Raw genomic sequence first — 57,239 nt, 5'->3', positions numbered from 1 at the left:
GCGACGGCGGTGACGACGACAGCGGCGGTGGACATCTCGGCGAACATGTCGGCTCCTTCAGCCTTCCGGGCGCCCGCCTCGACCGAGCCGGACACTCCACTGACGGAGCGCGCGAGGGATGTGTGACAGCCCGCGCTCAGAAGCCCTTCTGGAAGTCGTAGGTGTACGGGCCTCGTACGAACTTGTCCGTCGAGATCAGATCCACAGTGACCGTGCGCCCCGGCGGCACCTCGTTGGCCGACCCCAGAAGGCTGGCTACGTCTTTCCCGCCCTTGAACACAGTGACCGTGAACGTGTTGGTTCCGCCGTCCGGGCTGTCGCCCGTGTACGTGACGCGCGCGCGTCCGCCGAAGTCACCGAGTCCATTGTCACGTACCGTAACCGAGACCAGCCGCCAGTCCCCGCTCTGGATCGGAGGCTGGCCACCCCCGTTCTCGGGAGGGGCTGTACTCCTGGCGCTGTCTGACGGAGTGGCGGCAGGCGGGCTGGTCGTGGGTGGACTGGTCGTCACGGGGCTGGCTGCCGGCGGAGTCGCGGTCGTCTCCTCGCCACCGTCGCCATCCGTACCGCACGCAGTGAGCACGACGGCCAGCAGGCCGAAGCAAACCACTCGTCTCTTCACAGAACCCTCCGCTCTCGGTCAATCGCACACGACCGTACGGCGAGGCGGCACGCAGCGCGCTCTAAGACGTCCGAGCGGGTGGCTTCCGGACTGGCGCACGGACGGCCTGGGCTCAGACGGACGCGTACGACACGAAGCCTGCCCACGCTCCCGGCGTGAGCGCGAGCTGCGGGCCGTCGACGACCTTGGAGTCACGGACGTGGACCGTGCCGGGGGCAGCCGCGACCTCGATGCAGGACTCGCCGTCGTTGCCGCCGCTGTAGCTGCTCTTGAACCACGCCAGTTCGGAGGCGTCCCCACTGGAGGCTGTGCGGATCATGTTTCTCCCAGCAGTTGCTCGATGAGGGCCAGTGACTCCCGTGGAGGGAGCGCCTGCGCTCGGATGGTGCCATATCGCAGCTCCAGGATGCGGAGCTGCCTCAGGTCGGAGACAGGACGACCGCCGAACGCTCCGTCGGAGCGCCCCACCGCCGTGCCGTCCGTGAACTTCAGCAGCTCGATCCTGCCGTCCAGACCGGAGTGGACCTCGCAGCTCATCGGCATCACCTGGAGCGTGACGTTACGCAACCGGCCCACCTCCAGCAGATGTTCGAGCTGCCGTTGCCACACCATTGTGCCCCCGAGAGGACGCCTCAGCGGAGCCTCTTCCAGTACGAAGCTGAGTGCGGGAGCAGGGTCCCGATCGAAGATGATCTGACGGGCCACCCGCGCAGCCACCATCCGCTCCACATCGCCCTGCGAGTACGGAGGCTGGGCCGCTTCGATCACGGCCCTGGCATGCTCTGGCGTCTGCAGCAGACCGGCGATGATGTTGCACTCGTACACCCCAAGTTCCACCGCCTTCGCCTCCATCTTCGCCAAGGCCCGGACCTTCTTCGGGTAGCGGACCTTCGCCACGTCCTCCTTCATCGCCGAGAGCAAGCCCCCCGCCCCCAACACCTCGTCCGCCTTGTCCAGGAACTCGGGTCGTGGGATCCGCTTCCCGCTCTCGATCTTGTAGATGAGGTCCTCGCCGTACCCGGTGGCCGTCCCCAGCTCGACGGCCCGCATGCCCACCGCCTCCCTCCGCAGCCTCAACTGCCGCCCCACGGTGGCGACTACGGCCACACCCCAGTCATCATCGGGATCGACCTCCCACCCCGGCTCGTCCGCCTCGGTCTTGAGCCGCTGCGCCCCACCGTCCACCGACATACCCGCACCCTTCCCTCGCCCCTTCGTGGCGCGACACCTCCCCCGGGAGGGCTCCGGACAGCCCGGACAGCAGTGGACAAGGCCCGGACAGTCACCCTACGCATCGGCGTCGTCACTGTTCACGGTAAGCGGGGGCGGCCACGCTCGGTGATGTGAATCTGCAGAACACCACTCAAGTCCTTTCGCTCGCACGCCACTTCACGGTGCTCCTGTCACCCACGCCACGCGGGGCCCGGCTCGCCCGACTGCTCGCCGTCGAGTGGCTGCGGGACCAAGAGGTGCCGTACGAGGCGACCGAGGCCGCCACCCACGTCGTCGCCGAACTCGCCGCGAACGCCGCCACGCACGGCCGGGTCGCCGGCCGCAGCTTCCGGCTCGGGCTCCTCAGCCACGAGGGCGTCCTACGGATCGAGGTGACGGACACCCGGGGCGAGGACCTCCCGCGCGTCCAACCGAGCGTCCCCGAGGGCGACTCGGGGCGCGGGCTGGTCCTGGTCGAGGCGCTGGCCGACCGGTGGGGCGTGAGGCCCGGACCCGCACCCCGGAAGACCGTATGGGCCGAACTCGATCTTCCGCACCCCTGACCTGCGCAAACGACTCAGGCACCGGAATCCAGAAACGTGGTCTTCGGTGAGGTGGACGGTCTCCCAAGACAACAACCGGAGAGAAAGAAACCCACCAAGCCCCACCCCTCCCCCCGCTCAAGCAGGCACTCACTCACTCGGGTGAAAAACACCAACACAGCTGGATTTGGGGTGGGTTGCCTTTCTTACGCTCTGCCCAACTGGCATATGACCGCCACCTTCAGACATGCGTCGGCCCCCGCCGGGACTAGGGATCCAAGGCGAGGGCCTGACCACCAAGGAAGTAAGAGGCTTCCCGATGGGTACCCAGCACACTAGCGCGCGCCCCCACGCCGAGTCCCGTAACGCCGGGAAAAACCGCTCTTCCCGGCGAGCCGGAACGGCCGAGCGCCGTGGCGTCGTCCACGACAACGCCCGCCACACCACCCGCTTCACGGTGATCGGCAACCACCTCGCCCAGCACGCCGAGCTGTCGCTGACGGCCATCGGCCTGGCCGCGCACATCCAGTCGCTGCCCAGCGGCGCGGCCATCGACATCAGGAGCCTGGCCGCCCGCTTCCCGGAGGGGACGACCCGGATCGCCGGCGCCCTGCGCGAGCTGGAGGCCCACGGCTACCTGCGCCGTACCCGCGAGCGTACGAAGGACGGACTCATCGTCACCCGGACGGTGTCCTGCAACCAGCCGGGCCGGACCGCCGCGAAGGACGAGCCGAAGCCCAAGCGCCCCGCGCAGCGGGAGAAGAAGCCCAAGCGCCGCGCCCTGCCCGCCGTACCGCAGCCCGCGTACCCCGCCCCCGCCCTGCTGGCGACCGCCCTCGGGGTCCTCTCGGGGCTGCGCCGTACGGACCCCCGGCTCCTGATCTCCGCGACGGACGCCGAACACCTCGTCCCGGGCGTCGCAGCCTGGCTGGAGCGGGACCTCACCCCCGAGGCCGTCCACAACGCCCTGACCACCGGCCTCCCGGCGGAACCCCTCCACCGCCCGGCCGCCCTCCTGGCCCACCGCCTCGCCGCCCAGCTCCCGCCCCTGCCGCCGTACCGCGCCCCGGAGAACCCGGCCGCCCACCACCCCCTCCAGAACTGCGACATGTGCGACCGCGCCTACCGCGCCCCGGAACCGGGAACCTGCGGCAGCTGCAGTGCAGCCTGAGCGGCCACATCCCTCCGGGTCTCTTGGCGCGCCGACCGGGCCGGATCGTCGTGCGCACCGACGACCGGCAGGTGACCAGGAGGTCCGTCGACCTGGAGAAGATGCCGCGACCGACATGACGAGTTCGTACTTTGGTTCGTTGCTCGTGTGAACGGGCAGTGGCAGCATGCGTGAGTGACTGACAACGGGGACGGCACACGAGACCCTCACCGGGTCGCCAGCCTGGCCGAGTTGGCAAGCGGGATGGTTCCGGTGACGGTTCCGGAAGCGGAGGCGGACCCTGCCGATCCGCCCGCCAGGACCGTGTCGGCGTCGAAACCCCCCGACGAAGTGGCCTCGGCCCGGCGGGAGTTTGCGCGTTTGCTCGGGGAGTTCCGGCGTACCGCCGTCCTCGTGCCGTTCGACGAGCGGGAGAGCCTCTGGACCGCCGACTTCAACGGCGTCCGGTGGATCTGCGCGTTCTCGGACGAGGAGGCGCTGGCGCGGTTCGCGGTCGCGCGCGGAGAGGCGGGGCGCGAGTGGTCGTACCGGACGATCCTGGGCGCTCGGCTGCTTGACGTGATGGTGCCGATGCTGCCCGGGCCCGGCGGGGTCGCGCTGGACGCGGGCAGTGCGGACGGGGCGTTGTTTCCGCCGGTGGCGGGGATCGTCCCGGATGAGGTGGCGGTGGATCTCGGGGGAACGGGGACCGAGGCCGGGGCCGGGGCGGGGACGGAAACGGGGGCGGGGGCACGATGAGCGGGAACGAGCCTGATCTAGCGGCGCCGGCGGCGGCGCTCGCGGAGATAGCGAAGGGCATCGACCTGGCCCATGCCGAGCTGAAGGAGCTTGGCATGATCGGCGAGGCGTCGGCCGGCCGGGGGTTCTCCGACCTCGTCCTGTCAGGGCTGGAGTTGGGCCATGGAGGTCTGGCCTCGGAGTTCGGGACGTTCTGCGACCGGTGGGAGTGGGGCGTACGGGCGCTTGCGAATCGGGGGAACGGGTTCGCGCAGGCGGTCGGCCTGTCGGCGGGGTCGTTCGCGGAGCAGGAGCGGTACATCAAGGACTCGATCAAGATCGGGGTGAACTCCCTCAACGGGAACCCGCACCTGTCCGAGGACGACGTCAAGAAGATGAGCTGGGAGACCGTCCGCGACCAGCACACCTATGACAACGCCGACCACAGCCTGGAGTCGTTCACCGACGCGCACCAAGAGGTGAAGCAGACCTGGCAGAACACCGGCTACGACGTCATGGACGCGAAGCTGGACTCGATGGAGCGCTCCGGAATGATCGACCCGGCCATGCGCGACCGCATGGACGAGCAGCTCAAGGACGGCCTCGACCCTGACCGGGCGACCGTCGAACAGGCCGAGCAGCCGCGGTGGGGGGAGAGCCGCTGATGATGGACTGGGGTGGCCTGGCCGACAAGGTCGGTGACGGCATCGACAAAGGCATCGACAAGATCGGTGACGGGATCGACAAGGGCAAGGCGATCGTCGGTGAGGGCATCGACCACGCGACCGACAAGGTCGGCCAGGGCCTGGACAAGGTGGGCGCGCACGACTGGGCGGACTCGGTCGAGGACTGGGGCGACGAGACCGCCTCTTCCCTCGGCGCGCAGGTCGGGGAGCAGCAGCTCGGGCAGACCGAGGAGGCGAACGAGCTCGTCCACGGCAAACCGGAGAAGATCGCCGCGACCGTGAAGAACCTGCGGGACTTCCAGCGGGCCTTCGACCTGGTCGGCAGCGGGATGAGGAAGCTGGACTCCGGCCACTGGAAGGGTGAGGCGGCCGACGCGTTCCGGGAGAGGTTCCAGACCCTGCCGACGGACTGGCTGCGCGCGGCGGACGCGATGGAGAGCGCGGCCAAGGCCCTGGAGACGTACTCGCAGGCGGTCGTGAGCGCGCAGGGCAAGGCGCGTGAGGCGATCGCCCTTTACAGGGAGGGCGACAGCGACTCCAAGGCGGCCGTCGACTCGTACAACAAGAAGGTCGACGCCTACAACGCGGCTCGGAACGGGGACAGTCCGCTGCCGGATCCGGGGGCGTTCTCCGACCCCGGCAAGGCCAAGCGGCAGCGCGCGCGGGAGATCCTGAACGACGCCCGGAAGGCGCGTAACGAAGCAGGGGAGACGGCGAGGACGGCGGTCCGCGCGGCGCTCGCGCACGCGCCCGCCGAGCCCACGGGCCGCGAGCGCCTCAAGCTGGAGCTGATCGACCACGGCATGAGCCAGGGCTTCGAGCTGGCTCATTTCGGCGGTGGCATCGTCAAGGGATCGGCCGGACTCATCAACTTCGTCCGGTCGGTGAACCCCACGGACCCGTACAACCTGATGCACCCGGCGGAGTACTACAAGGGCGTCAACATGACGCTCGCCGGCCTGGTCTCCACGGTGGCGAACCCGGACCGGGCACTGAAGAACGCCTGGGACGCGGCGAAGGGCGACCCGGCGGAGTTCTTCGGCCGGCTGGTGCCTGAAGTGCTCGGGACGAAGGGCGCGGGACTCGCGCGCAGTGGGGTGCGCCTCGGGCTGGACAGCGCCAAGCGGGCGCCGGACGGGAGGGGGACGATAAGCGACGGTCCTCTGGAGAAACCGAACCGCAGCCGCGAGGACCAGGAGAAGGACCCGTCCACCACCTGCAAGAAGGAGAGCGAGACGGCGTGCAAGCAGGACCCCGTCGACATCGCCGCGGGCCGGGTGCTGCTGCCGCAGACCGACATCTCCCTGCCCGGTTCGCTTCCGCTCGTCTTCCGGCGCACCTACGACTCCTCGCGCCGCTCGGGGCACTGGTTCGGCCCGACGTGGTCGTCGACGGTGGACCAGCGCCTGGAGATCGACTCCGAGGGCGTGGTCTTCAGCTGTGACGAGGGCAGCCTCCTCGCCTACCCCCACCCGGCTCCCGGCGTCCCCGTCATGCCCACCCACGGCCGGCAGTGGCCACTGGACCGGGTCGAGGACGGCTACACCGTCACCGATCCCGCCACCGGCACGGTCCGGCACTTCGTCGACCACGGCGACGAGCTCGCGCTCCTGGCCCAGATCGACGACCGCAACGGCCGCTGGATCACCTTCGAGCACGACGAGACAGGCGCGCCGGCGGCAATCGTCCACCACGGCGGCTACCACCTGAAGCTCACGACGAGCGAAGGGCGAATAACCGCCCTCCATCTGGCGGGAGCGGCCGCGGACGGATCCGACCAGGAGATCCTGCGCTACGGCTACACCGACGGCCACCTGACCGAGGTCACCAACTCCTCCGGCCGTCCCCTGCGTTTCGGCTGCGACGAGCACGGCCGCATCACCTCGTGGACCGACACCAACGGCAGCCGCTTCGACTACGTCTACGACGACCAGGACCGCTGCGCCTACCAGTCGGGCACGAACGGCCATCTCGAAACCACCTTCACCTGGGACGGCATCGACCCGGCGACCGGCCTCCGCGTGACCACCCTCACCGACGGCCTGGGGCACACCCAGCGGCACCTGATCAACGATCGCGCCCAGGTCGTCGCCGAGATCGACGCGGTGGGCGCGGTCACCCGCTTCACGTACGACCGCCACAACCGGCTGCTGTCCCGGACGGACCCGATGGGCCACGTCAGCCGCACCACCTACGACGACCAGGGCCGCCCGACGGTCCTTGAACGCCCGGACGGCCGGCAGGCGCGCGCCGAGTACGACGAACTCGGTCTGCCGATACGCATCGTCGGCACGGACGGCAATGTCACCCACCAGACCTTCGACGAACGCGGCAACCGCACGTCGGTGACGGGCCCCTCGGGCGCCCGGACGGAATTCGCGTACGACGAGGCGGGCAGGCTCACCTCGGTGACGGACCCGCTCGGCGCGGTCACCCGGCTGGTCATGGACGACCGGGGCCTTCCCGTCGAGGTCACGGATCCACTGGGGGCCACGACCCGGTACGCGTACGACGCCTTCGGCCGTACGGTCCACATCATCGACCCCCTCGGCGCGGTGACCCGGATGGAGTGGACGGTCGAGGGCCGCCCGTCCCGGCGCACCGCGCACGACGGGACGGTGGAGACCTGGACGTACGACGGCGAGGGCAACTGCCTCAGCCACACCGACGCGCTGGGCGGCACGACCCGCTTCACGTACACCGACTTCGACCTCCTGACGTCCCGCACGGGCCCGGACGGGGTCCGGTACGAGTTCTCCCACGACGCGAACCTGCGACTGACGCGGGTGACCGACCCGCAGGGCCTGACCTGGGAGTACGACTACGACCCGGCGGGCCGACCGGTCGCCGAGACGGACTTCGACAACCGGACGCTGGGCTACGACTACGACGCGGCAGGCCGGTTGACCTCCCGCGTGAACGGGCTCGGTCAGACGATCCGCTTCGAGCGTGACAGCCTCGGCCGGATCGTCCGCAAGGACGCCGAGGGGGCGGTCAGCGCCTACGAGTACGACGTCTTCGACCAGCTGGCGGCGGCGACCGGCCCCGACGCGACGCTGCAGCGCTTCCGGGACCGGTACGGCCGCCTTGTCGCCGAGACGGTGAACGGCCGGACGCTCTCGTTCACGCACGACGCCGTGGGGCGGCGGACGGGCCGGACCACTCCGGGTGGATCGACGAGCACGTGGTCGTACGACGCGGCGGGCCGGCGTACGGAACTCGCGTCCTCGGGCCGGACGCTGACCTTCGCCCACGACGCCCTCGGCCGCGAAACCGCCCGCCACATCGGGGATTTCGCCGTTCTGAACTCGTCGTTCGACGCGATGGGCCGGCTCACCGACCAGGAGGTCACGGGAGGTTCGGGGAGCCGCCTCCAGCACCGGGCGTACACGTACCGCGCGGACGGCGGCCTCGTCGGCATCACCGACGCGCTCGCCGGCCCCCGCCGCTTCGACCTGGACGCGGCGGGACGGGTGACGGCCGTCCACGCGAAGGACTGGACGGAGCGATACGCGTACGACGAGGCGGGCAACCAGACGGAGGCGTCCTGGCCGTCCACGCACCCGTCCCACTCCGCGACGGGCGGCCGCGCCTACCAGGGCACCCGTATCACCGGCGCGGGCGCCGTCCGCTACGAACACGACGACCAGGGCCGGATCGTCCTGCGCCAGAAGACCCGCCTCTCCCGCAAGCCGGACACCTGGCGCTACGCGTGGGACGCGGAGGACCGCCTGACCTCGGTGACGACCCCGGACGGCACGGTCTGGCGGTACGCGTACGACCCTCTGGGCCGCCGCATATCGAAGCAGTCCACTTTCGAGACGGTCCGCTTCACCTGGGACGGGTCCACGCTCTGCGAGCAGACGACCGAGGACATCACCCTCACCTGGGACCACGCGGGCCTGCGCCCCCTGGCCCAGACGGAACGCCGCACGGACTCCACGGACGAGCGTTTCTTCGCCATCGTCACCGACCTGATCGGCACCCCGACGGAACTGGTCGACGAGTCGGGCGAACTGGCGTGGCGCACCCGCACGACCCTCTGGGGCACGACGACATGGAACAGGTCGGCCACCGCCTACACCCCACTCCGCTTCCCGGGCCAGTACTTCGACCCCGAATCGGGCCTCCACTACAACTACTTCCGCTACTACGACCCGGAAAACGCCCGCTATCTGTCCCAGGACCCGTTGGGGCTCGCCCCGGACCCGAACCCGGCGACGTACATCCACAACCCGCACACGTGGAGCGACCCACTGGGGCTCGCACCCGATGGTTGTCCTCCGAAGGGAGAGCACTCCAACCCGTTCGAGAAGAGATCCGACGCGGAACGAGCGGCCTTCGAAGCCGCCGGCGTTCCGTACGGTGAAACTCCACTGGCTGAATGGACCGTCGTTGGAGACAAGAACCTCAAGCACGCGCCTGGATACACCTACTCGAGCGACCCCGCACACTGGGGGCATTTCAGACAGTACGAGACCGAGCACGGATCGCGTGTGGTCGTGGAACACACACACGACCCCAAGGGAACCCACTTCCACGCAGGAATGCCAAAGAGTCCTTCCGAAAGGTCATTCGTGAACTTCGGGTGGGATAATGCACGGGTCATGCGACCGGACGGCACGAGCGGTTACCCGGAAAGCATGGAGAGATACCTCAAAATAAACAAGGAAGGCGGTGATCACCATTTCTTCTACAAGGGAGAATAGCGGATCGCTCACACCCGAATGGCATCAGAAGCTCGAAATGAGCGGTCTCACCGTTCTAGACAGATCGGTTCCAGCAGGCTTCCCCGACGTGATGTCGGCCATCTATTCTGTAAATGGGGTAGAGGTGGAACCTAGCGTGGTGATCAGCGACGAACTGCCGGACGCTGCAAGAGAACTGGATCTCCGCTGGGAAGCCCAAGCGGCGGCCGTTCGACTCGTCTCGAGTGACGGAGAATTCTACATCCTGGCTCCAGACGCGCGCGGGCACGAAATCGGCTGGATTCGAGTCAAGGACACCACGGGAAAAAATCTGCCGTCGCGCATCGCATCCGGAACGGGAAATATCGAATTCCTGACGGTGTCGACTGACGGTCGAGTCATGTGCGCCGTATCCACCGAAGAATCTGAAAAATGGATCGTTGTGCATCGATTCCCAGCAGAGGCCCGAGAATCCTGAAGGCGCTATCAGATGGGCGGAGTTCGTCGCTGCTCGCGTGACGGGGGACGCCCACGGGGTAGACAGCTGTGGCCTGAGGTCATGGCCATGGAGCCCACTTCGCCGCGCTCGATAGTCACCCGGATTCTTCACAGGCCAGGGCAAACGCCCTGTTCGCGGTGGGGGGCGGGGCTCCGCGTCCTCGCTTCCCGTTCTCCTCGTACGGTCGGTGTCGACTTCTTTCTGATCAAGTCCGCGCATGCGGCACGCGTCACCGGCTGCCCGACCGTGCGCGAGTCCCGGGCGTTCGAGGGTGATCGCGGTTCTCCCGGGGAAGGCAGAGGGGGCCCGGAACCGTTCATACGATTCCGGGCCCCTCAGCCGTCAGTGCTGCTTACCGCGCCGCGTCCGGGTGGACCGCGTCCGTGACGTCGACCGTCTTCTTCTCCACCGGCTTGCGGAGCTGGATGTTGAGCTCGCGCAGGCGGGACTCGTCCAGTTCCGTCGGGGCGCCCATCAGGAGGTCCTGGGCGTTGCCGTTCAGCGGGAAGGCGATCGTCTCGCGGATGTTCGGCTCGTCGGCGAGGAGCATCACGATGCGGTCGACGCCCGGGGCGATGCCGCCGTGCGGCGGGGCGCCGTACTCGAAGGCGCGGAGCATGCCCGCGAACTCGTGCTCGACGGTCTCGCGGGAGTAGCCCGCGATCTCGAAGGCCTTGAACATGATCTCGGGCTCGTGGTTCCGGATGGCGCCGGAGGAGAGCTCGATGCCGTTGCAGACGATGTCGTACTGCCAGCCGAGGACGTCCAGCGGGTCCTGGGTCTCCAGGGCCTCAAGGCCGCCCTGCGGCATCGAGAAGGGGTTGTGCGAGAAGTCGATCTTGCCGGTCTCCTCGTCCTTCTCGTACATCGGGAAGTCGACGATCCACGCGAAGCGGAAGACGTTCTCCTCGAACTGGCCGGCGCGCTTGGCGGCCTCGACCCGGACCGGGCCCATGATCTTGGAGACCTCGTCGAAGTCGCCGGCGCCGAAGAAGATCGCGTGGCCCGGCTCCAGGCCGAGGCGCTCGGTGAGGACCTTGACGTTCTCCTCGGTGAGGAACTTGGCGATGGGGCCGGTCAGGGCGTTGCCCTCGCCGACGCGGACCCAGGCCAGGCCCTTCGCGCCGAGGGAGACCGCGAAGTCGCCGAGCTGGTCGAAGAACTTGCGCGGCTGGTCGCCCGTGTTCGGGACGGCCAGGGCGCGGACGTGCTTGCCCGCGAAGGCCTTGAACTCCGACGCCTCGAAGACGTCGGAGATGTCGACGAGTTCGAGGGACGTGCGCAGGTCGGGCTTGTCGTTGCCGTACTTCAGCATCGACTCGCGGAACGGGATCCGCGGGAACGGCGAGGTGACGTGGCGGCCGCCGCCGAACTCCTCGAAGAGCTCCGTCATGAGCTTCTCGATCGGCTGGAAGACGTCCTCCTGCTCGACGAAGCTCATCTCGACGTCGAGCTGGTAGAACTCGCCCGGCGAGCGGTCCGCGCGGGCGTCCTCGTCGCGGAAGCAGGGCGCGATCTGGAAGTAGCGGTCGAAGCCCGAGATCATGAGCAGCTGCTTGAACTGCTGCGGGGCCTGCGGCAGCGCGTAGAACTTGCCGGGGTTCAGGCGGGACGGGACGACGAAGTCGCGGGCGCCCTCGGGGGAGGTCGCGGCGAGGATCGGGGTCGCCATCTCGTTGAAGCCGAGGGCCACCATCTTGGAGCGGATGGAGGCGATGACGGCGGAGCGCAGCATGATGTTGCGGTGCATGCGCTCGCGGCGCAGGTCGAGGAAGCGGTACTCCAGGCGCCGCTCCTCGTTGACGCCGTCGTCGGCGTTGATGGTGAAGGGGATCTGCTTCGCGGCGCCCAGGACCTCGACCTCGGCGGCCTCGATCTCGATCTCGCCGGTGGCGAGCTCCGGGTTGACGTTGTCCGCGCCACGCGAGACGACCTTGCCGTCCACGCGGACGACGGTCTCCTTCGTCAGCTTGTCGAGGACCTCGGCGGCGGCGGTGCCGGGCCGGGCGACGAGCTGCGTGATGCCGTAGTGGTCGCGCAGATCGATGAAGAGGATGCCGCCCAGGTCGCGCCGATTGTGCAGCCAGCCGCTCAGCCGGACGTCGGTGCCGACGTCAGAGGCGCGGAGCTCGCCGCAGGTGTGGGACCTGTACCGATGCATCGTCGTTCATCCAGTCTTCGGGATTCGTGGGTCGTGGGCCGCCGCCCTGTGCCCCCTGTCACGGATGTCACAGGACACGCGGGCAGACCCACCCAGAGTACCGGCCGGGCCGCCATCGCTTTTCGAATACTCTCAGTGGCGACTTGGAGTCCGATATTCATAAAGTAGGGCAATGCGCACCGAGGACGTCCTGGCCGCGATCGCGACCGGCCTGTGGCGCTGGGACAACGCCTCCGGGATCGTCTCGCTCGACGCCGAGGCCGCCCGGCTGCTCGGGCTGCCCGCCGAGCCCGCACGGCTCAGCGAGGCGGCCGTACGCTCCCGTTTTCATCCCGTCGACTGGAACGAGATCGACGGCGTCGTCAACCTCGCCGTCGCCGAGGGCACCCTCGCCGAGGCCCGGCTGCGGATCATGGACGCGCACGGGCGGGTGATCCGTACCGTACGGAGCAGGTCGAAGCCGCTCATCAAGGGCAACGACTACCAGCTGGTCGGCACCCTCCAGGAGGTCGCCGAACAGCTGCCGGGGACCGCCGCCCGTACCCCTGTCACCGGCGACTGGCGCCGTTCCCGCGAGGCGTTCCTGCTCGACGCCGGGCGGGCGCTCGCCGAGGCGCGGTCGACGGCCGAGGTGCTGCGCGTGGCCGCCTCGCTCTCGATGCCCGGCTTCTCGCCCGACGGGCTCGCCGTCTTCGGGGTGGCGGGCGAGCGGCTGACCGTCATCGGCCACCACGGGCACAGCGAGGGCGACGAGGGGCCGTTCACGTCGATGTCGCTCGACACCGACTATCCGGCGGCGGAGGTCGTACGCACCGGCCGGGCGATCTATCTGCCGACCCCGGACGAGTACCTGCGCCGCTTCCCCATGACCTGGCCGCTCGCGCAGCGCTTCGGGCGCCGCTCCTGGGCCTTCGTGCCGCTGGTCGTCGCCGGGCGCACGATGGGGGCCTGGATGGCGGCCTTCAAGCATCCGGTGGCGTTCACGCCCGACGAGCGTTCGGTGCTCACGACGGTGGCGCGGATGCTGGCGCAGGCCCTCGCACGCGCGGGCGTGGCGGAGTCGGAGCGCGAGCTGTCGCTCGGACTGCAGCGGACGATGATGCCGTTCCTCGGGCCGGGGATCCCCGGCATCCAGGTCGCCGCCCGGTACGTGCCGACCGGCGGCGGTCTCCAGGTCGGCGGCGACTGGTACGACATGATCCGGCTGCCCGGCGGCACCTCCCGCTCCGGCGGGCGCGGCCCCGGCCGTATCGCCCTCGTCATCGGCGACGTGCAGGGCCATGACGTGCGGGCGGCGGGGCTGATGGGGCAGCTGCGGATCGCCCTGCGCGCGTACGCCTCCGAGGGCCACCGGCCCGACGCGGTCCTCTCCCGCGCCTCGCGCTTCCTGTACGGGATCACCGACGGGGACGACGGGGAGCACGCGGGCGGTCCGCGCTTCGCGACCTGTCTCTATCTGGAGGTCGACCTGGAGACCGGGACGGTCGACATCGCGCGGGCGGGACATCCGGATCCGGCGGTACGGATGAACGACGGAACGGTTCTGCTGAGGCCCACGGCCGGCGGCCTCCCGCTCGGCATCGACCCCGACACCGACTACCCCACCACCCGGCTCACCCTGGACCCCGGCGAGACCCTGATGATCTGCACCGACGGTCTCCTGGAGACCGGCGGACACGACCTTGACAGCGGCTGGGAGCGGGTCAGGAAGCTCCTGGAGTCCCACGACGGCCAGGACCTGGAGCAGCTCGCCGACACGCTCGTGGAGGCCGTCCACGGCCCCGGCTCCCACCACACGACCGGGCCGCTCGCCGACCGCCGCGAAGACGACATCGCGGTCCTGCTGCTGTCGCGCCGGCCCGCTGGACCGGTCGTGGAGGCCCCGCGCCGCACCCTGATGACCATCGCCCAGGCGGAACCGGAGCGGATCGCGGAGGCGCGGGAACAGGTGCGGCAGCTGCTGCACGACTGGGCGGACGAGGACCAGCTCGACTCCGCGGTCCTGATGGTCTCCGAGATGGTCACCAACGTCCTCGTCCACACGGACGGCGACGCCCTCCTGGTCGCCGAGGTCGCCTGCGCCGACCGGTCCCGGCGACTGCGCGTCGAGGTCTCCGACACGAGCGACGAACTCCCGCACCGACGCCACCCGGGCGAGATGGCCTCCAGCGGCCGCGGCCTGGTCCTGATGGAGATGCTCGCGGACGCGTGGGGCGTCGACCCGCGCGGTGAGGGCAAGGCGATCTGGTTCGAACTGAACGAGAACGGGGCGGGCGAGGTCTGCTGCGGATAGGGCGGGGCCCTCAGCACCTGACCGCCGGCCCCGCCGGACCCGCCCCGCCGCGCGGGCGTCCCCGCATCGGAGCAGACTGAGGACGTACGGCCGCCGCCGGGGGGAGCACGGAGCTTGCCATGGACACCCACAAGGTCGGTAGCGACACCACCGTCCTGGCCGACAGTCTCGAAGCGCCCGGGATGGGGCACATTCCCGTCAACGCGTACGTCCTCACCGCCGCCGAACCCGTCGTCGTCGACACCGGGCTCTCGCTGGCCGACCGGAACTTCGTCAACACGCTCGGCTCGGTCGTCGACCCCGCCGACATCCTCTGGATCTGGCTCACCCACCCCGACCGTGACCACACGGGAGGTCTCTTCGACCTGCTCGTGGCCGCGCCCCGGGCGAAGGTCGTCACCAGCTTCATCGGCGCCGGGATCATGACGACGGAACGCCCGCTGCCGATGGACCGCTTGTACTTCCTCAACCCCGGCCAGTCCCTCGACGTCGGCGACCGCGTGCTCCGCGCCTTCCGGCCGCCGCTCTTCGACAGCCCCGCCACCGTCGGCTTCTACGACGAGAAGACCCGGATCTGCTTCAGCTCCGACTGCTTCGGCGGGCCCATGCCGACGGCCGAGCTCGCGGAGAGCGGGCACGCGAACGACCTCAAGCCCGAGGAGCTGCGGCAGACGCAGCTGATGTGGGCGACGCTGGACAGTCCGTGGGTGCACATCGTGGATCCGGTGAAGTACCGGGCGACGATCGACCCGCTGCGGGACATGGCCCCGGAGATCGTGCTGTCCACGCATCTGCCGCCCGCGGTCAGGATGACGGCGTCGATGATCGACACGATCACGATGGCTCCGGACTCGGATCCGTTCGTCGGTCCCGACCAGGCGGCCCTGGTGCAGATGCTGGCCTCCTTCGAGCCGGGCGGCCAGCCGGCGGCGACCTGAGAGGCCGCTGGAGCGCAGGCCCACGCCGATCGGAGCAAAACTCCTCAGGCGCCCGGCGAACCGAGCGGCGCACCTCAGGCTCCCGGCGCGACCGGCTTTCCGTATCGCGTGCGCAGTTCGCCGAGGATCCCCGTCGCGGCGGCCGTCAACGGTACGGCGAGCAGCATGCCGAGGATGCCGGCGACGGACGCCCCGGCCGTGATCGCCAGCATGACCGCGGCCGGGTGCATCTGTACGGTCCGGCTCTGCACCATCGGCTGGAGCACGTTCCCCTCGATGACCTGGACGGCCAGGACGACGGCGAGCACCCACAGGGCGATGACCGCCCCCCGGTCGGCGAGGGCGACGAGGACGGCGACGGCGCCGGAGAGGAAGGCGCCGAGGTACGGGATGTACGCGGTGACGAAGACGAGCGCGGCGAGCCCGACCGCGCCGGGCACGTCGAGGACGAGGAGTCCGACGCCGATGAGGACGGCGTCGACGAGGGCGACGAGGGTCGTCCCGCGCATGAAGCCCTCGACGGCCTCGAAGGCGCGGCGGGCCATGGCCTCGACGGTGTCGCCGGTGGCGGCCGGCACGAGGGAGCGCAGGGCGCCGGCGGCCCGGTCGGAGTCGCGCAGGAAGAAGAAGATGAGCAGCAGGGCGAGGACGGCGGTGGCGATCATCTCGCCGACGACGCTGATGCCGCTGATGACCCCGGAGGCGGCGGTTCCGCCGAATTTCTCCAGGAGCGTCTTGGCGTTCTTCGCGAGGTCGTCGAGGGAGGTCCCGGCGGCGCCGAGGTGCTCGGCGATGTCGCTCGCGGCCTGCCGGAGCGAGTCGATGATCTGGTCGCCCGTCTCGACGAGCGCGACGACGACGATGTACGTGGCCCCACCGACGACCGTGAGGACGGCGACGACGGTGAGCGCGGCGGCGAGGGACTTGCGGACCTTCATCCGGAGCAGGCGCCGGTAGAGCGGCCCGAGGAGCGCGGTGCCGAGGATCGCCAGGAGGACGGGGGTGACGGCCGTCTTGAAGACGACGCACAGCCAGACGAAGACGGCGGCGACCCCGGCGACGAGCAGGAAGACGGCGCACCAGGCGGCGACCCGCCTGGCACCTTCGGGAATCAGCGCTGTACTCGTCTGCACCCGACCACCGGACCACGCGGCCCGGCGTGTCGTCGCGCGCTGACGGGCCGTACGGGTGACGGCCCGTCAACAACGGCAACAGCCGGGTACTGCCCGCCCGCTCCTCCTCGCCCGGTCCTCCCCGACCGGTCCTCTCCGCCCTCTCCTCCCCGACCGGTCCTCCCCGACCGGTCCTCCCCGACCGCTCCTTACGCGCCCGTTCCTACTCGCCCATCCCGTGGACCGCCGGGATCGTCCCCAGCCGGCCCGCCTGGAAGTCCTCGAAGGCCTGGCGCAGTTCGGCCTGGGTGTTCATGACGAACGGGCCGTAGTGGGCCATGGGCTCGCGGATCGGGCGGCCGCCGAGGAGGACGACCTCCAGGTCCGGGGTGTTCCCGTCCTGCTTCTCGTCGGCGCGGACGGTGAGCGCGCCGCCCTTGCCGAAGACGGCGGTCTGGCCCATGTGGACCGGTCGCCGTTCGGCGCCGACGGTGCCGCGTCCGGCCATGACGTACGCGAGGCCGTTGAAGTCCTCGCGCCACGGCAGGGTGATCTCGGCGCCGGGGCGCAGGGTCGCGTGGATCATCGTGATCGGGGTGTGGGTGATGCCCGGCCCGTCGTGGCCGTCGAGCTCGCCGGCGATGACGCGGAGCAGCGCGCCGCCGTCGGGCGAGGTGAGGAGCTGGACCTGGCCGCCGCGGATGTCCTGGTAGCGGGGGGCCATCATCTTGTCGGCGGCGGGCAGGTTCACCCACAGCTGGAGGCCGTGGAAGAGGCCGCCGCTGACGACGAGGGACTCCGGCGGGGCCTCGATGTGGAGGAGGCCGGCGCCGGCGGTCATCCACTGGGTGTCGCCGTTGGTGATGGTGCCGCCGCCACCGTTGGAGTCCTGGTGGTCGAAGACGCCGTCGATGATGTAGGTGACGGTCTCGAAGCCGCGGTGGGGGTGCCAGGGGGTGCCCTTGGGCTCTCCGGGCGCGTACTCCACCTCACCCATCTGGTCCATCATGATGAACGGGTCGAGGTACTGGTAGTTGATCCCGGCGAACGCGCGGCGCACCGGGAAGCCCTCGCCCTCGAAGCCCGTGGGCGCCGTGGTCACGGCGAGGACGGGGCGGGCGACGGCGTCGGCGGTGGCGGCGACGCGCGGCAGGGTGAGCGGGTTCTCGACAGTCACGGCGGGCATGACGGACCTCCTAGGTGCGGCCTTGGCGGCCTTGTACGTCCACTTTAGTTGAACGCTGAACTTCTTGCCACCAGGAACGCGGAACGCCCGGGAGGAATTCCTCCCGGGCGCCCCCGTGCGTATCAGGATCGGTCAGCCGTACATCCGCCGCATCGCGAAGTCGACCATCTGCTCCACGGCCTTCGCGTCGAAGACCATCCGGTGGTCGCCCTCCATGTCGAGGACGAAGCCGTAGCCGGTCGGCAGCAGGTCGATCACCTCGGCCCCGGTGATCACGAAGTACTTCGACTCCTTGCCCGCGTACCGCCGCAGCTCCTTGAGCGAGGTGAACATCGGGATGACCGGCTGCTGGGTGTTGTGCAGGGCCAGGAAGCCCGGGTTGTCACCGCGCGGGCAGTAGACCTTGGAGGTCGCGAAGATCTGCTGGAAGTCCTCGGGCGCGAGCGTGCCCGTGGTGAAGGCGCGCACCGCGTCGGCGAGGGAGGGCGGCGAAGGCTCGGGATAGAGCGGAGCCTGCTGCTGCCCGTATCCGCCGCCCTGCATGTCGGCCTGCGGCGGGGCGTACTGCTGCTGCGGAGGCGGCGCGTACTGCTGCTGGGCACCCGGATTCTGCTCGTAGCCGTACATGGGCCCCAGACTATCGAGCGCGCCGCCCCGCCAGGGACCCCTGCTCGGACGCCGAGGGCTCGCGGGTCAGCCGCGAGGTCCAGGGGCGCGAGTGCCCGCCGGGCAGGAAGTGGCCGCCCGCGTCGTCGAGGCGGTCCTCGGCGCAGGGGACCGACGGGCGCTTTCGTCACTGGCAGTAGTTGATCGGGTACACACCCCGCTCACCCTTCCGCAGACGACTCCCCCCGGACCCTTGACGGCGGCGATTGACGTCACAGTCGCCCGCAAGGGGTTGCTCTTATTACCGGCGGGTAGCATCATCGGAGAGAGCGTTTTGCTACTCGCTGGTACGTGTACGAGGAACCTCCCTCCCCGAGCCTTACGGAGCCGTCGCCATGGGGCACTACAAGTCGAATCTCCGCGACATCGAGTTCAACCTCTTCGAGGTCCTCGGCCGCGACAAGGTGTACGGCACCGGGCCGTTCGAGGAGATGGACGTCGAGACCGCCAAGAGCATCCTCGACGAGATCCGCCGTCTCGCCGAGAACGAGCTCGCGGAGTCCTTCGCCGACGCCGACCGCAACCCGCCGGTCTTCGACCCCGAGACCAACACCGCCCCGGTCCCGGCCACCTTCAAGAAGTCGTACAACGCCTTCATGGAGTCCGAGTACTGGCGCCTCGGCATCCCGGAGGAGATCGGCGGCACCGTCTCCCCGCGCTCCCTGATCTGGGCCTACGCGGAACTGCTCCTCGGCTCGAACCCGGCCATCTGGATGTACTCCTCCGGCCCGGCCTTCGCCGGCATCCTCTACACCGAGGGCAACGAGCAGCAGAAGAAGGCCGCGCAGATCGCCGTCGAGAAGCGCTGGGGCTCCACCATGGTCCTCACCGAGCCCGACGCCGGTTCGGACGTCGGCGCCGGCCGCACGAAGGCCGTGCAGCAGGAGGACGGCTCCTGGCACATCGAGGGCGTCAAGCGCTTCATCACCTCCGGCGAGCACGACATGGAGGAGAACATCCTCCACTACGTCCTCGCCCGCCCCGAGGGCGCCGGCCCCGGCACCAAGGGCCTCTCCCTCTTCCTCGTGCCGAAGTACGAGTTCGACTGGGAGACCGGCGAGCTGGGCGAGCGCAACGGCGTCTACGCCACCAACGTCGAACACAAGATGGGCCTCAAGGCCTCCAACACGTGCGAGATGACCTTCGGCGACCAGCACCCCGCCAAGGGCTGGCTCATCGGCGACAAGCACGACGGCATCCGCCAGATGTTCCTCATCATCGAGTTCGCCCGCATGATGGTCGGCACGAAGGCGATCTCCACCCTCTCCACGGGCTACCTCAACGCCCTGGAGTACGCCAAGGAGCGCGTGCAGGGCACCGACCTGGCGAACTTCATGGACAAGGCCGCGCCGAAGGTCACCATCACGCACCACCCCGACGTCCGCCGCTCGCTGATGACGCAGAAGGCGTACGCCGAGGGCATGCGCTCCCTCGTCCTCTACACGGCCTCCGTGCAGGACGAGATCGCGATCAAGGAAGCGGCCGGCGAGGACACCAAGGCCCTCCACGGCCTGAACGACCTGCTGCTCCCGATCGTCAAGGGATACGGCTCCGAGAAGGGCTACGAGCAGCTCGCGCAGTCGCTCCAGACCTTCGGCGGCTCCGGCTTCCTCCAGGAGTACCCGATCGAGCAGTACATCCGGGACGCCAAGATCGACACCCTGTACGAGGGCACCACCGCCATCCAGGGCCAGGACTTCTTCTTCCGGAAGATCGTCCGCGACCAGGGCGCGGCCCTGAACACGCTGTCCGAGGAGATCAAGAAGTTCCTCGCGGTCGGCACCGGCGGCGACGACCTGGCCGGCGCCCGCGACGCGCTCGCCAAGGCCGCCGTCGACCTCGAAGGCATCGTCGGCACGATGATCACCGACCTCACCGCCACCGGCGAGGACGTCAAGAACATCTACAAGGTCGGCCTCAACACCACCCGCCTGCTGCTCGCCTCCGGCGACGTCGTCGTCGGCTACCTGCTGCTGCGCGGTGCCGCCGTCGCCGCCGAGAAGCTGGCCGCCGGCGCGGCGGACAAGTCCGCCAAGGAAGCGGCCTTCTACCAGGGCAAGATCGCGGCCGCGAAGTTCTTCGCCGCCAACGTCCTGCCCGGCGTCACCGCCGAGCGCGCCCTCGCCGAGGCCGTCGACGGCTCGCTGATGGACCTGGACGAGGCCGCGTTCTAAGACGCGCCCACGTCCTGCAGGACACGGCCCGTCCCCGGGGAGGGGGGCGGGCCGTTCTGCCTTTTTCGAGGCTCGGTTCGCCTCCGGGGCGCTCAAGCCGGGCTCACAGGGCCGACCGTGCTCGCCTCCCTCGTTCCTCGCGAGGCTCCGCGCGCTCGGCCCTGTTCCCCCGGCCGCGCCCCTTCGGCTCACTCGCCAGGTCCTACGGGGGGAGGCGACCGGCCCCTTCCTCCGGCACACCGGTCCGCCCCCGGCCCCTTCCCCAGCCCACCGGCCCGCTCGCGGGTGCGCGGGAGTGGTCATCCCGCCACATCCGGCGGAGCCCCGCTGCGTAAGGTTGATCCATGAGCAGCGCAGCTTCCCGTCCCACCGCCGGCCCCTTCGACCGCGGACACACCGACGACCTCATGGCCTTCCTGACGGCGTCGCCCTCGCCGTACCACGCGGTCGCGAGCGCCGCCGAGCGGCTTGAGAAGGCCGGCTTCCGCCAGGTCGAGGAGACCGCCGCCTGGGACGGGACGAGCGGCGGGAAGTACGTCGTCCGCGGCGGTGCGATCATCGCCTGGTACGTGCCGGAGGGCGCCGCCGCCCACACCCCGTACCGCATCGTCGGCGCCCACACCGACTCCCCCAACCTGCGCGTGAAGCCGCAGCCCGACCTGGGCGCGCAGGGCTGGCGGCAGGTCGCCGTCGAGATCTACGGCGGCACCCTCCTCAACACCTGGCTCGACCGCGACCTCGGCCTCGCCGGGCGCCTCACCCTCCGTGACGGCAGCACCCGCCTCGTCAACGTGGACCGGCCGCTGCTGCGCGTCCCGCAGCTCGCCATCCACCTCGACCGGGGCGCCAACGACGGTCTGAAGCTGGAGCGCCAGCGGCACATGCAGCCCGTCTGGGGCATTGGCGACGTGCACGAGGGCGACCTGATCTCCTTCGTCGCCGCGGAGGCCGGCGTCGACGCCGAGGACGTCAGCGGCTGGGACCTGATGGTCCACGCCGTGGAGGCCCCCGCCTACCTGGGCCGGGACCGCGAGCTCCTGGCCGGCCCGCGCATGGACAACCTGCTCTCCGTCCACGCCGCCACCGCCGCGCTCGCCTCCCTCGCGGGCCGCGACGACCTCCCGTACATCCCGGTCCTCGCCGCCTTCGACCACGAGGAGAACGGCTCCGAGGCCGACACCGGCGCCCAGGGCCCCCTGCTCGGCAACGTCCTGGAGCGCTCGGTGTACGCGCGGGGCGGCTCCTACGAGGACCGGGCGCGGGCCTTCGCCGGCACCGTCTGCCTCTCCTCCGACACCGGTCACGCCGTCCACCCGAACTACGCGGAGCGCCACGACCCGACGCACCACCCGCGCGTCAACGGCGGCCCCATCCTCAAGGTGAACGTCAACCAGCGGTACGCCACCGACGGCAGCGGCCGGGCGGTCTTCGCCGCCGCCTGCGAGAAGGCGGGCGTGCCCTGGCAGTCGTTCGTCTCCAACAACGACATGCCCTGCGGCACGACGATCGGCCCGATCACCGCCGCCCGCCACGGCATCAGGACCGTCGACATCGGCGTCGCGATCCTCTCCATGCACAGCGCCCGCGAACTCTGCGGCGCGGAGGACCCGTACCTCCTCGCCAACGCCCTGGTCGCCTTCCTGGAGGGCTGAGCCCGCAGGGCCGGTCCCGGAAGGCGTGACCGGCGAAACATCCGGGAAAGGTCCCGCCTGACACCGTCGCCCCATGCACCGTCATGAGGGCCCGCCCCGGAAGCAGTTCGTCCTGTTCCTGACCGCCGCCGTGCTGTTCGGCGCGGCGGTGGCATGGGGGCTGATCGACCGGTACACCGACCGGCCCCCGTGGGGCACCGACATCGCGTACGAGGGCGGTTACGTGCAGGCATCCCGGATTCGCGGGTACGACGTGGACGGCTCGCGGACGAAGGCGCTGCTCGACGGGGAGTGTGCGCTCATGGAGCGGCAGGGGCTGGGCGGCGAGCGGGCCGTCCACGATCCGGCGGCCTGGGTGGCGGGGTGCCTGGACGGGGCCGCGGGGCGCCCGTCCAGGAACCAGGGGATCGTCAGGTGATCAGGCGTCCATGCCCGCCAGGATCAGGGGCAGTCGGGCCGCGCCCGTCGCCGTGACCTTCACCGGGACGCCCCAGTCCTGCTGGTGGACGTGGCAGGCCGGATACTCGTTCGACGGGTCGTCGTCGCAGGACGCCGCCATCGCCGAGACGTGCAGGACGCCCTCCGTGACCTCCGGGTTCAGGTCGAGGTCCCGGAAGAGGTCCGTGCCGGTGCCCTCGCCGCCGAGCAGCAGCTCCGGCGGGGTCGCGGAGACCAGCAGCCGGGTCGAGGGGCCGTAGCGGTCGTCGAGCTTCTGGCCCGTCGGGGCCTGGAAGACGACGTCCAGACGGAGGCGGCCGGGGGCGACCTCGGTGGCCTCGCGCCGGGTGCGGTGGGCCACGGCCTCGACCCGGACGGCCTCCTCGGGGAGCCGCAGCCGGGTCAGCCGGTGCCGGGCGGACTCGACGACCACGATGTCGCCGTCGACGAGGACCGCCCCGCTCGGCTCGCGCAGGTCGGTGGCGAGGGTGGTGACCTCGCCGGTGGCGGGGTCGTAGCGCCGCAGGGCGTGGTTGTACGTGTCGCTGACGGCGACCGAGCCGTCGGGCAGGGCCGTGACGCCCAGCGGGTGCTGGAGCAGTGCCTGGGCGGCGTCGCCGTCGCGGTGCCCGAAGTCGAAGAGGCCGGTGCCGACGGCGGTGTGGACGCTGCCGTCCGGGTCGATCCAGCGCAGGGCGCTGGTCTCGGCGTCGGCGATCCACAGCCGGTCCTCGGTGGCCGAGAGCCCCGACGGCTGCGCGAACCAGGCCTCGGCGGCGGGCCCGTCGACCAGCCCCTCGTTGGTGGTGCCGGCCGCGACCTCGACGGTCCCGGTCCCCGGGTCGTACGTCCACAGCTGGTGGACGCCGGCCATCGCGATCCACACCTTGCCCTGCCACCAGGCCACGTCCCACGGCGAGGACAGGTCGACCTCGAGGGCGGGCCCGGAGGTGGCGGACCCCTGCCACCACTGCCTCCCGGTGCCGGCGACCCGCTCGATCGCGCCGGTCCCAAGGTCGAGGACGCGCAGGGAGTGGTTCACCGTGTCGGCGACGACGACCTTCCCGTCGGGAAGCATGGCGAGGCCCTGCGGCTCCCGGAAGACACCCTCGCCGATGCGCCGCACGACGGTCTCGCCGTCGGCGGCGAGCTCGACGAGCTGGTGCCGGGTGGTGTCGGAGACCAGGAGGTTCCCGGAGGGCAGCAGGATCGCCTTGCCGGGGAACCGCAGATCGGTGGCGACGGGCTCGGGCGCCACGTACGGCCCGTCCCCGCGCCGCAGCGTCCCCTTGGCCTCGTGCTCGGCCTCCAGCTCCTCGACGAGCGTCCGGATCGCGTTGGCGTGCCCCTCACCTGCGTGCTGGGCGACGACGTACCCCTCGGGGTCGATCACGACGAGCGTCGGCCAGGCCCGCACGGCGTACTGCTTCCAGGTCGCGAGCTCGGGGTCGTCCAGTACGGGGTGGTGCACCTCGTACCGCTCGACGGCGTCGACGACGGCCTGGTGCTCGGCCTCGTGCACGAACTTCGGCGAGTGCACGCCGACGATCACGAGCGTGTCGCGGTGTTTCTCCTCCAGCTCGCGGAGCTCGTCGAGGACGTGCAGGCAGTTCACACAGCAGAAGGTCCAGAAATCGAGCAGAACGATCTTCCCTCGCAGGTCGGCGAGGGTCAGGTCGTCTCCTCCCGTGTTCAGCCAGCCACCCTTGCCGATCAGCTCGGGGGCGCGGACACGGGCACGGCGGGGTGCGGTCGCGGGCGCGGAGTCGTTCATGAGTCAAGGGTGCCGTACGGGTGGAAAGAGGGGGCCGGGTGGGGCGGGGGCGCGTGTCCGGGGGCGGGGTGGGGGCGGGGGCTGGTGAGCATGGGCGGCATGGTGGAGCACTTGATCAGATCATCAGATTATTTCCGCCATCGGGTGAGCGGGGGCCTCCTGGTGGTGCTGCTCGTCCTGCCCTGTCTGGTCCTGGCCTGCCTGGTCCTCCCCGTGGCCCTCGCGCGGGCCGGTGGGGCCGGGGACGGGTCCTTGCGGCTCACCGTGACCGTGAACGGGCGCGGCGACAGCGGGCCGCGTCCGCCCGACATCCGGGTCGGCGGACAGGTCGTGAAGCGGTACCGCCTCGTGAACCACGGCGAGGCGGACCTGTACCGGGTCCGGGTCGTCGACCACGAGGTCCCCTCCGGGTCCGTGCGCTGCCCCGCGGGGCCGCTGCCCGCGGCGGAGGAGCTGGAGTGCGTCGCCAGGTTCCCCGCGGCGCCCGGGCTGCACTGGGGCACCGTCCGCGCGGAGGGCACCGTCCCGTCGCTCCGGCGGCGGCTCACCGCGACCGCCCGCGCGGGGTACAACGGGGTCGGGCTCGACCCCGGGGCGGGCGGGGCGGGCGGGCCGGCCGCGGGGAGTGCTGGAGCGGGTTCGGGACCGGGTGCGGGACCGGGCTCCGGAGCGGGTCCTGGAGGGGCCGCCGTGGGCGGTTCCACAGGGGGCCCTGGAGCAAGTTCCGGAGGAGCCTCCGTGGGGGGTTCCGTAGGGGGCTCCGTAGGGGGCTCCGTCGGCGGGACGGGTGCGGCGGCGCCGCGGGCGCCCGGCGTGCCGGCTCCCGGGGCCGCGGGGATTCCCGCAGACCCCGCCGTGCCAGGACCCGCGCCTGGGGCCGGGGCTGCGGGGGCTGCGGTACCTGGGGCTGCCGCGCCCGGGGCCGCCGCCCCGCCGGGAGACGCCGCCCCGCCCGGGGCCGCCGCCCCGCCCGGAGCCCTCGCACCCCCGGGCGCCTTGCCTCCGGCGGCCGCACCCGCACCCCCCGGAGCCGTACTCCCGGAAGCGGTACCGCCGGCGGCCCTGCCCGTCGGCCCTCCCGGAGCCGGGGACGACGCCAGGACCGGGACCGGGACCGGGACCGGCACCAGTGCCGGATCCGGAGTCGGCGGCGTCGACGCCGCCGTCACTCCTCCCACCGCCCGCCGCGCCGCCGCCCTCGACTCCGAGGGGTTCCTGGGACGGCTGCGACGGCGAGGCCGGGAGGCGAGTGAGCTCGGCGTCGTACCGATGCTGCTGCTGCTCCTGATCCCGGCGGCCATCGCGGCCGCCCTCCTCGGCAACCGGAGAAGCTGACCGTGGCCCTGCTCGAAACGCTCGTCGTCGTCCTCGGCGTCGCGCTCCTCGCCGCCCTCGCCGTCGTCGCCAAGACCCGGCTCTTCCCGCTCGGCGAGGACGAGGAGCCCCGCGAGGACGTCGCCGAGTACATCGCGATGATGGTGTCGGTCCTCTACGCCGTCGTGCTCGGCCTCTGTCTCGTCTCCGTCTGGGACACCCGCTCCGCCGCCGCCGACCACGTACAGGACGAGGCGAGCGCCCTCCACCAGATGTATCTGCTCGCGGACGCGCTCCCCGCCGACCGGCGGCAGCCGCTGCGCGAGGCGGCCCGGACCTACGCCGGTCATGTCGTCGACGTCGAGTGGCCGGTCATGGCGGCGCGCGAGCCGCTCGACATGTCCGGCTGGCGGCTCCTCGAACAGCTGCGGCGGGCCGGTGAGGTGGAGGAAACCGCGAAGGTGCCCCACCAGATCGCCGCCCAGGAGGTCCTCGCCCAGCTCGGCTACGTCGACGACGCCCGGCGCGGCCGGGAGGCGGCGGCGCAGGAGCGGCTCTCCCCCGTGCTGTGGGCGGGGCTGATCATCGGGGGTGCGCTGACGCTCGCGTTCATGTTCCTCTTCGGGATCAGGAGGAGCGCGACCCATGTGGTGATGGTGATGGGTCTGGCGGGCTTCATCGCCTTCACCGTGCTGCTCATCCACCAGCTCGACTCGCCGTTCGGCCCGGTGCTCGGCGCGACCCCGGACGCGTTCACCCGCTACTTCGAGTGAGAAGCGCCGGTCACCCGGGCAGGCATACCGCCATGAAATATCTCGTACGGGACAAGATCTTCGCGATCGGCGACGACTACTGGATCGAGGACGAGCAGGGCCGCCACGCCTTCCTCGTCGACGGCAAGGCGCTCCGGCTGCGCGACACCCTGGAGCTGAAGGACCCCCACGGGCATGTCCTGATCACGCTCCGGCAGAAGATGTTCAGCCTTCGGGACGCCATGACCATCGAGCGCGACGAACGGCCGCTCGCGACCGTCCGCCGCAAGCGGCTCTCGCTGCTGCGCAACCACTACCGGGTGACGCTCGTCGAGGGCACCGGCCTTGACGTCAGCGGCCGGATCCTGGACCGGGAGTTCATCGTCGAGTACGAGGGTGAACTCCTGGCCCACATCTCCCGGCAGTGGTTCCACGTCCGCGAGACGTACGCGGTGAACGTGGTCCGCGAGGACGCGGACACCGCCCTGCTCGTCGCCGTGGCGGTGTGCGTGATCCGGATGGCCGAGCGCGAGCGGGGGGACGACTAGGCGGCCTTCCGCAGCGCCTGCTCCATGTCCGTCCACAGGTCCTCGACATGCTCGATGCCGACCGAGATCCTGACCGTGCCCGGGCCGATCCCCGCCGCCGCCAGGGCCGTCGCGTCGAGCTGGTGGTGGGAGGTGGAGGCCGGGTGCATCACCAGGGTCTTCACGTCGCCGAGGGAGACGCTGAGCGAGGCGAGCCGTACCCCCTCGACGAAGGTACGGCCCGCCTCCCGGCCGCCCGCGAGGTCGACCGAGATCACCCCGCCGCCCCCGCCGGGCAGCAGACGCGCGGCGATCTCCCGGTCCGGGTGGCTCGCGAGCGCCGGGTGGCGTACGGCCTCGACGGCCGGGTGCGCGGCCAGCCGGGCCGCCAGGTCGGCGGCGCTCGCGCACTGGCGCTCCATGCGCAGCGACAGGGTCTGCATGCCGCGCAGGGTCAGCCAGGCGGCGAACGGGTCGGTGGACGCGCCCTGTTCGACGGCGTGGTGGCGGACCCGGCCGTACACCTCGGTGTCCTTGAAGACGGCGACGCCGCCGAGGACGTCCGCGTGCCCGGACAGGTACTTGGTGGCGGAGTGGACGACGATGTCGGCGCCGTGGTCGAGGGGCCGGCAGAGGAGCGGTGACGCGAACGTGTTGTCGACGGCGACGGGAACCCCGGCCCCGGCGGCGACGGCAGCGAGCGCGGGCAGGTCGGAGACGCGGGTGGTCGGGTTGGCGATGGTCTCCAGGTAGAGGAGCCGGGTCTCGGGGCGCAGGGCCGCCCGTACCTCCGCCGGGTCGGTGCCGGAGACGTACGTGACGTCGACGCCCCAGCGGGTGGCGAGGTCGGTGAGGACCGCGTACGTGCCGCCGTAGAGGCAGCTCTGGGCGATGACGTGGTCGCCGCTGGAGAGCAGCCCGAGGAGGACGGCGTTGACGGCGCCCATGCCGGAGGCGAAGGAGAGGGCGGCGGCGCCGCCCTCCAGGCGGGCGACGGCGTCCTCGAGGGTGCGGACGGTGGGGTTGCCGAGGCGGCTGTAGAGGAAGGCGTCGCCGGAGGTGAAGGCGGTGGCGAGGGCGTCGGCGGAGTCGAAGGCGAAGACATGGCCCTGGTGCAGGGGGACACCCAGGGGCCTGCTGCCCGTGATCTCGACGTGCGGCGGGTGGACGGCGAGGGTCTCGGGGCGGACCGTGCCGGAACCGGGCGATGCGGAACGGAGAGGGGTGGCGGCGGAGTCGTCGGCGTGGCTCATGCGTTCAGTCTCTGGACTCGCCGTTTGCCTTCCCAGGTCCAATCCCGGCAGATTGGTCCGTCGATGGAGCCAATCGACGCGTCTCTGGATCTGGACCACCTGGTCGCCCGGCTCGGCCGCTGGTCGGCCGGGCGCGGGCCGCTGTACCTGCTGCTCGCGACCCGGCTGCGCGGCCTGATGGACGAGGCCGCGCTGCCTCCGGGCGCGCTCCTCCCGCCGGACCGCCGGCTCGCGAAGGCCCTGGCCGTGGGCCGTACGACGGTGGTCGCCGCCTACGACACGCTGCGCCAGGAGGGGCGGCTCGTACGACGGCAGGGCAGCGGTACGCGGGTCGCGCGGGCGGCGCTCGCGCGGGCGGCGCCCACGTCGCCGGAGGCGCCCCGGGGCGGGTCCCCGGGGACGAAGACCCCTCGGGTGACCGAGACGTCGAATCCGCTGTTCCTGCACCTCCTGGAGGCGCCGGACGACGTGATCCTGCTGAGCTGCGCCGCCCCGGCGCAGCCGCCGCCCGAGCTGGCGGAGGCGTACCGCTCGCTGGTCCTGCCGGACCGGGACCTCGGCTATCACCCGGCCGGCCTCGGCGTGCTGCGGGCGGCGGTGGCGGAGCGGTACGCGGTGCGGGGCGTGCCGACCGGGCCGGCGCAGATCCTGGTCACCACCGGCGCGCAGCAGGCGCTTTCGCTGCTCACCCGGCTGTTGCTCGCACCAGGGGACGGGGTGCTGGTGGAGGCGCCGACGTATCCGGGGGCGCTCGATCTGTTCCGGGAGGCGGCCGCCGTACCGCTGCCGGTGGCCGTGGGCCCCGACGGGATGGACGTGGCGGAGGCGGTGCGCGTGATCGAACGTCACCGCCCGGCCCTGGCCTATGTCGTGGCGCGCTTCCAGAACCCGACGGGGGCGGTGCTCCCGCCGCTCGCCGGGCGCCGGCTCGTGGAGGCGGCGAACGCGCTGGGCGTGCCGATCGTGGACGACGAGGTCCTCTCGGACCTGGCGTTCGACAGCGCGTCGGCACCGGCGCCGACGCTCTCCGCGTACGGCGAGGTGATCGCGGTCGGTTCGCTGAGCAAGGTCGTATGGGGCGGGCTGCGCATCGGGTGGGTGCGCGGGCCGGCTCCACTGATCGCCCGGCTCGCCCGGCTCAAGGCCCTTCACGACCTGGGCAGCGACCTGCCGTCCCAACTGGCCGCGACCCGGCTCCTGGACGACTTCGCGCCGGTGCTGGAGGCCCGGCTGGCGTCGGTGCGCGCGGGCCACGACCACCTCAGGGCCGAGCTGGCCCGTCTCCTGCCGTCCTGGTCGGCGGCGCCGGCGACGGGCGGCCAGACGATGTGGGTACGGCTCCCCCACGGCGACGGCGTCTCCTTCGCCCAGCTCGCCCTCCGCCACGGGGTGGCCGTCCTCCCGGGTGCGACGGCCGACGCGCTCGGCGGCAGCGTCCGCCATCTCCGGCTCCACTTCCTCGCGGCGCCCGACGTCCTGACGGAGGCCGTACGGAGACTGGCGGCGGCCTGGGCGGAGTACACCCCGGGCCCGGCTCCGGAACGGGCGTCCCTGCATGCGATCGTCGTCTGACGCGTCATCGGGGAGGTCACCATGCACAGCACCGTCACACCGTTCGCCCTGCGCCCGTGGCGGGAGGGCAAGGGGTACGAACGGCGGGCCGGTTGGCGGGGCGCGTCGGCCGAGTTCGGCGAGATCACCGTGGAGGCCCCGCTGCGGCAGACCACGCCCGAGGTGGTGATCTCGGAGCTGCGGGGCGGTCTCGTGCCGGGCGCCTCGTACGAGGCGCGGGGAATCCACACGGACCTGCTCCGGCTGCCGAGCCTGAACCGGGCGACCCTCCGCGTCGGCGACGCGGTGGTCCACATGACCCGCAACCGTTTCGGCGCCACCGCCCGGCAGCGCGGCCTGAGCATGCGGTACGGCGGCGACCGCTACCGGCTGTGGGCCGTGAACCGGCGCTCGTGGGTACTGGTCCGCGAGGCGGACGCAGAGGACCCGGGGGTCACGGTGTCGGTGAGCGGGAAGCGGCGGCGGCTCGACGTCACGGTGAAGGGCCGGGCGGGCGCGGCCGACCTGTCCCTTGCGCTGATCTTCGCGGGCGTGGACCGCGCGGCACTCACCCGGGGCGGAGCGGTACGCGCGGGCCTCTCTCGCGTGACGGAACTGTGGGCGGAGGCGCAGGCCTAGGCCTGTCCGGCGTGACGGTCTCCCCTAGGCCTGTCCGGCGTGACGGTCTGCCCTAGGCGGAGTCCGGCGTGACGGTCTAGGCGGAGCCCGGCGTGACGGTGCGGGGCTCGAAGCCGATGACGTCCAGCGGGTCCTCGTGCGGATTCACGACGCGTGGCAGCCCCTCCTCGTCCAGTTCGCCGCGCAACCAGGCCAGCAGGACGTCGGTGAGAGTGCCGGTGAGCGGCGGGCCCTGGGCGGCGTGGCGGGGGACGACGATCAGCGGCCAGTCGTCGGGGTCGTCGCCCTCGGTGAGCCAGCACAGCTGGTCGCCGTCGATGGAGGTGGCGAAGGTGAGGAAGCCGCCGGGCTCCGGCCAGGCGGCCAGCGGGTTGAACCGGGGGTGGTCTGCGCGGTGTCCCCGGTAGGTGTCGCCGTACCACTCGGCCCAGGGCGCGAGGTCGTACTGCCCGGTGCCCAGCGGGAGACCGAACCGCAGCCAGTCGCACCAGCAGCCGGCCCCGTACGTCTCCATCAGACGTACGTACGCCGTGGGCAGGCGGGTGCCGAGGCGTTCGTACAGCCACTCCCAGCTGCGGGGGCCGAGGACGGGGGTGGCCGGTGGCGAGATCAGCGCGGTGAGGGTGCCGAGGCCGCCGCCGGCGGCGAGCGCCGCCCGCTGTTCCGGGGTGGGTTCCGGCCGGCGGGGCGGTGGGGTCCACGCGGCCGCCCCGGCGCCGGCGCGACCGCTGCGGGCCAGGACCGGGCGCAGGCCGTCGGCGACGAAACCGGCGAGGGTGGGCAGGAGCGGGGTGCCGAGCCGGAGCCAGGGGTCGCGGCCCGCGCTCTCCTCGGCCTGCCGGTGGATGACGACGGGCCAGAGGTCCGGGTCGTCGGAGGCCGTGGTGTCCCAGTAGAGGGTGTCGGACATGCGGGTGGCGCCGAACGGGAGGACCCCGGGGGCGTCGCGGCGGCCCTGCTCGACGAAGCTGCCGTAGTCGAACCAGCCGCCCGGGCTCTCGAACGGGGTGTACAGCCAGAGCCGTTCGCCGATGTCCAGAGGTCCGTAGGCGGTGGCGACGGCCTTGTAGTCGGCGGGCAGCCGGACCCCGGCCCACTCCTCGACGGCATCCCAGTCGACGGGTATGGGGGGCGCCTCGGGCGGGGGTCCGAAGAGCTCGGCGAAGGCGGCGAGGTGGCCGGCGGCCGAGGCCTCCTCGCGGCCCTGCCGGCTCTCGCGGCCCTGCCGGCTCCCTTGGCCCTGCCGGCTCTCGTGACCCGGCTGGTTCTCGTGACCCGGCTGGCTCTCGTGACCCGGCCGGTTCTCGCGACTCTGCCGGCTCTCGTGACCCGGCTGGTTCTCGTGACTCTGCGGGCTCTCGTGGTCGCTCACGCTGATCGCGGTCTCCCTACCGGGGCGCTCGGGGCGCGAGGGGCTCACTGGGGGCGGCCAGGCCGAGGACGCGGTCCTTCAGGGCCGGGAACTGCTCGCGGGTCGTGGTCACCTTCGACGGGTCGAGGGCGACCCGGAGGATCTCCTCGTCCGGGCCCGCCTCAGCGAGGACCTCGCCCCAGGGGTCGACGACGATCGAGTGGCCGGCCTGTTCGACGCCCGCGTGGGTGCCCGCCGTACCGCAGGCGAGGACGTACGCCTGGTTCTCGACGGCGCGGGCCCGGGCCAGGAGGGTCCAGTGGGCGCGGCGGCGGGCGGGCCAGCCGGCCGGGACGACGAAGGCCTGGGCGCCGGCGTCGACGAGCCCGCGGAAGAGCTCGGGGAAGCGCAGGTCGTAGCAGGTGCCGACGCCGACGGTGAGGTGCGGCAGGTCGACGGTGACCAGGTCCTCGCCGGCCGCCATCATCACCGCCTCTCCCTTGTCGAAGCCGAAGCGGTGGATCTTCCGGTAGGAGGCGGCGAGTTCGCCGTCGGGGGAGAGGACGAGCGAGGTGTTGTAGAGGGCGCCGCCCTCGGCCTCGACGAAGGAGCCGGCGTGCAGCCAGACCCCGGCGTCGCGGGCGGCGGCCGCCATCGCCCGGTGGGTGGGGCCGTTCAGCGGCTCGGACTCGGCGGCGAAGGACTCGTACGCGAAGGCACCCATGGGCCACAGTTCGGGCAGGACGACGAGGTCGGCGCGGCCGGATTCCTCCCGTACGAGACGCGCCACGCGGGTGCGCCTGGCGTCGACCGGTTCGTCCGGGTCTACCGCGATCTGGATCAGCGAGGCGCGCACACTACCACCGTCCTGGCATTCGAGCCGTCAACACCGGCCTACGATCGTCACACGAAAGCACTGCCGGGGTGCCTTCGGGCAGCGTAACTTAGCGTCCGAGCCTCCCACCCAGTCGTGTTATTCAGCCCGCGCACCGAAGAACCGCCGAGGGGTCCCGTGACCGTCCATCCCAGCCTCCAGAACTACGCCGACGCCTGGACCCACTCCATCGAGGCGATAGCCGAGCTGGTGCAGCCGCTCGTGGAGGGCGAGTGGAACCGGCCGACACCGTGCATCGGCTGGTCGGTCAGGGACATCGTGTCCCATGTGATCGGCATGGAGACGGAGATGCTCGGCGACCCGCGGCCGATCCACTCCCTGCCGCGCGATCTGTACCACGTACGCAGTGACTTCGCGCGCTACATGGAGGTCCAGGTCGATGTGCGGCGGCACCACACCGCACCGGAGATGACCTCGGAGCTGGAGTACATCCTGATCCGCCGGGCCCGGCAGCTCCGTAACGAGAACCGCTCCCCCGAGCATCTGATCCGCGCGCCTCTGGGCGCGGAGCAGTCTCTGGAACTGGCGTACCGGATGCGCGCGTTCGACGTGTGGGTGCACGAGCAGGACCTTCGGGCGGCGCTCGGTGTCCCGGGCAATCTGGACTCGGCGGGCGCGCATGTGACACGGGACGTGCTCCTGGAGGCGCTGCCGAAGGTGATCGCCAAGGACGCGGGGGCGCCCGCCTCCTCGGCGGTCGTCGTCGATGTGAGCGGCCCGGTGGAGTTCCTGCGGACGGTGCGGGTCGACGCGGAGGGGCGGGGTTCGATCGACGGCGCGCCCTCACTGGGTCCCGCGGTGACGCTCGCGACGGACTGGGAGACGTATGTGCGCCTGGCCTGCGGCCGGGTCCGGCCGGCCGACGCGGCCGACCGGGTCAAGGTGGAGGGCGACGAGGAGCTGGGACGGGCGATCCTCGACAACTTCGCGGTGACGCCCCGCTGACCTCTCAGACGGGGACGTGCACCGCCTCCACGCGGCTGGCGACCAGTCGTTCCCGTTCCCTGCGGTGGGTGCGGGCCTTGAGGCGCAGGATCTGCACGACGCCGATCGCCTCCAGGACGAAGACGGACGAGAACGCGATCCGGTAGTTGTCACCGGTCGCGTCGAGCAGGACGCCGACGGCGAGCAGCGTGGTCATCGAGGCCGTGAAGCCGCCCATGTTGACGATGCCGGACGCGGTGCCCTGGCGCTCCGGCGGGTTCGCCGGGCGGGCGAAGTCGAAGCCGATCATCGAGGCCGGTCCGCAGGCGCCGAGGACCAGGCAGAGGGTGACGAGCAGCCACATCGGCGCGTGGTCGCCGGGGTACGCGAGGGTGCCCGCCCACAGCAGGGCGGTCGCGGCGACCGTGCCGAGTGCCAGCGGGGCGCGGGCCGTGTGGTGGCGGGCGATGATCTGCCCGTACGCGAGGCCCACGACCATGTTCGAGAGGACGACCAGGGTGAGCAGTCCCCCGGCGGCCGATCGGGTGAGGCCCTGCGCCTCGACGAGGTAGGGCAGTCCCCAGAGCAGCAGGAAGACCATCGCGGGGAACTGGGTGGTGAAGTGCACCCACATGCCGAGCCGGGTGCCGGGTTCCCGCCAGGACGCCACGATCTGACGGCGGACGAAGGCGGCGCCCGCGTGGGTGGCGGGCTCGGGCTCGTGGCCCTCGGGGTGGTCCTTGAGGAAGAGCAGCAGCAGGACGAGGACGAGGACGCCCGCGAGGGAGCTGCCGACGAAGGTGGTGGTCCAGCCGAGGCCCTGCAGGGCGCGGGCGAAGAAGACGGTGGAGACGAGGTTTCCGGCCACGCCGAAGAGCGCGGCGACCTGGCCGATGAGCGGTCCGCGGCGGGCGGGGAACCAGCGGCTGCCGAGCCGCAGGACGCTGATGAAGGTCATGGCGTCGCCGCAGCCCAGGAGGGCGCGGGCGGCGAGCGCCGTGCCGTACGAGGGGGAGAGGGCGAAGCCCAGCTGGCCGAGGGTGAAGAGGACGACGCCGAGGGCGAGGACCTTCTTGGTGCCGAGCCGGTCCACCATGAGGCCGACGGGTATCTGCATGCCGGCGTAGACGAGCAGCTGGAGGATGGAGAAGGTGGAGAGCGCGGAGGCGTTGACGTCGAAGCGGTCGGCGGCGTCGAGGCCCGCTACGCCGAGGGACGTGCGGAAGATGACGGCGACGAAGTAGACGGCGACGCCGACGCCCCAGACGAGGGCGGCGCGGCGGCCACCGGGCGGGTCGCCGGGCAGGGTGGCGGCGGAGCCGTAGCCGTTCTGGTCCCGGCGGCCCTTTCCGCTGTCACGGCCCTTCCGGCCGCCGCCGGTCATCGGTCCTCTCCCCGGACCAGGACTTTGACCCAGCTGAGGTGCCGGCGGACGCAGCGCGCGGCGCCCTCCGTGTCTCCGGCCTTGATCCGGTCGAGGATCTCGGCGTGCTCGGCGATGTTCTTGGCGACGCGGTCGGGCTGGGACTGCATCACGGCGACGCCCATGCGCAGCTGGCGGTCCCGGAGCTGGTCGTAGAGGCGGGAGAGGATCTGGTTTCCGGCGTGGCGGACGATCTCGGCGTGGAAGCAGCGGTCGGTGACGGCGACTTCGGCGAGGTCTCCGGCCTCGGCGCGCTGCTTCTGCTCCTCAAGGAGCTCTTCGAGCCGTGCGACGAGGGAGGCGGGCGCGGGCACGGCCCTGCGGACGGCGAACTCCTCGACGAGCAGACGGGTCTCGACGACGTCGGCGATCTCCTGGGCGGAGACGGCGAGGACGAGCGCGCCCTTCTTCGGGTAGAGCTTGAGCAGCCCTTCCATCTCCAGCTTGAGGAGCGCCTCGCGGACGGGTGTCCGGGACACTCCCACGGCGAGTGCGAGTTCGCCCTCCGTGAGGAGGGTGCCTCCCTCGTAGTGCCGGTCGAGTACGGCCTGCTTGACGTGCATGTAGACACGGTCGGCCGCGGCGGGCGGCTTGGGTGGGGCGGCTGGCATGCGCACAGCTTAGATACAACAGAGGTGCAACAAACAGGCCCGTCCGCGATGCGGACGGGCCTGTTTCACGTGAAACGGTCGGACCGGGGTGTTACGCCCGGGTGATCAGACGCTTCGGCTGCTCCAGGATCGCGGCGACATCCGCCAGGAACTTGGAGCCGAGCTCGCCGTCGACCAGCCGGTGGTCGAAGGAGAGGGCCAGCGTGGTGACCTGACGCGGCTTCACCTTGCCCTTGTGGACCCACGGCTGGAGCTTGATCGCACCGACCGCGAGGATCGCGGACTCGCCGGGGTTGAGGATGGGCGTACCGGTGTCGACGCCGAAGACGCCGACGTTGGTGATGGTGAAGGTGCCGCCCTGCATCGCCGCCGGGGTCGTCTTCCCCTCGCGGGCGGTGGAGACCAGCTCACTCAGGGACGCCGAGAGCTCGGGCAGGGTCTGCGTGTGCGCGTCCTTGATGTTCGGCACGAGCAGACCGCGCGGGGTGGCCGCGGCGATGCCCAGGTTCACGTAGTGCTTGAGGACGATCTCCTGCGCCGCCTCGTCCCAGGCCGCGTTGATCTCCGGGTTGCGCTTGACCGCGACCAGGACGGCCTTGGCGATGAGGAGCAGCGGGTTGACCCGCAGGCCCGCCATGTCCTTGTCGGACTTGAGCTCCTCGACCAGCTTCATCGTGCGCGTGATGTCGAAGGTCACGAACTCGGTGACGTGCGGGGCGGTGAAGGCCGAGCCGACCATCGCCGCCGCCGTGGCCTTCCGTACGCCCTTGACGGGCACACGGGTCTCCCGGGCGTCGGTCGCGACGGAAGGCGCGGGCGCCACGGCCTGGGCCGGCGACGGAACCACGGCCGGGGCCGGGGTCTCGACGGTCGGCGCGGACGCCGGAGCGGCCGCCGCGTGGACGTCCTCGCGGGTGATGATGCCGTCCGGGCCGGTCGGGGTGACCGTCGCCAGATCGACGCCGAGGTCCTTCGCGAGCTTCCGGACCGGCGGCTTGGCCAGCGGTCGGGCGTCGGCCGGTCCGTGCCCGTTGAGCTGCTCCGGTACGGAGACCACGACGGGCGCGGCCTGAGCCGGGGCGGCCGGGGCCGTCACGCCCGCCGGTGCCTTGCGCGCGCGGCGCTTGGTGGAGCTCGCGGCCACGCCGTAGCCGACGAGGACCGGCTGACGGGCCTGCGGCTCGTCCTCCTCCACGACCGGCGCGGGCACGGGGGCGGCGGCCGGAGCGGCCTCCGCCACCGGGGCGGCCGGGGCCTCGGCGGGCCCGCCGCCGACGTTCACCGAGATGATGACCTGGCCGACGTCGACCGTCGTCCCCTCGGGGAAGCACAGCTCGTGGACCGTGCCGTCGAACGGGATCGGCAGCTCGACCGCGGCCTTGGCCGTCTCGACCTCGCAGACGACCTGCCCGTCGGTGACGGTGTCACCCGGCTGGACGTACCACTTGAGGATCTCGGCCTCGGTCAGGCCCTCGCCCACATCGGGCATCTTGAATTCGCGGATCGTCACGGTGCTCTCCTCAGTACGCCAGCGAGCGGTCGACGGCGTCGAGCACGCGATCGAGACCCGGGAGGTACTCCTCCTCCAGGCGCGCCGGCGGGTACGGCGCGTGGTAGCCGCCGACCCGCAGGACGGGAGCCTCCAGGTGGTAGAAGCACCGCTCGGTGATCCGGGCGGCGATCTCCGCGCCGGAGCCGAAGAAGACGGGCGCCTCGTGGACCACGACCAGGCGGCGGGTCTTCTCGACCGAGGCCTGGATGGTGTCGAAGTCGAGCGGGGAGATCGAGCGCAGGTCCACGACCTCGATCGACTTGCCCTCCCCGGCAGCGGCGGCGGCCACCTCCAGACAGGTCTTCACCATCGGGCCGTAGGCGGCGAGGGTGAGATCCGTGCCCTCACGGGCGACGCGGGCCTTGTGCAGCTCGCCGGGGAAGGCCTCCGTGTCGACCTCTCCCTTGTCCCAGTAACGGCGCTTGGGCTCGAAGAAGATGACCGGGTCGTCGCTCTGGATCGCCTGCTGCAGCATCCAGTAGGCGTCGGAGGGGGTCGCGGGGGTGACGACCTTGAGGCCCGCGACGTGCGCGAAGAGCGACTCGGGGGACTCGGAGTGGTGCTCGACGGCACCGATGCCGCCGCCGTACGGGATGCGGATGACGACCGGCATCTTCACCGTGCCGAGCGACCGGGCCCGCATCTTCGCCAGCTGGGTGACGATCTGGTCGTACGCCGGGAAGACGAAGCCGTCGAACTGGATCTCGACGACCGGCCGGTAGCCGCGCAGGGCGAGGCCGATCGCGGTGCCGACGATGCCGGACTCGGCGAGCGGGGTGTCGACGACCCGGTCCTCGCCGAAGTCCTTCTGCAGGCCGTCGGTGATCCGGAAGACACCGCCGAGCTTGCCGACGTCCAGGCCCATGATGACGACCTTGGGGTCGGTCTCCAGGGCCTTGCGCAGCGACTCGTTGAGCGCCTTCGCGAGAGGAAGATTCTGAACAGCCATGATTACTCGTCCTCTCCGCCCTCGAAGGACGCCTGGAAGGCGGCGAACTGCGCGCGCTCCTCGTCGACGAGCGCGTGCCCGTCCGCGTACGTGTGGTCGAAGATCGCCATGTGCTCCGGGACGGGCATGGCGCGGACGACCTCACGGACGTGCTTGCCGAGCTCCTCGCTCTCGGTCTCCAGCTCCTCGAAGAAGGCCGCGTCGGCGTGGCCCTCGTTCTCCAGGTACGCCCTGAGCCGCAGGATCGGGTCCTTGGCCTCCCACTCCTCGCGCTCCGCGTCCCGGCGGTAGCGGGTCGGGTCGTCGGAGGTGGTGTGGGCGGCCATGCGGTAGGTGAAGGCCTCGATGAGCGTCGGGCCCTCGCCGCGGCGGGCGCGCTCGAGCGCCGACCGGGTCACGGCCAGGCACGCCAGGACGTCGTTGCCGTCGACGCGGACGCCGGGGAAACCGAAGCCGCGGGCGCGCTGGTAGAGCGGGACGCGTGTCTGCTTCTCGATGGGCTCGGAGATGGCCCACTGGTTGTTCTGGCAGAAGAACACGACGGGGGCGTTGTAGACCGCGGAGAAGACGAACGACTCGTTGACGTCTCCCTGGCTGGAGGCGCCGTCACCGAAGTACGCGAGCACGGCGGAATCCGCGCCGTCCTTGGTGATGCCCATGGCATAACCCGTGGCGTGCAGGGTCTGCGAACCGAGAACGATCGTGTACAGGTGGAAATTGTTGCTGTTGGGATCCCAGCCGCCGTTGTTCACACCGCGGAACATTCCCAGCAGATTCGTCGGGTGGACGCCGCGGACCCACGCGACACCGTGTTCGCGATAGGTGGGAAAGACGTAGTCGTCGTCCCGCAGGGCGCGGCCGGAACCGATCTGGGCCGCCTCCTGGCCGAGCAGCGACGCCCACAGGCCCAGCTCGCCCTGGCGCTGCAGCGAGGTGGCCTCGGCGTCGAAGCGACGGGTGAGGACCATGTCGCGGTAGAGACCGCGCAGCTCTTCGGCGCTCAGGTCGATGTCGTAGTCGGGGTGCTGGACGCGCTCTCCCTCGGGCGTCAGCAGCTGGACGAGCTCGGGCTCCGTGGCTTCCGCCCCGGCGCGCGCGCTGGTCTTCTTGGTGGTGCTCGTGCTCGCGCTTGCGGTGCGCTTGGTGCCGCTGCTGCGTCGCGTCGTCTTGCGCGCGGCAGTGCTCTCCACGGTCACGTGCGTGCTCCTCCGTCGGTCCGGCCCCCGGGTTCGCCGGGCAAGGCCAGTGCGGCTCTCCGCCTTATCCGTACCCTTCGCACGGGGTGGGTGCGACGCGGCCGGGGTCGGGCGTGACAGGTGCCCCGGCGAGCGCCCTGCCATAGGCACGTTACCCACAGCGTGGCATTCCCGCGAAACCCCACTTGACCTGCGATTTTGCTTGGATTTCCAAGTAAATCGAGAAAAGCGGGAACAGCGGCTGGTCAGCGCGTCGGCAACGGCCGTGAGGGCCGCCGGAACAACCGGCACGTTATCCCGCGCACCCCGGGCACGGGAAGAGCCAATATGTGAGACTGACCGGGTGCGCGAAGAAGGAAAAATCCGGGTATTTCTGCTGGACGACCACGAAGTGGTCCGGCGCGGCGTCCACGAGCTGCTCTCCGTGGAGGACGACATCGAGGTGGTCGGAGAGGCCGGGACGGCGGCGGACGCGCTGGTCAGGATCCCCGCGACCCGCCCCGACGTCGCGGTGCTCGACGTCCGGCTGCCCGACGGCAGCGGGGTCGAGGTGTGCCGCGAGATCCGTTCGCAGGACGACGGCATCAAGTGCCTGATGCTCACCTCGTACGCGGACGACGAGGCGCTCTTCGACGCGATCATGGCCGGGGCCTCGGGTTACGTCCTCAAGGCCATCCGGGGCAACGAACTCCTGAACGCGGTACGGGACGTGGCGGCCGGCAAGTCGCTGCTCGACCCGGTGGCGACGGCCCGCGTCCTGGAGCGGCTGCGCGACGGCAACAACCCGAAGCGTGACGACAAGCTCGCCAACCTGACGGAGCAGGAGCGCAAGATCCTGGACCTGATCGGCGAGGGCCTGACCAACCGGGTCATCGGCGAGCGGCTCCACCTCGCGGAGAAGACCATCAAGAACTACGTCTCCAGCCTGCTGTCGAAGCTGGGCATGGAGCGGCGCTCGCAGGCGGCCGCGTATGTGGCACGGCTGCAGGCGGAGCGCCACTGACGGACCTCGGGGCCCTGGGGCGGGCAGTGGGCCTGTGCGGGCGCCCAGGCAGGCCCGCGGCTCCGTCCGCCGCCCGTGCGTCACCCGTACGGCCCAGAGAGGGGCGGGTGGCCGGGTTCGGGACCTACGTCCCGTGAAAGCGGGGCGGGGGCCCCTTTTCCGACACGGTGGCGGTGGCGGAGAGTGAAGACCATGTCCACCGACGAGATCCGCGCCATCGAGCTGCTCCGCCGCGTGTCGTACGGCCGGGTGGCGACGAGCATGCGGGCGATGCCGTTCGTCGCCCCCGCCCGGCACATCGTCGTGGACGGCCGTGTCCTGCTCCGGATGCACCAGGGGCTCGGCTACCACCGCGCCTGCAACGGCTCTGTCGTCGCCTACGGCGCGGACAACCTCAACTCCGGCGCCGAGAACCTCTGGTCCGTGCAGTTCACCGGCACCGCCGAGATCGTCGAACCGACCGAGGAGGAACTCGCCGCCTTCGGGCCCGAGCCTGAGGTGGTGGACGGCGAGGCCTTCGCGCCGGTCCACCTGCGGATCGAACCGCAGTTCGTCACGGTGCACGCGCTCGACTACGCGAGCGAGACTCCGGTGACCGGCGCCTCCAGCCGCTCCGTGCGGCGACACCTCCACCACGTAGCGTGATCTAACATCTGGCGGGTGCCGCGCTCATCTGAAACGCTCACCCTGTCGGCTGCTCCGCTCGCCCCACCGGCCGAGACCGACGCCCACTCCGCGAGCACCCGGCCCTCCGACGCCGCCGCCCCAGCCGGACGCGGCAGCGCTTCCCGGGCCTCTTCATCCATCCCGCGCGACGCTGACTCCCGGGCCGCTTCACCCTTCCGGCGCGTCGCCGCCTCCCCGACCGCTTCACCCTTTCCCCGCGATGCCGCCTCTCGGGCCTCATCGCCCTTCCCGCGCGTCGTCGCCTCCCCGACCGCTCCGCCCATCCCGCGCGGTAGCGCCTCCCGGGCCGTTTCGCCCGACCTGCGCGGGAGCACCGCTCCCGGCCCGCGCGGCGCCGCTCCCGCCGCTCCCGCCCCGCCCGTCGGCGCCCTGCTGCGCCGTCATCGGCACGCCGGTGAGCCCCTGTCCTGCGTGCCCGTTGCCGAAGGGCTGCTCAACCGGGGCTTCCGGCTCTCCACCACCCGCGGCACCTACTTCCTGAAGCAGCACCTGGACGCCCCCACCGCCGACCGCGCCACCATCGCCCGCCAGCACCGCGCCACCCAGCGGCTGCACGCCCTCGGCCTGCCCGTCGCCCCTCCGCTGCCCGACGCCACCGGCCGCACGGTCGCCGTCATCGGCGGCCACTGCTACGCCCTGCACCCCTGGATCGACGGCCGCCACCGCGACGGCGCACAGCTCTCCGCCGGCTGCTCCCGGCGCCTCGGCACGCTCCTCGGGCAGGTCCACACGGCCCTGGACCGGGTCATGGAGCCTTCGGGGCCCCAGGGACCGCCCGGGGCCCCCGACGACAGCGTCTGCGCGAGCGCCGACCTCCAGGACACCTTCCGGGCCATCGACGAACTGATCCGTCTCGCCCGCGCGCACCGCCCGCGCGACAGCTTCGACGCGCTCGCCGAGCACCGGCTCAGGGAGCGGCGCCGGCTCCTCGCCCAGCACGCCCACCACCGGCCGCCGCCCGCCGCCGCAGCCGGCTGGGTGCACGGCGACTTCCACCCGCTGAACCTGCTCTACCGGGGTGCGGAGCCCGCCGCGATCGTCGACTGGGACCGGCTCGGGGTCCGCCCCAGGGCCGAGGAGGCGGTCAGGGCCGCCGCCATCTTCTTCGTACGGCCCGGGGGTGAGCTGGCCCTGGACAAGGTGCGGGCGTACGCGCGCGCGTACCGACGGGCGACGGGCGCCGACCGCGCCGAGCTGGCTGCGGCGGCACACCGGGTGTGGTGGGAGCGGCTGAACGACTTCTGGACGCTGCGCTGGCGCTACCAGCTGCACGACCGAAGGGCCGACCCGCAGTTTCCCGCGGTGTCGGCCCTGGCGGTCTGGTGGACCCGGGAGTACGCGTCGGTACGCGACGCGTTCACCGGCTGACCCGGCCGGCGCCGCCGCCCGGAGGCGTCGAAGCCGGTGGCGTCCGCACGGGAAGCGTCCTCACCCGGCCGCCGGCCGCCGGCGCCCTCGTCGGAAGCGCGTCAGCCGGTCACCGGGTCGGCGTCCACCGGCGGTGTCGTGCCCGGGTTGCCGTTGCCACCGGTCGGCTCGCCGCCGCCCGTCGTCTCGCCACCGGTCGGCTCGCCGCCACCGGTCGTCTCACCGTCCGTCGGCTCGTCCGTGGGCGTCGGCGAGTCCGTGGGACCGGTCGGCGGCGTGGTCGTCGGCTCGGTCGGCTCCTGGGACGACGGCGTGGTCGAGGGCGCCGTCGGCTCGTACGTCGTCGTCGGCGGCCACGGGTTCTGCGTCTGACCGCCGCCCGTCGTACCCGGGTCCTGCGTCGGATCCTGGGTGGTCTCCTGCGAAGGAGTGGGCTCCTCGGAGACCGTCGGCGGGGAACTGGTGACGGTCGGCGTGATGACGCCCGTCTCCCCGCCCTCCTTGCCCGTCTTGTCGAGGGCGAAGACGACACCGGCGACGACCGCGATCACCGCGAGCGCCGCGAACAGCCACACCTTGCCGCGGCCGCCCCTGCCGCCGCCCTGCCGGCCGTAGCCACCGTCCGGGCCGTAGCCGCCGGTGCCGACCGTGCCGGCGTCGTAGCCGCCGTACCCGCCGTCGTCGGGGTTCACCGGCGGAAGGATCGGGCGCTGCGCGGTCTCGCCGTGCACCGGGTGGCCCAGGGCGGTCGTCGCGGCCATGCCGCCGACCGGCGTGTGCCCGCCCTCGTGCATCTCGACCGGGCCGGTGTTCCAGGTGCCGGTGTGACCGCCCTGCTGCTGGAGCATCTGGAGGCCGTACTGGATGAGGCCGCGCATCTCCTCGGCGCTCTGGAACCGGTCGTCCGGGTCCTTCGCGAGCGAGCGCATCACCAGGCCGTCGAGCTCCGGCGGCGCGCCCTGCGCCACGTCGGACGGCGGGATCGGCGCGTCCTGGACGTGCTGGTACACGACGGACAGCGGGGTCTCGCCGGTGAAGGGGGGCCGCAGCGCGAGGAGTTCGTAGAGGAGGCAGCCCGTCGCGTACAGGTCGGAGCGGTGGTCGACGGCCTTGCCGAGCGCCTGCTCGGGGGAGAGGTACTGCGGGGTGCCCATGACCATGCCGGTCTGGGTCATCGTCGACTGCGCGCCGTGCAGGGCGCGGGCGATGCCGAAGTCCATGACCTTGACGGCGCCGCCGTGGGTGATGATCACGTTCGCCGGCTTGATGTCGCGGTGCACGATGCCGTGCTGGTGCGAGTAGGCCAGCGCCTCCAGGACTCCGGAGACGATGATCAGGGCCTGCTCGGGCCCGGGGGCCTCGGCGCTGAGCAGCAGTTCGCGGATGGTGCGGCCCTCGACCAGCTCCATCACGATGTACGGCACGGGCCGGCCGGCCACGAGGTCCTCGCCGGAGTCGTACACGGCGACGATGGCGTGGTGGTTGAGCCCGGCGACGGACTGCGCCTCACGGGTGAAGCGGGCCTTCGAGACGGGGTCCTCGGCGAGGTCGGCGCGCAGCAGCTTCACGGCGACCGTGCGGCCGAGCCGCACGTCCTCGGCGGCGAAGACCTCCGCCATGCCGCCGCGGCCGAGACGATGGGTCAGCCGGTAGCGGCCGTCGCCGACGACGCCGCCGACGCCCCATGACTCCGCTGACGCGTCCGGCACACCGCCACCTGATCCGGATTCGGGTGCCATCAGTCCTCGCCGTCGTCTGTCGTGCCGTGTCCAGTCGTCACGCTACAGGCTCCGTACGACACCACGGTCCGAGATGGACCGGCCATCCAACCCCCTGCATGTACACCTGTGCAAATTCGACGCTTTCCGCCGCGGCTTTGGAAACGGTTCCCGTACGGGGGCCTGTGCGGAGGGTCACGGAACGGGCACCCGGCTTGACGTGTCACTGCCCTCGGGCAGACTTGGCCAGTAAATTCCGGATCAACGCCGCCACGCGCGCGTAGGGGGAAGCACAGATGAGCCAGGACGGCGCACAGGGCCGCTATGCGGGCGGTTCGGTCGCGGGCGGCCGGTACCAGCTGCGCGACCTTCTCGGCGAGGGCGGCATGGCGTCGGTGTACCTGGCCTACGACAGCGCCCTCGACCGGCAGGTCGCGATCAAGACGCTGCACACAGAGCTCGGCCGGGAGCAGTCGTTCCGCGAGCGCTTCCGGCGCGAGGCGCAGGCGGTCGCGAAGCTGTCGCACACCAATATCGTCTCGGTCTTCGACACGGGCGAGGACACGCTCGACGGCGCGGTCATGCCGTACATCGTCATGGAGTACGTGGAGGGCCAGCCGCTCGGCTCGGTCCTCGCGTCGGACGTCCAGCAGTACGGGGCGATGCCGGCCGACAAGGCGCTGAAGGTCACGGCCGACGTGCTGGCCGCGCTCGAGGTCAGCCACGAGATGGGCCTGGTCCACCGCGACATCAAGCCGGGCAACGTGATGACGACCAAGCGCGGCGTGGTCAAGGTCATGGACTTCGGCATCGCGCGGGCCATGCAGTCCGGGGTCACGTCGATGACGCAGACCGGCATGGTCGTCGGCACCCCGCAGTACCTCTCCCCCGAGCAGGCCCTCGGTCGTGCGGTGGACGCCCGGTCCGACCTCTATTCGGTCGGCATCATGCTCTTCCAGCTGCTGACGGGCCGCCTCCCCTTCGACGCCGACTCCGCGCTGGCCATCGCGTACGCGCACGTGCAGGAGGAGCCGGTCGCGCCGTCGACCGTCAACCGGGCGGTGACGCCGGCGATGGACGCGCTCGTCGCCCGCGCGCTGCGAAAGAACCCGAACGAGCGGTTCCCGAGCGCGGCGGCGATGCGTGACGAGTGCCTGCGGGTGCTCTCGGCCGGTCAGACCGGCGCCCCGGTGATCGTCCAGGGCGGTCCGGTCAGCAGCGGCGCGGGCGTCGGCTCGGCGGTCTTCCCGCCCGTCGGCCAGACCCCGCCGCCGACTCCGCAGCCCGGCCCGCACGGGGTGCAGCAGCCCTATCAGGCGGGACCGTACGGTCCGGCGACCCCCGCCCCCGCCCCGTCGTACGGCTATCCGCAGCAGGCGCCGACGCCCGCGCCGGCGTATCAGACCCAGGCCCCCGCGCCGTCGCCGTACCAGCAGGCCCCCACCCCGGCGCCGTACGCCCCCGCGCACACGCCCGCCCCGGCGCGCGGCGGGTCCCGGCGGAACACGCCGATGCTCGTGGGCGCGGTCGTCGTCGCCCTGCTCGCGATCGGCGGCGTGCTCGTGGCGTTCAGCCAGAAGGACGACGACCCGCAGGCGGGCGGCACCGGCGGTGCGAGCACGGGCACGGAGCAGAGCCAGACCGCGGCCCCCGGTCACAAGGGGCCGGACCTGACCAAGACCATCGACCCGAAGAAGTGCTCCCAGCCGACCGAGTCGAGCGACGACCCGGAGAAGTTCGAGGTCCCGAACTTCACGTACAAGAACCTCCAGTCGGTGAAGGCCTGTGTCCAGGCGGCCGGATGGAAGATCATGACGCAGCGCCCCGTGGACGAGGCGACCTACGGGCAGGGCACGGTCCTGGAGCAGTACCCGCCGGCCGGCGAGGACATCACCGCCAAGGACGCCGAGTTCACCCTGACCGTCTCGACGGGCAACCCGCCGCAGTAGTCCCGACGCCCCCTCCGGCTCTCCGCTACGCCTACCGACCCCGTCCCGGATGCCGGAATCATCCCGTCATGTGACGCTGAGTCGACCATCTCGGCGGCTCGTACGGGAGGGGGTCACCCGGTGACTCCAGCACTCCGCAGGGCACGGGCGCGGGCTCTCGGCCCCGCGCTCACCTGCGCGTTCGCCTGCGCGTGCACCTTGTACGCCGCTCCCCCCGGGCACGGACAGGGCGCGGCGTACGGGGTGGAGGCGCCCGGCGCGCCCGCGGGCGCCACGACCCCGCCGCCCGCGACCGGCACCACCCCGGCGCCCTCGTCCTCGCCCGCGACCCCTTCGCCCTCCTCCTCGTCCCCTTCTTCCGGCACGCCGTCCGGGGCCGTCGGGTCGTCCCGCCCGCCGTCCGCGTCCGCCTCTCCGGTGCGCCCCGTCGGCTCCGGTACGCCACCGCCCCCGGCGCCCGCGCCGACCGGCACCGGGTCTCCCGCGCCCTCCGCGCCGAGCGCCGCGCCCAGCGACGCCCCCGCCCCCAGCGGCTCCGCCTCGCTCGCGGGCCGGCCCGCCGGTGAGGGGCGGGCCCGGCCCGGACGGCCCGTCCCGCCCAGCGCGACGACGACCGCGCCCGACGACTCTCGTACCGAAACGGCAACAGAGCCGCGTTCCCCCGAGGCCGAAGAGGAGGCCGAAGCGGTACGCGAGGAGGATCCGGTCGTGACGGAGGTGGCGCCGGCCAGCCGGCCGGCCGCCGCGCCGCGTACCGCGGCCGAAGGTGCTTCCGCCCTCGTCGACCAGCGGATTCCCGTGATGACCCTGGGCGTGGGGCTGGCCCTGATGGGGCTCGGCATCGGCTTTCTCGGGGTGCGGATGCGCCGCCGCTGAGCGGTCCGACGGCCCGGGTCCCCCTTGAGGCGGACCTGCCGCTTCCGTCTCAGGACGGTTGTCCGTCTCGGCATACCCGGTATACATACTGAGTATGTCGATCCGCCACGGGCTTCTCGCCCTCCTCGAACGCGGCCCTCGGTACGGCTCCCAGCTCCGTACCGAGTTCGAGTCCCGCACCGGCTCCACCTGGCCGCTCAACGTCGGCCAGGTCTACACGACCCTCAACCGGCTGGAGCGCGACGGCATGGTCGCCCAGGACGGCGAGGACTCGGCCGGGCACGCTCTCTACGCGATCACGGACAGCGGCCGCGAAGAGCTCAGGACCTGGTTCGAAAAGCCGGTGGACCGCACCAGCCCCGCCCGTGACGAACTGGCCATCAAGCTCGCCATGGCGGTGGGCGCCCCCGGCGTCGACATCCGCGACGTCATCCAGTCCCAGCGCCGCCACACCGTGAAGGCGATGCAGGACTACACCCGTCTCAAGGCCCAGGCCCTCGTCGCCGTCGAGAGCGGCACCGCCCACGAACGGGACGACGTGGCCTGGCTGCTCGTCCTCGAACAGCTGATCTTCCAGACCGAGGCCGAGGCGCGCTGGCTGGACCACTGCGAGTCCCGGCTCATCCGGCTGTCGGCGAAGACCACGACGGCCGGGCCCGCTTCGGACGAGGCGCCCGCCGCGACGCCCGGACCCGCACCCAGGTCCGCGCCGGCATCCGCACCCACGTCCGCGGCGGCGTCCGCTCCCGCTCCCGCTCAGCGGGGTGCCGAGGCCGCCCCGCCCGTGGCCGGGGCGCGCTGACTCCGGGCGCGCGCCCCACCCCGTACCACTGACGCACGACCTTCCACCGCTCGTTCCCGTACCCGGCCGACCGCCGGGTGCGTCCAAGGGGGGACCCCTCATGTCCGCACCGCAGCCCGTGCTGCAACTCCAGAACCTGACCCGCGTCCATGGCGCGGGTGCCACCGAGGTGCACGCCCTGCGCGGCATCGACCTCGCCGTGTACCCGGGTGAACTCGTCGCCGTGATGGGCCCGTCCGGCTCCGGCAAGTCCACGCTGCTGACCATCGCGGGCGGCCTCGACACCCCCACCTCGGGCCGGGTGATCGTGGAGGACACCGACATCACCTCCGCGAGCCCCAAGGCACTCGCGGCACTGCGCCGTCGCAGCGTCGGCTACGTCTTCCAGGACTACAACCTCATCCCGGCGCTCACCGCCGCCGAGAACGTGGCCCTGCCCCGCGAGCTGGACGGGACCTCCGCCCGCAAGGCGCGCGTCGAAGCCCTCAAGGCACTGGAGGAGATGGGGCTCGGCCACCTCGCCGACCGCTTCCCCGACGAGATGTCAGGCGGCCAGCAGCAGCGGGTCGCCATCGCCCGCGCCCTGGTCGGCGACCGCCGGCTCGTCCTCGCCGACGAGCCGACCGGCGCCCTCGACTCCGAGACCGGCGAGTCCGTGCTCGCTCTCCTCCGCGCCCGCTGCGACGCGGGGGCCGCCGGTGTCCTCGTCACCCACGAGCCGCGGTTCGCCGCCTGGGCCGACCGTGTCGTCTTCCTGCGCGACGGCGCCATAGTCGACCAGACCGTGCGCAGCGAGGCCGATTCCCTGCTGTCGGGCCAGGTGGCTGAGGCGTGAAGACCTGGTTCCACTCCTGGCGGGCCGCGATCCGCATCGCCCGTCGTGACGCCTGGCGTTCCAAGGGCCGCAGCGCCCTCGTGCTGGCCATGATCGCCCTGCCGATCCTGGGCGTCAGCGCCCTCGACCTGACCTTCCGCAGCTCCGAGCTGTCGCCGGCCGAGCAGGCGGACCGCTCGATGGGCGCCGCCGACGCCCGGTTCAGGGACCCCGGCTACGGCGGGGTGCCGATCTTCCAGGACCCGACCGGCGAGTTCAACACGCCGGCCAAGGACTACGGGGACGCGATGTGGCCGAGCGGGCCCACCGACGTCACCAAGATCGTTCCAGCGGGTTCCACGGTCCTCACGGACAGCATCGGCTCCGCCAAGGTGACGACGGTGCACGGTCTCCTCATGACCGAGGTCCGTGAGCTCAAGGCGGCCGACCCGATCGCCGGCGGCATCATGACGCTCCTCGAAGGACGTTTCCCGCAGCGGAACGACGAGGTCATGGCGACCTCTCACTTCCTGGAGACCAGTGGTCTGACGGTCGGTTCAAATCTTTCCGCCCGCAACTTCGACCGTCCGTACCGGATCGTCGGCTCCTACGAACTGCCCGACTCGCTCAAGACCGACCAGGTCAACGCGCTGCCCGGGGCCTTCCTCGCTCCGCACGCGAAGGCCGTCGAGAAGGCCGGTCTGACCGCCTCCGAGGCCTCCACCACGTATCTGGTGCGCAAGCCCGGTGGTTTCACGTGGAACATGGTCAAGGAGTTCAACGCCAAGGGCGCGATCGTCGTCTCGCGTTCCGTGCTCCTCGACCCGCCTGCCGAATCCGAGATCCCGCTCTTCCAGAAGGAAGGCTGGGGCGACTTCAACAGCAGCCCGGCGGCGAACGCCGCCGAACTCGCCGCCGTCGGCACCGTCGTCGGCCTGGCGATGCTGGAGATCTGTCTGCTCGCCGGACCGGCCTTCGCGGTCGGAGCCCGCCGCTCCCGCCGCCAGCTCGGTCTCGTCGGGGCCAACGGCGGCGCCCGCAGCCACATCCGGGCCATCGTGCTGAGCGGCGGCCTCGTCATCGGTATCGCCGCGGCCGTCACCGGCACGGTCCTCGCCCTGGTCCTCACCCTGGCACTGCAGCCGGTCCTCGAAGAGACCATGGGCCAGCGGTTCGGCGCCTTCGACGTCCGGCCGCTCGAAATCCTCGGCATCGCGATGCTCGCCGTGCTCACCGGTCTGCTCGCCGCGATCGTGCCGGCCGTCACCGCCTCCCGGCAGACCGTTCTCGCCTCGCTCACCGGCCGCCGCGGAGTCCGCCGCAGCAGCCGGGTGCTGCCCCTCATCGGCCTCGCGGCCGTCCTGGTCGGCGGCGCCATCGCGCTCTTCGGCTCCATGGTCAGTGAGCAGTTCATCATCGTGGCGGGCGGCTCGGCCATCGCCGAGCTGGGTGTCGTCGCCATGACCCCGGCCCTGGTCGGCCTGTTCGGGCGGGCAGGGCGCTGGCTGCCGCTGTCGCCGCGGCTCGCGCTGCGGGACGCCGTGCGCAACCGGGGCCGTACGGCACCCGCCGTCGCCGCCGTCCTCGCGGCCGTCGCGGGCAGCGTCGCCGTCGCCACGTTCATGGCCAGCAGCGAGGCCCAGAACAAGGCCGAGTACCAGGCCCAGCTGCCTCACGGGGCCGTCTCCGCCGTCGTCCTTGAGGAGGGCGGCCGGGACGTCCCCGCGGTCCGCGAGGCGGTCCAGCGGTTCCTGCCCGTCGACGTCCGTGCCGATGTCGCGCGCGTCTCGGTCGGCAAGCCGAGCTGCCCACTGTGGGGCGGCGGCGAGGGCTGCGGCCGCTACGAGGTCGTCATTCCCCCCGCGAACGAATGCCCCATGTACGTGGCGGTTCCCGGCGGCGGAGACCCCTCGGAGCGGTTCACGCCCGAGCAGCGGCGGAAGATGCTCGCCGAGGACTGGCGCTGCTCGCAGTCGTCGAGCGGCCATGGCGTCTACACCGACGGCGGTCTGCTGGTCGGCGACGCCAAGCTCCTCACGATCTTCGGCATCAAGGACGCGGGAGCCGTGAAGGCCCTCGCCGAGGGGAAGATCGTCACGTTCAGCCGTAACCAGGTCGACAAGAACGGCACCATCGGGATCCGCCAGGTCACCGACATCGCCGCGGCCGACAAGGCCGCCGAGGCAGGCCGCCCCGCGCCCGGCAAGGTCAGCTCCATCCCCGCCTACCACGTGCCCGGCAGCCCGAAGTCCTACGGCCTTGAGGCCCTGATGACCCCGGCCACCGCCAAGGCCGCCGGCCTGTCCACCGTGCCGCTGGGCGTGTACGTCTCCACCGACCACCTGCCGGAGAGCGAGCAGCGGCAGAAGCTCGACAGCGAGCTCACCAAACTCGGCAGCAACGTCGACCTGCACGTGGAGGAAGGTTTCGTCAACAACAACAGCATCATCCTGCTCGCACTTTCCATCTTCGCGGGCCTCGTCACCATCGGCGCCGCCGGTATCGCCACCGGCCTCGCCCAGGCCGACGCCGAGGCCGACCTGAAGACGCTCGCCGCCGTGGGCGCTCCGCCCCGCGTCCGCCGCACACTCAGCGGCTTCCAGTGCGGAGTCGTCGCCGCGATGGGCGTGATCCTCGGCTCGGCGGCGGGACTGCTGCCCGCGATGGGCCTCCGGCTCACCGAGGAACGCCAGATGATCCGCTTCCACGAGGAGGCCGTCGCCCAGGGCTGGAGCACCGCCTCGGATCTGCCGTACGTCCCGATCGTCATCCCCTGGGAGACCCTCGCGGGCCTGCTCGTCGCCGTACCCCTGGGTGCCGCGCTGCTCGCCGCCCTGGTGACCCGCTCGCGCGGCGCGCTGGCCCGGCGCGAGGCGACCTGACGGTCTTCGTTGCCGACCTGTGCCCCCGCACGAGGGTGGATCACCCTCGTGCGGGGGCACACCCCGTGGTGACGTGTGTGTACGAGAGAATGGCGGCATGGAGATGCCGAGGAATGACAGGTCGCAGGAGAGCCCCCAGGTCCTCATCGTGGGACAGGACGGGATGGCGCTCAGCGGCGCTCAGGGCGACGACGAACCCCGCGAGGTCCCGGTGACGGAAATGGTCGAGCAGCCTGCGAAGGTCATGCGGATCGGCAGCATGATCAAGCAGCTCCTGGAGGAAGTACGCGCGGCACCTCTCGACGAGGCCAGCCGGGTCAGGCTCAAGGACATCCACGCCAGCTCGGTGAAGGAGCTGGAGGACGGGCTCGCCCCCGAGCTGGTCGAGGAACTGGAGCGTCTCTCCCTGCCGTTCACGGACGAGGCGATCCCTTCCGAGGCGGAGCTGCGCATCGCGCAGGCCCAGCTCGTGGGCTGGCTCGAGGGGCTGTTCCACGGCATCCAGACCGCGCTGTTCGCCCAGCAGATGGCAGCCCGCGCACAGCTGGAGCAGATGCGCAGGGCGCTGCCGCCGGGTGCGTCCCACGACGATGACGACGACGACCGCGGCCCCGGCCACCCGGTCCGCTCGGGGCCGTACCTGTAGGCCTCGGGGAAGACAGGAAGGGCCCGGCACACGGTGTGCCGGGCCCCTTTTTCGTGCGTTCGTCAGGCGCATTCTTCGTGCGCTCGTCAGGCGTGGGCGCGTGAGGTGTGCGCCTTCGCGGAGGCGCTGCGTCAGCCGTGGGGCGTGAGCGCTTTCGCGGAGGCGCCGCGTCAGCCCTGGGGCGTGAGCGCTTCGCGTAGGTCGCGTCGGCCCTGGGGTGCGAGCGCTTTCGCGTAGGTCGCGTCAGCCCTGGGGTGCGAGCAGCAGGACCTTGCCGACGTGGCTGCCGGATTCCAGCGCGCGGTGGCCCTCGGCGGCGTCCTTCAGCGGCACCGTACGGTCGACGACCGGCCGGATCGTGCCCGCGCCGAACAGCGGCCAGACGTGCTCGCGTACGGCGGCGATGATCGCCGCCTTCTCCTCCGCCGGGCGGGAGCGCAGCGTGGTCGCCATGACGGCGGCGCGCTTCGCGAGCAGCGCCCGGAGGTTCAGCTCGGCCTTCACCCCGCCCTGGAGGCCGATGACGACAAGCCGGCCGTTCATGGCCAGCGCGTTCACGTTCCGCTCCAGGTACTTGGCGCCGACGATGTCCAGGACGACGTCCGCGCCCGCCCCGTCGGTCGCCTTGTGAAGTTCCTCGACGAAGTCCTGCTCGCGGTAGTCGATGAGGATGTCGGCGCCCAGTTCGGCGCAGCGCGCCAGCTTCTCGGGGCCTCCGGCGGTGACCGCGACCCGTGCCCCGACCGCCTTCGCCAGCTGGATGGCCATCGTGCCGATGCCGCTCGCCCCGCCGTGCACGAGCAGCGTCTCGCCCGGCCGCAGGTGCGCGATCATGAAGACGTTGGACCAGACCGTGCAGGCGACCTCGGGAAGCGCGGCGGCCGTGACCAGGTCAACGCCCTCCGGCACGGGGAGCAGTTGGCCGGTCGGGACGACGACCTTCTCCGCGTATCCCCCGCCGGTCAGCAGCGCACACACCTCGTCGCCGACGGACCAGCCGGACACCCCCGGGCCGAGTGCGGCGACCCGGCCCGAACACTCAAGACCCGGGTACGGAGAGGTGCCCGGCGGCGGGTCGTAGAAGCCCTGGCGCTGGAGCAGATCGGCGCGGTTGACCGCGCTCGCCACCACCTCGACGAGCACCTCGCCCTCGCCGGGCACGGGATCGGGCACCTCCGCCCAGACAAGGGCCTCGGGACCACCGGGTTCCGGAATCGTGATCGCATACATGGCGGCGAGGCTACTCCCGCCGCCGCCCCGGGGCGGGGTGCTCCCCGCTCAGTCCTCCCGCGGCGTGGTGAGCGGAGTGATCGGCGCGGCGCGCACGATGGTGATCACCCGGTCGGTGAGCTGGAGCGGGTTGGCCGCGGGGTCGTCGTAACCGATCAGCCGGTGGCCGCGGAGCACGCTCACCACCAGGTCGCCGGTCTCCCGCGGGCTCTTGCCGACCTCGCTCTTGGTCACGGGACGCTCCACCAGATCAAGGCCGGAGCCCTGCTGGATCAGGTCCTCCATGACCGTGCCGGCGCTGGGGCTGAGCACGGAGAGGCCGAGCAGGCGCCCGGCGGCGCTGGCGCTGGTGATGACGGCGTCCGCACCGGACTGACGCAGCAGCGGCGCGTTCTCCTCCTCCCGTACGGCGGCGACGATCTTCGCGCCCCGGTTGAGCTGACGGGCCGTGAGGGTGACCAGGACGGCCGTGTCGTCGCGCTGGGTGGCGATGACGATCTGCCGGGCCCGCTGCACCTCGGCGCGGAGCAGCACGTCGCTGCGGGTCGCGTCGCCGATGACGCCGACGAACCCGTCCGCGTTCGCCGTCTCGATCACCTTGCTGGACGGGTCGACGATGACGATCTGTTCCTTGCTCAGACCGGTGGAGCAGAGGGTCTGGATGGCAGATCGCCCCTTGGTACCGAAGCCGACGATGACGGTGTGGTCGCGCAAGGTGGACCTCCAGCGATTCAGCCGGAACTCCTCGCGGGTCCGCTCCGTGAGGACCTCGAGGGTAGTGCCGACCAGGATGATCAGAAACAGCACGCGCAGGGGCGTGACCAGCAGGATGTTGGCGAGCCGGGCCGTGTCGCTGTACGGGACGATGTCGCCGTATCCCGTGGTGGAGAGCGTCACGGTCGCGTAGTAGGCGCAGTCGAGGAAGTCGAGCGTCTCGTCGGCGTTGTCGTGGTAGCCCTCGCGGTCGACGTAGACGATGAGGACGGTCAGGACCAGCACGCCGAGCGCCATGAGCAGTCGCTTGCCGACCTGGCGAAGCGGCCGCTCGACCTCACGGCGGGGCAGTGTGACCCGGGGGCCGGAGAGTTTCTCGTCCGCGTGGCGGGCCATCACGTCACGACTGGGAAGTTTCACGTGAAACACGCTCCTTGGGCCGGTACGGCCCCCGCTTCGGTCGGCCAGGGAAGGTCGAGGACGTCCAGCTCCTGGCCGGGCCGCGCGCCACCGGGCGGCACGACGACCAGACCGTCCGCGGCGGCGATGCCCCGGAGCATGGCCGGGCCGTTGTAGCGCAGGGGTACGGCTCGCCCGCCCCGACGGACGACCGGGACGAGCCGCGTGTCGTGCGGATGCCCGTGGATCTCGTCCTGGACGGGGACGCGGGTGAGGGGCGGCGCTTCGGCTCCGGTGAGTGCCGTGAGGTCCCTGTGGTCCATGAGGGCCGCGAGAAGGGGCTCGGCGAGGGTGAGGAGGCCGGAGACGGCCGCGAGCGGGTTGCCGGGGAGTCCGACCAGATGCCGGACGGGACGGCCCGGGGCGGGCTCGGCGTCGAGGCGGGCGAGCAGCATCGGGTGACCCGGCCGGACCTTCACCCCGTCGACCAGGAGGGTCGCTCCGGCCTTGTCGAGCACCCTGTGGACGTGGTCCACCGGCCCGGCGGCGGTCCCCCCGGTGGTGACGACGAGGCCGGCGGCGGAGCCGGTGACGGCGGTGTACAGCTCGTCGGCGTCGTCGCCGATCCGGCGGGTGGCGAGGACATCGGCGCCGAGCGCCGTCAGCCAGGGGCCGAGCATCGGGCCGAGAGCGTCACGGATGAGCCCTTCGTGGGGGAGGCCCGCCGTGAGCAGCTCGTCGCCGAGAACCAGGATCTCCACGAGGGGGCGCGCGGGGACGGGCAGCTCGTCGTATCCGGCGGCGGCCGCGAGGCCCAGCACGGCGGGGGTCACGGTGGTGCCCGCCGGCAGCAGCTCGTCGCCCGAGCGGCACTCCTGGCCCCGGGGCCGGATGTCCTGCCCCGGCACCACCTCGCGCAGGGCGTGCAGCAGGGTGGCCCCGGCGGCGGCGTCCGCTCCCGCCCGCTCGGCGGCGGAAACCCCGGCACGGGTCCGCTCGGTACGCGGCTGCTCGATCTGGGACCGCTCGGTACGGGAGTGTTCGGTACGGAGGACGGCGGTGGTCCCGGAGGGGACACGGGCGCCGGTGGCGATCCGTACGGCCTCCCCCGGGGCGGACACGGCCGCAGGCGTCTGCCCGGCGAGCACGGCGCCGTCCTCGCGTACGGTCCAGGGCCCGGGACCCGAGACCGCCCAGCCGTCCATGGCGGAGGTGTCGAAGGGCGGCAGGTCGGTCAGGGCCAGGAGCGGCTCGGCCAGGACCTGGCCGAGCGCCTGGCCGAGCGGCACTCCGAGGGGAGCCCGGCCGGCCCGTGCGGCGACCCCGGCGCGGACGGCGGCGGCTCGTGCCTCGGGCCATGCGGTGGCCCGGTGCGGCTGCCCGGCGTGCGCTTCGGTGGCGGCGCGCGGCGGCACCGGGGCGGGCTCCTTCAGATTCATCCGGCCTCGTCCTGCTCGGCGGCCCAGCGCTGGGCCAGCGCGGCGGCCTTGCGGGCGGCCTCGGCGACCGCCTCCGGGCCGCCCTCGGCGCCCGCGCGCGCCGCCGCGTATCCGACCAGGAAGGTGGTCAGGGGCGCGGCGGGGCGGGCCACTCCATGGGCGGCGTCACGTGCCAGGTCGAGCAGTACGCCGGTGTCGACGTCCAGCTCGATACCCAGTTCGTCCTTGACTGCGGTGATCCATTCATCCAGCACGGTCCCATGCTCCCTGATGCGGGCCCGGGCCGTGGCGATGTCCTCCCAGGTGTCGCAGTCGAAGGAGGCGAGGGGGCCCGCGGTGACCCGGACGGGGCGGAGCACCTGCGTGAGGTGGCGCAACGGCAGGTGGGCGAGACCCCGGTGGTCCTGCGCGAGTCGGCGCAGCTCGCGCCGTAGCGCTCCGGTCCGGTACGCGGCGACGAGCGGCTGGTCCCTTCCCCCGGCGTCGACGAGGAGGGCGACCTCCGCCTCCGGGTCCTCGTCGAGGGCCGCCACGAGGTGTCGGACGGTGTCCCGGTCCAGGAAGGGCAGATCGGCGGAGAGGACGAGGAGGACCGCGGCCTCCGTCTCCCGGACCCCGGCGTCGAGGGCGGCCACCGGCCCCCCGCCGGGCGGCTCCTCCCGGGTCCAGCGGACGGGACGGACCGTCGGGCGCGGATCGCCGACGACGACGGTCAGGCCGGCATCGGGGCAGGCGGCGAGGACCCGGTCGAGAAGGGGCCTTCCCCCGACTCGTACCGCGGGCTTGTCGGAACCGCCGAGGCGCCGGGCGGCGCCCCCGGCGAGTACGACAGCGTCATGGGCGGTGGTCACCCCAGCAGTATGGAGCGCGGAGGGCGACGGGCACTCGCCCGGTCCCCCCGGAGAGCTCGACCGGTCCTCCCGGAGGGACGGAACGGGCCGGAGCGACGGGCCCTCCCCGGGGGCTGACCAAGGGGCCCGGAGCGCCTGAGGACTGGCCAAGGGGCCCGAGGAGGCGGCCGAGCCCGCCCGACGGCGGCCCCCCCGGGCGCCCGCCCGGGACCACCCTCGTCCCCCCGCCGGGGCCGCCGGGACCCGCCAGAACCGCCGGGAGACGCCATAGCCGCCGGGGGCCGCCCGAGCCGTTCTCGGCAGGGCCGACCCCCACACCCACGCCCACGCCCTCCCGCGTCGGGGGGGGGGCGCCCCGGCGGGGGGGGCCCGCCCGCGCCGCGGGGGGGGTGC

49 protein-coding genes (1 of these 49 running past the window's edge) are annotated in these 57,239 nt (G+C 71.8%); 27 read left to right on the top strand and 22 right to left on the bottom strand.

Features of this window, described 5'->3' with window-relative positions:
- The 4 genes from ACFVYX_RS06835 to ACFVYX_RS06820 form a co-directional block, all read right to left on the bottom strand.
- On the bottom strand, window positions 1-47 hold the 5' end (the start) of the coding sequence (locus ACFVYX_RS06835; protein WP_389680278.1) for a DoxX family protein. The gene continues 304 nt to the left of window position 1, outside the view; 47 of the gene's 351 nt are visible here — the first part of the coding sequence; the start codon lies at window positions 45-47; its stop codon lies beyond the left edge, outside the window.
- 89 nt (window positions 48-136) lie between these two features.
- Window positions 137-622 (bottom strand): hypothetical protein, encoded by a 486-nt coding sequence (locus ACFVYX_RS06830; RefSeq protein ID WP_389680276.1) that lies wholly within the window; start codon window positions 620-622, stop codon window positions 137-139.
- 112 nt (window positions 623-734) lie between these two features.
- Window positions 735-941 (bottom strand): DUF397 domain-containing protein, encoded by a 207-nt coding sequence (locus ACFVYX_RS06825; RefSeq protein WP_389680275.1) that lies wholly within the window; start codon window positions 939-941, stop codon window positions 735-737.
- On the bottom strand, window positions 938-1,813 hold the full coding sequence (locus ACFVYX_RS06820; protein WP_389680274.1) for a helix-turn-helix domain-containing protein: 876 nt from the start codon (window positions 1,811-1,813) through the stop codon (window positions 938-940). The genes ACFVYX_RS06825 and ACFVYX_RS06820 overlap by 4 nt, the downstream gene beginning before the upstream one ends.
- A gap of 152 nt (window positions 1,814-1,965) precedes the next feature.
- Here ACFVYX_RS06820 and ACFVYX_RS06815 point away from each other — a divergent pair, with 152 nt between their 5' ends.
- From ACFVYX_RS06815 to ACFVYX_RS06790, 6 genes are all read left to right on the top strand, one after another.
- On the top strand, window positions 1,966-2,397 hold the full coding sequence (locus ACFVYX_RS06815) for an ATP-binding protein (protein WP_389680273.1): 432 nt from the start codon (window positions 1,966-1,968) through the stop codon (window positions 2,395-2,397).
- A gap of 298 nt (window positions 2,398-2,695) precedes the next feature.
- Window positions 2,696-3,547 carry a helix-turn-helix domain-containing protein gene (locus ACFVYX_RS06810; protein WP_389680272.1) on the top strand — a complete coding sequence of 284 codons (852 nt, stop codon included), beginning with the start codon at window positions 2,696-2,698 and terminating at the stop codon, window positions 3,545-3,547.
- 174 nt (window positions 3,548-3,721) lie between these two features.
- Entirely contained in the window at window positions 3,722-4,285 is a 564-nt protein-coding gene (locus tag ACFVYX_RS06805) for an SseB family protein (protein ID WP_389680271.1), read from the top strand.
- Window positions 4,282-4,929, top strand: a complete 648-nt coding sequence (locus ACFVYX_RS06800) for a hypothetical protein (protein WP_389680270.1) — start codon at window positions 4,282-4,284, stop codon at window positions 4,927-4,929. The genes ACFVYX_RS06805 and ACFVYX_RS06800 overlap by 4 nt, the downstream gene beginning before the upstream one ends.
- A complete protein-coding gene (locus ACFVYX_RS06795) occupies window positions 4,929-9,659 on the top strand; it encodes a putative T7SS-secreted protein (RefSeq protein ID WP_389680269.1) in 4,731 nt (1,576 codons plus the stop codon). The genes ACFVYX_RS06800 and ACFVYX_RS06795 overlap by 1 nt, the downstream gene beginning before the upstream one ends.
- Window positions 9,628-10,116 carry a hypothetical protein gene (locus ACFVYX_RS06790; RefSeq protein WP_389680268.1) on the top strand — a complete coding sequence of 163 codons (489 nt, stop codon included), beginning with the start codon at window positions 9,628-9,630 and terminating at the stop codon, window positions 10,114-10,116. The genes ACFVYX_RS06795 and ACFVYX_RS06790 overlap by 32 nt, the downstream gene beginning before the upstream one ends.
- A gap of 373 nt (window positions 10,117-10,489) precedes the next feature.
- On the opposite strand, the gene aspS is transcribed toward ACFVYX_RS06790, so the two are convergent.
- Window positions 10,490-12,298 carry an aspartate--tRNA ligase gene (gene aspS / locus ACFVYX_RS06785; protein ID WP_389680267.1) on the bottom strand — a complete coding sequence of 603 codons (1,809 nt, stop codon included), beginning with the start codon at window positions 12,296-12,298 and terminating at the stop codon, window positions 10,490-10,492.
- A gap of 172 nt (window positions 12,299-12,470) precedes the next feature.
- On the opposite strand from aspS, the gene ACFVYX_RS06780 reads away from it, so the two are divergent.
- Window positions 12,471-14,591: a SpoIIE family protein phosphatase gene (locus tag ACFVYX_RS06780; RefSeq protein WP_389680266.1), complete on the top strand. Its 2,121-nt coding sequence runs from the start codon at window positions 12,471-12,473 to the stop codon at window positions 14,589-14,591.
- Between the two features lie 119 nt (window positions 14,592-14,710).
- On the top strand, window positions 14,711-15,529 hold the full coding sequence (locus tag ACFVYX_RS06775; protein ID WP_389680265.1) for an MBL fold metallo-hydrolase: 819 nt from the start codon (window positions 14,711-14,713) through the stop codon (window positions 15,527-15,529).
- A gap of 74 nt (window positions 15,530-15,603) precedes the next feature.
- Here ACFVYX_RS06775 and ACFVYX_RS06770 read toward each other — a convergent pair whose 3' ends face one another.
- The 3 genes from ACFVYX_RS06770 to ACFVYX_RS06760 form a co-directional block, all read right to left on the bottom strand.
- A complete protein-coding gene (locus tag ACFVYX_RS06770) occupies window positions 15,604-16,662 on the bottom strand; it encodes an AI-2E family transporter (RefSeq protein ID WP_389680264.1) in 1,059 nt (352 codons plus the stop codon).
- A gap of 202 nt (window positions 16,663-16,864) precedes the next feature.
- Complete coding sequence (locus ACFVYX_RS06765; RefSeq protein WP_389680263.1) at window positions 16,865-17,827, bottom strand: pirin family protein; 963 nt, start codon at window positions 17,825-17,827, stop codon at window positions 16,865-16,867.
- Window positions 17,828-17,959: 132 nt separating this feature from the next.
- The gene (locus tag ACFVYX_RS06760; RefSeq protein ID WP_389680262.1) at window positions 17,960-18,454 is read right to left on the bottom strand and encodes an SseB family protein; all 495 of its coding nucleotides are present in this window, start codon (window positions 18,452-18,454) and stop codon (window positions 17,960-17,962) included.
- 374 nt (window positions 18,455-18,828) lie between these two features.
- Here ACFVYX_RS06760 and ACFVYX_RS06755 point away from each other — a divergent pair, with 374 nt between their 5' ends.
- The 3 genes from ACFVYX_RS06755 (at window position 18,829) to ACFVYX_RS06745 (ending at window position 22,737) form a co-directional block, all read left to right on the top strand.
- Complete coding sequence (locus ACFVYX_RS06755; RefSeq protein ID WP_389680261.1) at window positions 18,829-20,667, top strand: acyl-CoA dehydrogenase; 1,839 nt, start codon at window positions 18,829-18,831, stop codon at window positions 20,665-20,667.
- 344 nt (window positions 20,668-21,011) lie between these two features.
- The gene (locus ACFVYX_RS06750) at window positions 21,012-22,319 is read left to right on the top strand and encodes a M18 family aminopeptidase (protein ID WP_389680260.1); all 1,308 of its coding nucleotides are present in this window, start codon (window positions 21,012-21,014) and stop codon (window positions 22,317-22,319) included.
- Between the two features lie 73 nt (window positions 22,320-22,392).
- On the top strand, window positions 22,393-22,737 hold the full coding sequence (locus tag ACFVYX_RS06745; protein ID WP_389680259.1) for a hypothetical protein: 345 nt from the start codon (window positions 22,393-22,395) through the stop codon (window positions 22,735-22,737).
- Here ACFVYX_RS06745 and ACFVYX_RS06740 read toward each other — a convergent pair whose 3' ends face one another.
- Window positions 22,738-24,531, bottom strand: coding sequence for an NHL domain-containing thioredoxin family protein (locus ACFVYX_RS06740; protein ID WP_389680258.1), 1,794 nt, complete (start codon window positions 24,529-24,531; stop codon window positions 22,738-22,740).
- A gap of 144 nt (window positions 24,532-24,675) precedes the next feature.
- On the opposite strand from ACFVYX_RS06740, the gene ACFVYX_RS06735 reads away from it, so the two are divergent.
- The 3 genes from ACFVYX_RS06735 to ACFVYX_RS06725 are packed head-to-tail and all read left to right on the top strand — an operon-like array spanning window position 24,676 to window position 27,145.
- Window positions 24,676-25,866 (top strand): hypothetical protein, encoded by a 1,191-nt coding sequence (locus tag ACFVYX_RS06735; RefSeq protein WP_389680257.1) that lies wholly within the window; start codon window positions 24,676-24,678, stop codon window positions 25,864-25,866.
- Between the two features lie 2 nt (window positions 25,867-25,868).
- A complete protein-coding gene (locus ACFVYX_RS06730; protein WP_389680256.1) occupies window positions 25,869-26,618 on the top strand; it encodes a hypothetical protein in 750 nt (249 codons plus the stop codon).
- A gap of 32 nt (window positions 26,619-26,650) precedes the next feature.
- Window positions 26,651-27,145: an LURP-one-related/scramblase family protein gene (locus tag ACFVYX_RS06725; protein WP_389680255.1), complete on the top strand. Its 495-nt coding sequence runs from the start codon at window positions 26,651-26,653 to the stop codon at window positions 27,143-27,145.
- Here the strand turns inward: ACFVYX_RS06725 and ACFVYX_RS06720 are convergent.
- Complete coding sequence (locus ACFVYX_RS06720) at window positions 27,142-28,377, bottom strand: trans-sulfuration enzyme family protein (RefSeq protein ID WP_389680254.1); 1,236 nt, start codon at window positions 28,375-28,377, stop codon at window positions 27,142-27,144. The genes ACFVYX_RS06725 and ACFVYX_RS06720 overlap by 4 nt on opposite strands.
- 63 nt (window positions 28,378-28,440) lie before the next feature.
- Between ACFVYX_RS06720 and ACFVYX_RS06715 the strand changes: the two genes are divergently transcribed.
- A complete protein-coding gene (locus ACFVYX_RS06715; protein WP_389680252.1) occupies window positions 28,441-29,949 on the top strand; it encodes a PLP-dependent aminotransferase family protein in 1,509 nt (502 codons plus the stop codon).
- A gap of 21 nt (window positions 29,950-29,970) precedes the next feature.
- Window positions 29,971-30,567 (top strand): hypothetical protein, encoded by a 597-nt coding sequence (locus tag ACFVYX_RS06710; RefSeq protein ID WP_389680251.1) that lies wholly within the window; start codon window positions 29,971-29,973, stop codon window positions 30,565-30,567.
- 76 nt (window positions 30,568-30,643) lie between these two features.
- On the opposite strand, the gene ACFVYX_RS06705 is transcribed toward ACFVYX_RS06710, so the two are convergent.
- On the bottom strand, window positions 30,644-31,939 hold the full coding sequence (locus ACFVYX_RS06705; protein WP_389680250.1) for an SMI1/KNR4 family protein: 1,296 nt from the start codon (window positions 31,937-31,939) through the stop codon (window positions 30,644-30,646).
- A 16-nt stretch (window positions 31,940-31,955) separates the two neighbouring features.
- Window positions 31,956-32,774 carry a carbon-nitrogen family hydrolase gene (locus tag ACFVYX_RS06700; protein WP_389680249.1) on the bottom strand — a complete coding sequence of 273 codons (819 nt, stop codon included), beginning with the start codon at window positions 32,772-32,774 and terminating at the stop codon, window positions 31,956-31,958.
- A 156-nt stretch (window positions 32,775-32,930) separates the two neighbouring features.
- Here ACFVYX_RS06700 and ACFVYX_RS06695 point away from each other — a divergent pair, with 156 nt between their 5' ends.
- Window positions 32,931-33,758 carry a maleylpyruvate isomerase family mycothiol-dependent enzyme gene (locus ACFVYX_RS06695; protein WP_389680248.1) on the top strand — a complete coding sequence of 276 codons (828 nt, stop codon included), beginning with the start codon at window positions 32,931-32,933 and terminating at the stop codon, window positions 33,756-33,758.
- A gap of 4 nt (window positions 33,759-33,762) precedes the next feature.
- Here ACFVYX_RS06695 and ACFVYX_RS06690 read toward each other — a convergent pair whose 3' ends face one another.
- The 5 genes from ACFVYX_RS06690 to pdhA all read right to left on the bottom strand — a co-directional run bounded on the left by ACFVYX_RS06690 (window position 33,763) and on the right by pdhA (window position 39,468).
- Window positions 33,763-35,121 (bottom strand): nitrate/nitrite transporter, encoded by a 1,359-nt coding sequence (locus ACFVYX_RS06690; protein ID WP_389680247.1) that lies wholly within the window; start codon window positions 35,119-35,121, stop codon window positions 33,763-33,765.
- Window positions 35,118-35,771: a GntR family transcriptional regulator gene (locus ACFVYX_RS06685; protein WP_389680246.1), complete on the bottom strand. Its 654-nt coding sequence runs from the start codon at window positions 35,769-35,771 to the stop codon at window positions 35,118-35,120. Before ACFVYX_RS06685 ends, ACFVYX_RS06690 begins: the two co-directional genes overlap by 4 nt.
- A gap of 91 nt (window positions 35,772-35,862) precedes the next feature.
- The gene (locus ACFVYX_RS06680) at window positions 35,863-37,260 is read right to left on the bottom strand and encodes a dihydrolipoamide acetyltransferase family protein (protein WP_389680592.1); all 1,398 of its coding nucleotides are present in this window, start codon (window positions 37,258-37,260) and stop codon (window positions 35,863-35,865) included.
- A gap of 31 nt (window positions 37,261-37,291) precedes the next feature.
- Window positions 37,292-38,272, bottom strand: coding sequence for an alpha-ketoacid dehydrogenase subunit beta (locus ACFVYX_RS06675; protein ID WP_389680244.1), 981 nt, complete (start codon window positions 38,270-38,272; stop codon window positions 37,292-37,294).
- A gap of 2 nt (window positions 38,273-38,274) precedes the next feature.
- Window positions 38,275-39,468: a pyruvate dehydrogenase (acetyl-transferring) E1 component subunit alpha gene (gene pdhA, locus ACFVYX_RS06670; protein WP_389680242.1), complete on the bottom strand. Its 1,194-nt coding sequence runs from the start codon at window positions 39,466-39,468 to the stop codon at window positions 38,275-38,277.
- Between the two features lie 343 nt (window positions 39,469-39,811).
- On the opposite strand from pdhA, the gene ACFVYX_RS06665 reads away from it, so the two are divergent.
- The 3 genes from ACFVYX_RS06665 (at window position 39,812) to ACFVYX_RS06655 (ending at window position 42,526) form a co-directional block, all read left to right on the top strand.
- Window positions 39,812-40,471: a response regulator gene (locus tag ACFVYX_RS06665; RefSeq protein WP_389680241.1), complete on the top strand. Its 660-nt coding sequence runs from the start codon at window positions 39,812-39,814 to the stop codon at window positions 40,469-40,471.
- Window positions 40,472-40,663: 192 nt separating this feature from the next.
- Window positions 40,664-41,116, top strand: a complete 453-nt coding sequence (locus ACFVYX_RS06660) for a pyridoxamine 5'-phosphate oxidase family protein (RefSeq protein ID WP_389680240.1) — start codon at window positions 40,664-40,666, stop codon at window positions 41,114-41,116.
- 342 nt (window positions 41,117-41,458) lie between these two features.
- A complete protein-coding gene (locus ACFVYX_RS06655) occupies window positions 41,459-42,526 on the top strand; it encodes a phosphotransferase (RefSeq protein WP_389680591.1) in 1,068 nt (355 codons plus the stop codon).
- A 101-nt stretch (window positions 42,527-42,627) separates the two neighbouring features.
- On the opposite strand, the gene ACFVYX_RS06650 is transcribed toward ACFVYX_RS06655, so the two are convergent.
- Window positions 42,628-44,265, bottom strand: coding sequence for a protein kinase (locus ACFVYX_RS06650; protein WP_389680239.1), 1,638 nt, complete (start codon window positions 44,263-44,265; stop codon window positions 42,628-42,630).
- A gap of 275 nt (window positions 44,266-44,540) precedes the next feature.
- Between ACFVYX_RS06650 and ACFVYX_RS06645 the strand changes: the two genes are divergently transcribed.
- The 7 genes from ACFVYX_RS06645 to ACFVYX_RS06615 all read left to right on the top strand — a co-directional run bounded on the left by ACFVYX_RS06645 (window position 44,541) and on the right by ACFVYX_RS06615 (window position 52,213).
- Window positions 44,541-46,193 (top strand): protein kinase, encoded by a 1,653-nt coding sequence (locus tag ACFVYX_RS06645; protein ID WP_389680238.1) that lies wholly within the window; start codon window positions 44,541-44,543, stop codon window positions 46,191-46,193.
- Between the two features lie 191 nt (window positions 46,194-46,384).
- Window positions 46,385-46,759: a hypothetical protein gene (locus tag ACFVYX_RS06640; protein WP_389680237.1), complete on the top strand. Its 375-nt coding sequence runs from the start codon at window positions 46,385-46,387 to the stop codon at window positions 46,757-46,759.
- Between the two features lie 142 nt (window positions 46,760-46,901).
- The gene (locus tag ACFVYX_RS06635) at window positions 46,902-47,069 is read left to right on the top strand and encodes a hypothetical protein (protein ID WP_389680236.1); all 168 of its coding nucleotides are present in this window, start codon (window positions 46,902-46,904) and stop codon (window positions 47,067-47,069) included.
- Window positions 47,070-47,163: 94 nt separating this feature from the next.
- Window positions 47,164-47,871 carry a PadR family transcriptional regulator gene (locus ACFVYX_RS06630; RefSeq protein WP_389680234.1) on the top strand — a complete coding sequence of 236 codons (708 nt, stop codon included), beginning with the start codon at window positions 47,164-47,166 and terminating at the stop codon, window positions 47,869-47,871.
- 100 nt (window positions 47,872-47,971) lie between these two features.
- Window positions 47,972-48,706 (top strand): ABC transporter ATP-binding protein, encoded by a 735-nt coding sequence (locus ACFVYX_RS06625; RefSeq protein ID WP_389680233.1) that lies wholly within the window; start codon window positions 47,972-47,974, stop codon window positions 48,704-48,706.
- Entirely contained in the window at window positions 48,703-51,567 is a 2,865-nt protein-coding gene (locus ACFVYX_RS06620) for an FtsX-like permease family protein (protein ID WP_389680232.1), read from the top strand. Before ACFVYX_RS06625 ends, ACFVYX_RS06620 begins: the two co-directional genes overlap by 4 nt.
- A 97-nt stretch (window positions 51,568-51,664) precedes the next feature.
- Window positions 51,665-52,213 (top strand): bacterial proteasome activator family protein, encoded by a 549-nt coding sequence (locus tag ACFVYX_RS06615; protein WP_389680231.1) that lies wholly within the window; start codon window positions 51,665-51,667, stop codon window positions 52,211-52,213.
- A 243-nt stretch (window positions 52,214-52,456) separates the two neighbouring features.
- On the opposite strand, the gene ACFVYX_RS06610 is transcribed toward ACFVYX_RS06615, so the two are convergent.
- From ACFVYX_RS06610 to ACFVYX_RS06595, 4 genes are read right to left on the bottom strand one after another with little or no spacing between them, the layout of a single operon-like run.
- Window positions 52,457-53,443: an NAD(P)H-quinone oxidoreductase gene (locus tag ACFVYX_RS06610; protein ID WP_389680230.1), complete on the bottom strand. Its 987-nt coding sequence runs from the start codon at window positions 53,441-53,443 to the stop codon at window positions 52,457-52,459.
- Window positions 53,444-53,491: 48 nt separating this feature from the next.
- The gene (locus tag ACFVYX_RS06605; protein ID WP_389680590.1) at window positions 53,492-54,553 is read right to left on the bottom strand and encodes a potassium channel family protein; all 1,062 of its coding nucleotides are present in this window, start codon (window positions 54,551-54,553) and stop codon (window positions 53,492-53,494) included.
- A gap of 20 nt (window positions 54,554-54,573) precedes the next feature.
- Entirely contained in the window at window positions 54,574-55,995 is a 1,422-nt protein-coding gene (locus tag ACFVYX_RS06600; RefSeq protein WP_389680229.1) for a molybdopterin molybdotransferase MoeA, read from the bottom strand.
- Window positions 55,992-56,846 (bottom strand): NTP transferase domain-containing protein, encoded by an 855-nt coding sequence (locus ACFVYX_RS06595; protein WP_389680228.1) that lies wholly within the window; start codon window positions 56,844-56,846, stop codon window positions 55,992-55,994. The genes ACFVYX_RS06600 and ACFVYX_RS06595 overlap by 4 nt, the downstream gene beginning before the upstream one ends.
- Window positions 56,847-57,239: the final 393 nt, after the last annotated feature.

The sequence above is a fragment of the Streptomyces sp. NPDC058326 genome, assembly GCF_042879855.1.
In the GTDB taxonomy this organism is placed as follows: Bacteria; Actinomycetota; Actinomycetes; order Streptomycetales; family Streptomycetaceae; genus Streptomyces.
The sequence above is the reverse complement of the archived record's forward strand: the minus strand, read 5'-3'. Positions and strand labels throughout refer to the sequence as shown.

Bases quoted from the DNA above. Each gene is read 5' to 3' on its own strand.
- ACFVYX_RS06660 (WP_389680240.1), top strand. From the start codon at position 40,664: ATGTCCACCGACGAGATCCGCGCCATCGAGCTGCTCCGCCGCGTGTCG.
- ACFVYX_RS06715 (WP_389680252.1), top strand. From the start codon at position 28,441: ATGGAGCCAATCGACGCGTCTCTGGATCTGGACCACCTGGTCGCCCGG.
- ACFVYX_RS06760 (WP_389680262.1), bottom strand. From the start codon at position 18,454: ATGTACGGCTACGAGCAGAATCCGGGTGCCCAGCAGCAGTACGCGCCG.
- ACFVYX_RS06795 (WP_389680269.1), top strand. From the start codon at position 4,929: ATGATGGACTGGGGTGGCCTGGCCGACAAGGTCGGTGACGGCATCGAC.
- ACFVYX_RS06710 (WP_389680251.1), top strand. From the start codon at position 29,971: ATGCACAGCACCGTCACACCGTTCGCCCTGCGCCCGTGGCGGGAGGGC.
- ACFVYX_RS06680 (WP_389680592.1), bottom strand. From the start codon at position 37,260: ATGCCCGATGTGGGCGAGGGCCTGACCGAGGCCGAGATCCTCAAGTGG.
- ACFVYX_RS06780 (WP_389680266.1), top strand. From the start codon at position 12,471: ATGCGCACCGAGGACGTCCTGGCCGCGATCGCGACCGGCCTGTGGCGC.
- ACFVYX_RS06745 (WP_389680259.1), top strand. From the start codon at position 22,393: ATGCACCGTCATGAGGGCCCGCCCCGGAAGCAGTTCGTCCTGTTCCTG.
- ACFVYX_RS06765 (WP_389680263.1), bottom strand. From the start codon at position 17,827: ATGCCCGCCGTGACTGTCGAGAACCCGCTCACCCTGCCGCGCGTCGCC.
- ACFVYX_RS06775 (WP_389680265.1), top strand. From the start codon at position 14,711: ATGGACACCCACAAGGTCGGTAGCGACACCACCGTCCTGGCCGACAGT.
- ACFVYX_RS06740 (WP_389680258.1), bottom strand. From the start codon at position 24,531: ATGAACGACTCCGCGCCCGCGACCGCACCCCGCCGTGCCCGTGTCCGC.
- ACFVYX_RS06675 (WP_389680244.1), bottom strand. From the start codon at position 38,272: ATGGCTGTTCAGAATCTTCCTCTCGCGAAGGCGCTCAACGAGTCGCTG.
- ACFVYX_RS06610 (WP_389680230.1), bottom strand. From the start codon at position 53,443: ATGTATGCGATCACGATTCCGGAACCCGGTGGTCCCGAGGCCCTTGTC.
- ACFVYX_RS06685 (WP_389680246.1), bottom strand. From the start codon at position 35,771: ATGCCAGCCGCCCCACCCAAGCCGCCCGCCGCGGCCGACCGTGTCTAC.
- ACFVYX_RS06820 (WP_389680274.1), bottom strand. From the start codon at position 1,813: ATGTCGGTGGACGGTGGGGCGCAGCGGCTCAAGACCGAGGCGGACGAG.
- ACFVYX_RS06810 (WP_389680272.1), top strand. From the start codon at position 2,696: ATGGGTACCCAGCACACTAGCGCGCGCCCCCACGCCGAGTCCCGTAAC.
- ACFVYX_RS06605 (WP_389680590.1), bottom strand. From the start codon at position 54,553: ATGGCCCGCCACGCGGACGAGAAACTCTCCGGCCCCCGGGTCACACTG.
- ACFVYX_RS06755 (WP_389680261.1), top strand. From the start codon at position 18,829: ATGGGGCACTACAAGTCGAATCTCCGCGACATCGAGTTCAACCTCTTC.
- ACFVYX_RS06825 (WP_389680275.1), bottom strand. From the start codon at position 941: ATGATCCGCACAGCCTCCAGTGGGGACGCCTCCGAACTGGCGTGGTTC.
- ACFVYX_RS06725 (WP_389680255.1), top strand. From the start codon at position 26,651: ATGAAATATCTCGTACGGGACAAGATCTTCGCGATCGGCGACGACTAC.
- ACFVYX_RS06600 (WP_389680229.1), bottom strand. From the start codon at position 55,995: ATGAATCTGAAGGAGCCCGCCCCGGTGCCGCCGCGCGCCGCCACCGAA.
- aspS (WP_389680267.1), bottom strand. From the start codon at position 12,298: ATGCATCGGTACAGGTCCCACACCTGCGGCGAGCTCCGCGCCTCTGAC.
- ACFVYX_RS06720 (WP_389680254.1), bottom strand. From the start codon at position 28,377: ATGAGCCACGCCGACGACTCCGCCGCCACCCCTCTCCGTTCCGCATCG.
- ACFVYX_RS06645 (WP_389680238.1), top strand. From the start codon at position 44,541: ATGAGCCAGGACGGCGCACAGGGCCGCTATGCGGGCGGTTCGGTCGCG.
- ACFVYX_RS06750 (WP_389680260.1), top strand. From the start codon at position 21,012: ATGAGCAGCGCAGCTTCCCGTCCCACCGCCGGCCCCTTCGACCGCGGA.
- ACFVYX_RS06615 (WP_389680231.1), top strand. From the start codon at position 51,665: ATGGAGATGCCGAGGAATGACAGGTCGCAGGAGAGCCCCCAGGTCCTC.
- ACFVYX_RS06800 (WP_389680270.1), top strand. From the start codon at position 4,282: ATGAGCGGGAACGAGCCTGATCTAGCGGCGCCGGCGGCGGCGCTCGCG.
- ACFVYX_RS06630 (WP_389680234.1), top strand. From the start codon at position 47,164: ATGTCGATCCGCCACGGGCTTCTCGCCCTCCTCGAACGCGGCCCTCGG.
- ACFVYX_RS06690 (WP_389680247.1), bottom strand. From the start codon at position 35,121: ATGACCGGCGGCGGCCGGAAGGGCCGTGACAGCGGAAAGGGCCGCCGG.
- ACFVYX_RS06625 (WP_389680233.1), top strand. From the start codon at position 47,972: ATGTCCGCACCGCAGCCCGTGCTGCAACTCCAGAACCTGACCCGCGTC.
- ACFVYX_RS06650 (WP_389680239.1), bottom strand. From the start codon at position 44,265: ATGGCACCCGAATCCGGATCAGGTGGCGGTGTGCCGGACGCGTCAGCG.